This window comes from Kribbella pittospori (assembly GCF_004331465.1).
GTDB classification, from domain to species: Bacteria; Actinomycetota; Actinomycetes; order Propionibacteriales; family Kribbellaceae; genus Kribbella; species Kribbella pittospori.
Window position 1 is genome coordinate 1 of sequence record NZ_SJKB01000017.1, and the last position, 56,743, is coordinate 56,743.

Genomic DNA, 56,743 nt, shown 5'->3' on the forward strand with positions numbered 1-56,743 from the left:
GCGCTGGGTGGCCCAGCCACTCCCCACCACCCCGGCGAAGCCGGGTGCTCTTCCCCCGGCGAAGCCGGGTGCTCTCAGGCTCGGCGCTGGGTGGCCCAGCCACTCCCCACCACCCCGGCGAAGCCGGGTGCTCTTCCCCCGGCGAAGCCGGGTGCTCTTCCCCCGGCGAAGCCGGGTGCTCTCAGGCTCGGCGCTGGGTGGCCCAGCCACTCCCCACCACCCCGGCGAAGCCGGGTGCTCTTCCCCCGGCGAAGCCGGGTGCTCTTCCCCCGGCGAAGCCGGGTGCTCTCAGGCTCGGCGCTGGGTGGCCCAGCCACTCCCCACCACCCCGGCGAAGCCGGGTGCTCTTCCCCCGGCGAAGCCGGGTGCTCTTCCCCCGGCGAAGCCGGGTGCTCTCAGGCTCGGCGCTGGGTGGCCCAGCCACTCCCCACCACCCCGGCGAAGCCGGGTGCTCTTCCCCCGGCGAAGCCGGGTGCTCTTCCCCCGGCGAAGCCGGGTGCTCTCAGGCTCGGCGCTGGGTGGCCCAGCCACTCCCCACCACCCCGGCGAAGCCGGGTGCTCTTCCCCCGGCGAAGCCGGGTGCTCTCAGGCTCGGCGCTGGGTGGCCCAGCCACTCCCCACCACCCCGGCGAAGCCGGGTGCTCTTCCCCCGGCGAAGCCGGGTGCTCTCAGGCTCGGCGCTGGGTGGCCCAGTCGCGGATTAGTTCTATGCGTTCCTTGAGTTGGATTGAGGAGGCGTGGGCCGCGGCTGGGCCGCCGAGTTTGCGGCGCAGGTCGTTGTGGATGACGCCGTGCGGCTGACCGGTCCGGTGGTGCCACGCGGCGACCAGGCCGTTCAGCTCGCGGCGCAGCAGCGCGACCTGCTCGTGCGTCGCGAGCTCGGTCGGCGTCGGGTCCTCACGCTCGGACGACCCCGGCCGCTGCGACCGCTTCTGCGCAGCGATCGACTTCGCCTGCCGCTTCCGCAGCAACTCCCGCACCTGATCCGGCTCCAGCAATCCAGGCAGCCCGAGAAAGTCCAACTCCTCGTCTGACGCCTGATCCCCACCGGTCCCGTAGTCACCACCGTCGAACACAACCCGATCGAAACTCGCATCCGACCCGAGCGCCTCGAACTTCGCCTCCAGGTCGTCGCTGGCACCCTCAGCCTGGTTCGCCTTCGCCAGCAGATCGTCCTCGAGCGCGAAGATGTCGCCATCCTCGTTCGTGTTCTTCCGCCCGAGCACGTGGTCCCGCTCGACCTCCATCTCAGCCGCGAAGCTGAGCAGCCGCGTCACCGACGGCACGAACACCGACGCCGTCTCACCCCGCTTGCGGGCCCGGACGAACCGCCCGACCGCCTGCGCGAAGAACAGCGGCGTCGACGTCGGCGTCGCGTACACACCGACCGCCAGCCGCGGTACGTCGACACCCTCCGACACCATCCGGACCGCGACCATCCACCGCGACTCGTCGGCGGAGAACTTCGCGATCTTCTTGCTCGCCGCCTTCTCGTCCGACAGCACGACGGTCGGCGCCTGGCCGGTGATCTCGCGCAGCGTCTTCGCGTACGCACGGGCCGTGTTCTGATCGCCGGAGATGACCAGCCCGCCCGCGTCCGGCATGTGCCGACGGACCTCGGTCAGCCGCTTGTCCGCAGCCGCCAGCACGGCCGGCATCCACTCGCCGGCCGGGTCGAGCGCCGTACGCAGAGCCTGCGCGGTCAGGTCCTTCGTGAGCGGCTCACCCAGCCGCGCCGCGACCTCGTCACCGGCCTTGGTGCGCCACCGCATCTCACCGGAGTACGACATGAAGATCACCGGGCGTACGACGTGATCCTGCAGCGCGTGCCCGTAGCCGTAGGTGTAGTCCGCCTTGCTCCGGGCGACCCCGTCGTGGGCGGTCTCGTAGGTCACGAAGGGGATCGGGTTGTCGTCGCTGCGGAACGGCGTACCGGTCAGGCAGAGCCGACGGGCCGCGGGCTCGAATGCCTCCCGCACGCCTTCACCCCAGCTCAGCGCGTCACCGCCGTGGTGCACCTCGTCCAGGATCACGAGCGTCTTGAACCGCTCGGTCCGGACCCGGAAGGCGAGCGGGTTCGCCGCGACCCCGGCGTACGTCACCGCGACACCCTGGAAGTCCTTGTTGGTCTTGCCGCGCCGGCCGGCGAACGCCGGGTCGATCGCGATCCCGGCCTTGTCGGCGGCCTCCGCCCACTGGACCTTGAGGTGCTCGGTCGGCGTCACCACCGTCACCCGCTCGATCAGCCGCCGATGCAACAGCTCGGCGGCCACGGTGAGGGCGAAGGTGGTCTTACCTGCTCCGGGCGTCGCCACGGCGAGGAAGTCCCGCGGCTGGCTGTCGAAATAGAGTTTGAGTGCCTCTGCCTGCCAGGCCCGCAGCTTGCTGGCGGTACCCCACGCGGCGCGATCCGGATACGCCGGCGGAAGCACGGCTGGTCCAGCTGGCACGCTCGAATCCACGGACGGCATACTCCCCCGTTAGTCGACTGTCGGCCGTGCAGGAACGTTACCTGACTTCGCCGACAAACCCCGACCGGCGTGTCGCAGTACGACCGGTCTGTGGAGAAAGTTCCCGGGTCACCTGGTGTGTCGGCCTACACTCGGGGGCATGAGTACGCAGCTGACCCCTGGGGCCGAGACGGTCGTCGACGAGCGGACGCAGCCGGCGCCGGCAGAGCCCGGCGATCACGAGCGGTTCTCGCACTACGTGCCGAAGGACAAGCTGACCGAGGCGATGGTGATGGGGACGCCGGTCGTCGCCCTGTGCGGCAAGGTGTGGGTGCCGAGCCGGGATCCGCAGCGCTTCCCGGTCTGCCCGGAGTGCAAGGAGATCTGGGACTCGCTGAACCCAGGCGACGACGAGGGCGGCGAGTAGGGCCCGCCCAGGCGAGAGGCCGCGCCGAGCCGCGCGGCCTCGACCCGAGATGCGGGCGCCTCAGTTCTGCGTGGGATCGTCCGGGTACGTCGCCAGGTACGCCATCTGATCGTTCTGGCGGCGCAGGACCCGGCGCCACAGCGTGTCCGGGTGCAGGCTGAACACGTCGTCGGGTTCGGACTCGACGACGTACCAGGCGCCCTCGGTGATCTCGCCCTCGAGTTGACCGCTGGACCAGCCGGCGTACCCGGCGAAGATGCGCATCCGCTGGATCGCCCCCTCCAGCAGCGCCGGCGGTACGTCGAGGTCGATCAACCCGATCCGGCCGAAGCACTCACGCCAGCCGGGCGGGTCGGCCGTCTCGATCACCTCGGCGACGGCCAGCGCGCTGTCGGTGCCGACCGGGCCGCCCATGAACAGCACCCCGGGTTCGTTCACCGTGGTGGACCAGTCCGGCAGCACCCGGTCCACGGCCAGGTCGGCGGCACGGTTCACCACCACCCCGAGTGCGCCGTCGTCGTCGTGATCCAGCAGCAGGATCACCGACCGGCGGAAGGGCGGCTCGTCGAGCAACGGGGTCGCCACCAGCAGCGAACCGGTCAGAGTCGAGGCCGTCATACCCCCATCATGTCGTGCGCGACGCCCGTGGACCACGGAACACCCGGAACCCGAGCCAGGCGCCGAGCGCGACGCCGATCAGATCCGCGAGTACGTCGAACGGGTCGCCGTCGCGCTGGGGCAGCAGGAAATACTGCGCCAGCTCGCTGACGACCGCGTTCGCGACCAGTGCCCCCAGCAACCAGCGCGCCGAGATCCGCAGCTTCAGCCCGAGGAACGCGACCGACCCGAACAAGAACATGTGCGCGAACTTGTCCGCCATCGGGATCCCGACGTGCGGACCCGCCTCCCGCGGCGCATAGACGCCGTACAGCTGCAGCAGGCAGGCCGCCACGAACGCGACCCGCCACGCCCACACCGCCGCCCGCGAGCCGGTGTCCCGAGTCACCGTTGCAGTCACTACAGAACCGGGGAGTCGTCCGGGAAGTTCTCGTGCGCTGGTGCCTTGCCGCCGGCCGCGTCGCGGACGGCGTGCGCCACCATGTTGTGCACCTCGGGGTGGAAGACGCTCGGCACGATGTACGTCGCGTTCAGCTCCTCGTCGGTGACGACACCGGCCAGCGCCTTCGCGGCGGCCAGCTCCATCTCGATCGACACCTTCGACGACTGCGCGTCGAGCAGACCGCGGAAGACGCCGGGGAACACCAGCACGTTGTTGATCTGGTTCGGGAAGTCGCTCCGCCCGGTGGCGACCACCGCAGCGTGCTCACCCGCCTCCGCGGGGTCGACCTCCGGCACCGGGTTGGCCAACGCGAACACGATCGCGTCGTCGTTCATCGTGGCGATGTCCGCACCGGTCAGGATGTTCGGCGCCGATACCCCGATGAATACGTCCGCCCCGGCCAGCGCGCCCTTCAGGTCGCCGCTGTACTTGGCCGCGTTGGTGTTCTCCGCGATCCACCGCAGCTCCGGCGACAGGCCGTCGCGCTCCGGGTGGATCACGCCACCGATGTCCGCTACGCAGGTGTCCTTGACCCCGGCCGCGAGCAGCAGCTTCAGGATCGCCGTACCGGCGGCGCCCGCACCGGACATCACCACCCGCACGTTGCTGATGTCCTTGCCGACGACCCGCAGCGCGTTGTACAGCGCCCCCAGTACGACGACCGCCGTACCGTGCTGGTCGTCGTGGAAGACCGGGATGTCGAGCTCCTCACGCAGCCGGGCCTCGATCTCGAAGCAGCGCGGCGCGGAGATGTCCTCCAGGTTGATCCCGGCGAACCCCGGCGCGATCGCCTTCACGATCGACACGATCTCGTCCGGGTCCTGGGTGTCCAGGCACAGCGGCCAGGCGTCGATCCCGGCGAACCGCTTGAACAGGGCCGCCTTGCCCTCCATCACCGGCAGCGCGGCCTTCGGGCCGATGTTGCCCAGGCCGAGGACGGCCGATCCGTCGGTGACGACCGCGACGCTGTTGCGCTTGATGGTCAGCCGGCGCGCGTCCTCGGGGTTGTTCGCGATCGCCAGGCAGACCCGCGCGACACCCGGCGTGTAGATCATCGACAGGTCGTCACGGTTGCGGATCGGGTGCTTGGCCTCCATCGAGATCTTGCCGCCGAGGTGCATCAGGAACGTCCGGTCCGACACCCGGGCGATCTCGACGCCGGGTACGGCGCGCATCGCCTCGACCAGGCGGCCGGCATGCTCGGTGTCGGCGGCGGCGCAGGTGACGTCGATCCGCAGGCGCTCGTGGCCGGAGGCCGTCACGTCGAGCGCGGTGACCAGACCGCCGGCCTGCTCGACCGCGGTCGTCAGCTTGCTCACCGTCGAGCCACCCGCGGGCACCTCGAGGCGAACGGTGATGGAATACGAAACACTCGGCAAGGCAGTCACGCCGGTGATCCTCTCACGTCACTGGTAAGGCTCCGAGGTTCCGTACGTTAAGTGCATGAGAGAACGCTGGGTAATCCTTTACTCGGGCGGCTAGTCTCTCCCTCAGCGAAGGGAGGATCGGTGCCGACGATCAGTGATGTGGCGGCTCGGGCCGGGGTGTCCACGGCCACCGTGTCCCGGGCGCTGAACGGCAAGGCCACGGTCGACCCGGACCTGGCCGCGCGGGTCCGGACGGCCGCCACCGAGCTCGGGTACCAGCCGAACGGCCCGGCCCGAGCGCTGCGCCGCCAGGAGGCGGCCGTGGTCGCGCTGATCATCTCCGACGTGGAGAACCCGTTCTTCACCGCGCTCGCCCGCGGCGTCGAGGACGTCGCGCACGAGGTCGGCTACTCGGTCGTGCTGTGCAACTCCGACGAGAACGCCGACAAGGAGAACCGCTATATCGACATCGCGATCCAGGAGCGGGTCGCCGGCGTCATCCTGTCCCCCAGCGGTACGGCGACCAGCGTCGCCAAGCTCGCAAACCGGGGTACGGCGTACGTCGCTGTGGACCGCCCGCTGCCCGAGCAGGACAGCGACGCGGTACTCGTCGACACCCGGCAGGCCGCGAAGCAGGCGACCGCACATTTGATTGCCCAAGGCTACGAACGGATCGGCTGCATCACCGGACCGGCCGGGGTACGGACGGCCGACGACCGGCTGGCCGGCTACCGCGACGGTCTGAAGGCGGCGAAGCGCCGAAGCACCACCCGACTCGTACGTCGCAGCGAGTACAAGGCAGCCGGGGCACATCGTGCGGCCCTCGAGCTGCTGTCCCAGGCCGAACCGCCGGACGCGCTGCTGATCGCGAACAGCGCCATGGCGGTCGGCGTACTGCAGGCCCTTCAGGAGCGAGGCATTCGGGCCGGCCGCGAGGTCGGACTGGTCGCATTCGACGACGCACCGTGGGCGGAGCTGGTGGATCCGCCGTTGTCGGTCGTCGCACAACCGGCGTACGAGATCGGCACGGTGGCGGCGCGGCTGCTGCTGGCCCGGATCGCCGACAACAGCCGCCCACCGACTACCACCACCCTGGGCGCCCGCCTGATCGAGCGCGCGAGCAGCGTGCAGCTCGACAGGAGGTAGGCCGGCTGCGCCGCCCGTCCCCCGCGTGACCGGCGACGACACAGCCGCCTGAAGCGGGACACCTCCTGTCGAGCTGCACGGGTGTCAGCCGGTCGGGTTCTCTTCGGCGTAGATCTTCGCGGCGTTGGAGGCGTCGATCAGCCGGGTGGGCAGGGTCTGCGACTTCTCGATCGTGCCGCAGTCGACCAGGATCTTCTTCGCCGCGGCGATCGCTTCCTTGCCGTTGGTCGGGTAGGTGAAGGTGGCGCTCAGCCGGCCCTGCTCGACCGCCTTGATCCCGCCGGACGGGATCGGCAGCGCGTCGATGCCGGTGAACTTCATCTCCTTCTCCCGGCCGACCGCCTTCGCGGCCAGGTACGCGCCCTCGGCCATCGGGTCGTTGTGGGAGTAGACCACGTCGATCTTCGGGTTCGCCTTCAGCAGCGCGTCCATCTGCGCCTGGCCCTTCTCCCGCAGCCAGTCACCGCTCGCGGCGGCGATCACCTTGACCTTCGGGTTGCCCTTGATGCCGGCCAGGAAGCCCTCGTGCCGCTCGGCCTGCGGGGTGGCACCGGCCAGCCCCTTCAGCTCGACCACGTTGCCGCCGTCCGGCAGCAGCTTCTCGGCGATGTACTTGCCGGCCTCGGTGCCGATCTGCACGTTGTCGCCACCGATGAAGCCGGTGTACGCGTCACCCTCGACCTTGCGGTCCAGCACGATCACCGGGATGCCCTTGTCGTAGGCCTTCTTCACCACCGCGGTCAGCGGCTTGGCCTCGTTCGGGCTGATGATCAGCAGGTCGATCTGCTGGGTGATGTAGTTCTCCACATCGGCGACCTGCTTGGCGTTGTCCTGCGCCGCGTCGGCGAACTTCACCTCGAACTGCGGCACCGTCGCCGCGGCCGCCTTGATGTCGTCGTCCATCCGCTGCCGGTACGGCTCGGCCACGTTCGCCTGGCTCATCCCGATCGTGTACTTGCCGTCGGCCCCCTTGCAGGACTTCGACGCACCCGCCTGCGGGCTGTCCGACGTCCGTTCGTTGGTCGTGCCACAGCCGGCCAGTACCAGGGCGGCGATCGCCGCGGCAGCCAGCGGAATCTTCACAGAGCGCATGGGAACCTTCCTCACGAGGTGGGGCGGAGTCGTTGCAGCGCGGCCGCGGCCACGATGACGAGTCCCTTGATCAGGAGCTGGATGTTGGAGTCGATGTTGTTCAGGGCAAGGATGTTGTTCAGTACGCCGAGCAGCAGCGCACCGGCGACCGTCCCGGCGACCGATCCACGGCCACCGGCCAAGCTGGTCCCGCCGATCACCACAGCAGCGATCGCGTCCAACTCGTAGCCGATCCCGTCGTTCGGGCTGCCCTGATTCAGTTGGACCGCGTGCACGATGCCGGCCAGCGAGGCGAGCAGTCCGCAGATCGCGAAGACCGCGATCTTCACCCGCACCACAGGTACGCCGGACAGCCGCGCGGCCTTCTCGTTGCCGCCGACGGCGTACAGATGGCGGGAGAACGCGCTGACCCGCAGGAACACGACGGCGGCGATCGCGACCACCGCGAAGATCAACACCGGGATGGGCACCAGGCCGCCGAACGTCCGCTCGCCGAGGATCGCGAACGAGTCCGGTGCCTCGTGCGGCCCATCGCCGTACGCGATCGCGACGCCTTGTCCACCGGACCAGATCCGGGCGAGACCTCGGGCTATCTGTAGACCGGCGAGTGTGACGATGAACGACTGGATCCCGATCATCGCGGTCGCGACGCCCTGCAACGCACCGAAGACGAGGCCGATCGCGAGCACGAGTACGACGGACGGCAGGAAACCCCAGTCGTTCTCGACCATCAGGACCGCGGACCCGACCGCGGCCAGCCCGAGCACCGCACCGACGGACAGATCGATGCCGCCGATCAGGATCACGAACGTCATCCCGACCGCGATGATGCCGATCTCCGACACCGCGCGGACCACGTTCGCGAGGTTGTCCGCGCTGATGAACAGGATCTCGCCGTCCTTGCGGGGCGAGAAGATGATCGCCGCGATGAACACGGCCAGCAGCCCGAAGACACTCTGGAACCGGAACAGCGTGGCGACCACTCCGCCGGAGCTCTGCTCCACCGGCGTCGCCGTGGCTGTCTCGTCCTGTACGGTCACTGGGCTCCTCCCACTTCTTCGAACACTTCGCCCTGTCCCATCGCGGCGGCGAGTAGATCCCCTTCGCCGGAGTCCGCCGTACTGAACGAGGCCACGTCGCGCCCGTCCCGCAGTACGACGACCCGATCGCAGACGCCGACCAACTCCGGCAGTTCGGACGAGGCCAGCAGTACGCCGATGCCTTGCCCGGCCAACTCACCGAGCAGGCGGTAGATCTCGGACTTCGCGCCGACGTCGACGCCACGGGTGGGCTCGTCGAGCAGCAGCAACTTCGGCTCGGTCAGCAGCATCCGCCCGAACACGACCTTCTGCTGATTGCCGCCGGACAGCGTGCCGACCTCGTCCTGCAGACGGCCGAACTTCAGCCGCAATCGGTCCGCCATCCGCACCGACGCGGCCCGCTCCATCCGCCGCACGATCACCCCCAGCCGCCCGTACGACGGGAGGCTCGAGACGACCGTGTTGGCGAGGATCGAGTGGAACAGGACAAGCCCGGATGCGCGCCGGTCCTCGGGGACGAAACCGATGCCGTGGGCAAGTGCCTGGCGTGGTCGGCGCGGGTGGATCTCCTGGCCCCGCAGGAGGATTCGGCCGGTCCGCGTGCCCGCCGGGGCGACGCCGTACAGGGTCTCGAGCAGTTCGGTGCGGCCGGCGCCGAGCAGGCCGGCCAAACCGACGATCTCGCCGGACCGAACGGTCAGCGAGATGCCGTCGGGGTCGCGGCGGCCGGGTCGCGGTCTGCGGGCCTTCAGAGCGAGGTTGTCGACGCGGAGGAGTTCGTCGCCGGTGTCGGTGTCGGGAGTGGTGAACATGGTCTGCACCGGGCGGCCGACCATCGCCTCGACGACCTCGGCGGTGCTCAACTTGCGCGGGTCGAAGCTGCTGACGATCTCACCGTTGCGGAGGACGGTCGCGCGGTCGGCGACCTGGGCGATCTCCTCCATCCGGTGCGAGATGTAGACGATGCCGACGCCGGACCTGCGGAGTTCGCGGATGACCTCGAAGAGGCGCTCGACCTCGGCGGTGGTCAGCGCCGAGGTTGGCTCGTCCATGATCAGGACGCGGGCGTCGAGGGAGATCGCCTTCGCGATCGTGACGAGTTGCTGTTCGCCGACGCGCAGTTCGCCGACCGGGCGGCGCGGGTCGAGCTTGACGCCACTGCGTTCCAGCAGAGCGCGGGCCTCGCGCTCCATCCGGCGGCGGTCGACCGTCTTCAGCGCGGTGCGGAGTTCGCGGCCGAGGAAGATGTTGTCGGCGACGGACAGGCCGGGGACCAGGTCGAGCTCCTGGTGGATCATCGCGATTCCGGCCGACTGCGCGTCGGTGGGTCCGCCGAAGCCGACCTGTTGGCCGTTGATCTCGATCGTGCCGTCGTAGTCAGTGACGTCGCCGGACAGGATCTTCATCAGCGTGCTCTTGCCGGCACCGTTCTCGCCGAGCAGTGCGTGCACCTCGCCCGCGCCCAGGGTGAAGTCGACCTCGCGGCAGGCCTGCACACCGCCGTACCGCTTCCCGATCCGGACCATCCGGACCAGAGCAGCGCCGTCGGCCATGACACCTCCGCGACCCGGTGAGTAATCGATTTCCCGGACGCTAGACCGCGCCCTCCCAGCCCGTCAACCCCTGACCGACTGTCCGCACCAATCCGTAACCCAGCTTCGGCTCCCACGGCACCCTTTCGAGCAGGGTCGAAGGGTGGCGGACCGCTGGCACTGCACAACGTCCACCGCTCAGGCGAACCGCTGCCCGCGCGAGCGTGAACTCGCGCGGGCGGCGATCCTTGTTGAGTGCCTGGCGTCCGGGCTAGCTCCCCGAGACACTCACCTTGGCGAACAGGGGTCGGCCGCTCGGGGGCATGACGAAGTTCTGGACCCGGGAGCGGTGGGCCGAGTTGGAGGCGAGGTCGGCGGGGAAGATGCCGACCGCGTCGGTCCAGAGCATCTGGCCGGCCTGCTCGTAGAGCTTCGGGCGTTGCGCCTGGTCGACGGACGAGCGGGCGTCGAGCAGCAGCTTGTCGACCGCGGGGTTGCAGTAGCCATTGCGCTTCGCCGAGCAGACGTAGAGCCGGGCCAGGGTGTAGTCCGCGTCGCCGGTGCCGGTGACGTTGGTCTGCAGGTTCATGTCCCAGTTCAGCTTGCCGAAGTCCTCCAGCCACTGGGCGCGTTCCTTCTCCAGCGGCTTCACCGTGACGCCGATCTTGGCCCAGTCCGAGATCATCGCCTGCGCCAGCGCCCGGATGTTCGGACCACCTTCGAGCGGCCACTGCATCGACGTACTGAACCCGTTCGGGTAGCCCGCCTCGGTCAGCAACTGCTTCGCCTTCGCCGGGTCGTACTGGTACGGCGCCAGCTTCGGCGCACCGATGACACCTTGGGCCAGCGGCGCCTGCGCCACCGACGCCAGGTCACCGAACAGGTCCTTGACCGTGCCCTCGAGGTTCAGCCCGTACCACATCGCCTGCCGGACCCGCTTGTCGTTGAACGGCTTCCGGTTGGAGTTGAACCAGTCGAAGTAGTACGTCCAGCTCGGCGTGGTCTCGTAGCTGATCCCGCTGCTCCCCTTCACCTCGCCGACCTGGTCCGGCGGGATCTGCGTGAGGACGTCGACCTCGCCGTTCTCCAGCGCGGTGATCCGGCCGGCGACCTCCGGGATGTTGACGAACTCCAGCTTGTTCAGCTTCGGTGCGCCATCCCAGTACGTCGGGTTGGCCGCCAGCTCGAGCTTCTCGTCAGGCTGGAACGCAGTGACCGAGAACGGGCCGGTCCCGACGGGCTTGTTGAAGAACCCGTCGGTGTTGATCTTGTCCGCCGGCCCGATGAACAGCAGCGTGAGCGAACTCAGCAACGTCCCGAGCGGCTTGCTCGTCTTCACCGTCACCGTCTGGTCGTCGGTCGCCGCGAACGACGTCACCGTCGCGTAGAGCGGAACGAGCGGGCCGTCGAGCTTCTTGTGCCGCTCGTACGACGCCACCACGTCCTTGGCCGTGAACGGCGTACCGTCGGAGAACTTCACGCCGGACCGGAGCTTGAACACCCAGGTGTCCGGATCCGGGTTCTCCCAGGAGGTCGCCAGGACCGGGACGATCTTGCCGTCCTCGACCCGGACCAGCGGCTCCATGATCTGCTGGATCGCGGTCTGCACGGCCTCCTCACCGGCGAACTTGTGGGTGTCCAGCGACACCGGGAACATGGCCGGCGCGTAGCGCAGGATCTGCTCGCCGCCGCCGTCGGCGCTCGGCTCGCTGGCCGGCGAACACGCACTCAGCGCGGCCAGGGCGGCGACGGCGACCGCCGCCACGATTCGCTTCCTCAACACGGGATTCTCCTTTGCAGGGCAGGGGTCACGAGGCGGTGTCGCTGGGAGGCCGCGTGAAGGTGTAGGTGGCGACGACCGGGTAGTGGTCAGAGGGCGCGCGGCCGTCGTGGAAGAAGTCGACGACCTCGCTGGTGCGGGCGGCGAGCGGGCCGCGGGCGAAGATCCAATCGATCGCCTTGGGTGGTGAAGCGAGCGGTGACAGCCGGGTCCCGATCGGACCGGTGGCCACCGTCGGCACGACCGGGTGGGTGACCGGTGAGTGCCGGCCGAGTGCGGTGAAGCTGTCCAGGAACCCGGCGTTCCCGAGCTCCCATTGCGGTGGGCCGATGTCGTTGATGTCGACGGTGAACAGGCATGCGCCGTCGCCGGCAAGCCGCTCGAGTGCTTCCGCGATGGATCGGGCCTGGGTGACGCGGCGGTTGCGGTGGTCGGTCCGTTCGTCCGGGTGCCCGGGCCAGGTCAGATGCGCCGTACTGAAGATCAGCTCGGGGCCGTCGGTCGGGCGGAGTCGAACCCAGAACAGGCGTGCGTCCGGCGACAGGATGCCGACGTCCTCGGCGCCGTACTCGATGGCCGTGAAGAGGTCGCGGCGCCACCAGAGGTTGCTCTGGGTCTCCCAGCCGGCTCCTCGGTCGACGCGTTCATGTCCGGGCAGGACGTCGTCGATCAGTTTGCGGGTGGACGGGCGGAGCTCTTGTACTGCGAGCAGGTCCGGCGGGCGGGTCGTGAACAGCGCGGTCAACGCATCCTGCCGCTGCTCGAGGTGGAAGTCCGCCCACAGGTTGTAGGTCATGGTCACGAAACTGAAGTTGCTCAAGGCAATCGTCATGCCGGCTGCTCCTCGGTGGAGGCGGTCCCCGAGGTCGGGACGTTGTACGCCGTCAGCGTTGTTACTGCGAGTAAGTCGTCGACCTGGATGGTCGTGAGCGAGCAGTTCACCGGCGGATCCAGCAACACCTCGCCACCCGGTGGCAACCGCAACGTCGACGCCGTCGCAACCCTGATCGGCCCACCATGCGTCACCACCAGAACCCGCCGCGCCCCCGAGCTAGCGATCTCCCGGATCGCCTCCCAAACCCGCTCCCTCAGCTGAGCGAACGTCTCCCCACCCCCGCGCGCCACGTCCTCCCCCCGCCCAAACGCCTCAACCACCCCAGGCTCCGCCGCATAAACGTCCGCAAACGTCCGCCCACCCCAAGCCCCCACGTCAATCTCCCGCCACCGCCGATCGACTCGAACCCCCGGCCGACCGCCGCACTCCGCGTCCCCCGGCTGCCGCGCATACGCCAACCCCGCCGCAGCGCCCACCACGTACTCCGCACCCGCCGCACCCCCGCCACCCGCCGCAGCGCCCACCACATACTCCGCAGCCACCGCACCCACGCCATCCGCCGCAGCGCCCACCACGTACTCCGCACCCGCCGCACCCGCACCATCCGGCGCATCCGCGCTACGCGAGCGGCCAGTGGTGCCCGCCGGACCCGCGCCGCCTGTGGCGTCCGCGGTGGCGGCGCCGGCCGCGTTCGCCGTACCCGGGCGATCCGGTGCGGCCGCGGCGTCCGCCGTACCCGTCGCGTTCGCCGTACCCGCCGCGTTCGCGGTGCGCGCCCCGTCCGCCCCGTGCGCCGTACCCGCCGTGCCCGCCGTACCCGCCGTACCCGCCGTCGGGAGGCTGTCGAGGTAGGGCTGGAGGGTTTCGGTTACGCGCTGGAGGTCGCTGGCGACGATTTGATCAAAGACATGTGATCGCAGGTACTCGGCGGCGAGCTTCGCCTGCTGGTGGCCGAGTGCGCTGAGGCCGGTGCCCATCTGGCCCTGGTAGCGGTCCTCGGCGTTCCAGAGGGACTCGCCGTGGCGAAGCAGGACAAGTTCAGTACGGCTCATCGGCTCACTCCCGTGAGTTCGGTGCGGCTGAGTCGGCGCATCGCCGTGAACGCGCGCGGTGCGGACGGGTCCGTCGGGCGGCTCATCGGGTGGCTCCGGCTAGGTCGGTGGCGAAGTGGCAGGCGGTGGGGTGGCGGTCGAGTCTCGTCTCGAGCGCCGGTTCTTGCTCGGCGCAGATGTCTTCGGCTTTCCAGCAGCGGGTGCGGAAGCGGCAGCCGGACGGTGGATCGGCGGGCGAGGGTACGTCGCCGCCGATGATGATCGGTTCACGTTCCGGCTTGGTCCACGGCTTCGGGTCCGGGACCGCGGACAGCAACGCCTGGGTGTACGGATGCAGCGGCCGCTGGAACAACTCGTCCTGGGTCGCGGTCTCCACCACCCGCCCGAGGTACATCACCGCGACTTGATCACTGATATGACGTACGACGGACAGGTCGTGGGCGATGAACAAGTACGCGAGTCCGAGGTCCCGGCGGAGGTCCGCGAGCAGGTTGAGCACTTGGGCTTGCACGGAAACGTCGAGCGCGGAGACTGCCTCATCGCAGATGACGAGCTTCGGCCGGAGCGCGAGCGCGCGGGCGATGCCGATCCGCTGCCGCTGGCCGCCGGAGAACTGGTGCGGGTAGCGCTTGGCGTGATCCGGGTTGAGACCGACGCGTTCGAGAAGGTCGCGGACTTCGGCGCGGTGTCGGTTGCGGGGTACGACGTCGGGGTGGATCTCCCAGGCCTCGCTGATGATCTGTTCGACGGTGGCGCGTGGATTGAGGGAGGCGTACGGGTCCTGGAAGATCATTTGCAGTTGCCGGCGCACCCGGCGCATGGATGCTTTGGGCAACGAGGTGAGTTCCTCGCCCTCGAACACGATGCTGCCGGAGCGCGCCTTCTCCAGCCCGATGATCGTCCGCGCCACCGTCGACTTCCCCGACCCGGACTCCCCCACCAGCCCAAGCGTCCCGCCGGCCGGAATATCAAACGACACCCCCGCCACCGCCTGGATCTCCCCCACCACCCGCCGCAACAAAGCCGACCGCAACGGAAAAGACGTATGCAAATCCCGCACCGACAGGAGAGGCGCGGCGCCCGCCGGCTGCGCCGGCGGGATGTATGAGGAGGTGGACGAGGCCTGGGTGCTCGAAGGACGCGGGGTGGTCGAAGCCGGAGAGGCAGCGGCGGACGCCTGAGCTGCAAACGCCGAGGCGGCGGAGGAACCCGAGGCAGTGGTGGATGCCGGGGCAGTGGTGGATGCCGGGGCGGTGGTGGATGCCGGGGCGGTGGTGGACGCCGGGGCGGTGGTGGACGCCGGGGCGGTGGTGGACGCCGGGGCGGTGGTGGACGCCGGGGCGGTGGTGGATGCCGGGGCGGTGGTGGATGCCGGGGTGGGAGTCGGGTTAGGGGGCATCTGTTAGGACTCCTTCCGGGTGGTGGCAGGCGGTTTGGTGTTGGGGTGGGCGGGTGGGCAGGGGGCGGAGGTTGGGTTGGTCGGTGGTGCAGAGGTCGTCGGCGTACTGGCAGCGGGGGTGGAAGGAGCAGCCGGTGGGGAGGGACAGGAGGTCTGGTGGGGAGCCTTGGATGGGGGTGAGGCGGTCTCGGGGGCCGTCGAGGACGGGGACCGAGCCCATCAGGCCGGCGGTGTACGGGTGTCCGCTGTGTTCGTAGACCTCACGGATCGGACCCGTCTCCACGACACGACCGGCGTACATCAGGACGACGCGGTCGGCGACGTCGGCAACGACTCCGAGGTCGTGGGTGATGAGGACGAGGGACATGCCCTCCTCGGCCTGGAGCCGGGCGAGCAGGTCCATGATCTGCGCCTGGACGGTGACGTCGAGCGCGGTGGTCGGTTCGTCGGCGATCAGCAGCCGCGGCGACAACGCGAGCGCCATCGCGATCATCACCCGCTGCCGCATCCCGCCGGAGAACTGATGCGGATAGTCATCCAGCCGCTTCGACGCCGCCGGGATCCCGACCCGCTTCATCAACTCCAACGCGGCCGCCCGCGCGTCACGACGCGACGCCCCGCGATGCCGCCGGAACATCTCCCCGATCTGCGCACCCACCCGGAAGACCGGGTTCAGCGAACTCAACGGATCCTGGAACACCATCGCGATCTCGCGTCCGCGCAAACCCTTCGCAGCACCAGGCGTCAGCAGATCGCGCCCGTCGTACGTGATCGACCCACCGGCGATCCGCCCGGCCGGCTTGGGCACGATCCCCATCACCGCCTGCGCAGTCACGCTCTTCCCGCTGCCCGACTCGCCCAGCAGCGCGACAGTCTCGCCAGCAGCAACCTCGAACGACGCACCATCGACAGCCGTCACCACCCCACCGGACGTGTCGAACTCGACCCGCAGATCGCGCACACTCAACAAGACCGTCATCACAGACTCCTCAGCCGCGGGTCGTACCGGTCCCGCAGCGCATCACCGAGTACGCCGAGCGAGACCACCAGGAACGCCAGCGCGATCCCCGGAATCGTCGAGATCCACCACGCATCGGCCAGATAGTTGCGCCCGTTCGCGATCGTCACGCCCCAACTCGGCGTACTCGCCGGCGTCCCGAGACCAAGGAAGCTGAGCGACGCCTCGGCCAGAATCACGTGCCCGATCTCAACCGTCGCCACCACCAGCACAGGCGCGACGCAAGCCGGCAACACCGACCGCGAGATCAACCGCCACGTCCCAGCACCCAACGTCCGCGACGCATCGACGAACTCCCGCCGCCGTGTCGCCAACGCCTGCCCTCGCGCGACCCGAGCGAACGTCACCCAGTTGGACACAGCCAGGACGATCACGACGTTCACCACCGAAGGTCCGAGCAGCGCCGCAATGAAGATCGCCAGCAAGATCGAGGGAAACGCCAGCTGAATATCGGCCAGCCGCATCAGTACGCCGTCCAGCCAGCCACCGAAATACCCGGCCGACAACCCAACGGTCACTCCGATCGACCCGGCGAGAATCAGCGTCGCCAGCCCGACCGCGATCGAGATCCTTGCCCCCTGCAACATCTGCGCGAACAGATCCTGACCGACCTGATCGGTGCCGAAGATCGCGTACGACCCATCGGACAACCGGCTGAACGGCGGCCGCAGCCGGTCCGAGGTCCGAGTGTCGACCGGGTTGTACCGCACCAGCCACGGACCGAAGAGCGCAGCCAGCACATAGATCGTGATCACCACGAAGCCGAAGCGAATCCGGGCCGAGCCGGACCGCCCGCGCCGTTTGCTCTTCACCAGCGGCGCGGTCGCGGTGGTGAGGTCGAGTTCGGTCGAGGTCACGTCAGTCACCAGCCAGACGGACCCGCGGGTCCAGGAAGCCGTAGAGGAGGTCGACAAGCAGATTGATCACCACAAAGATCGTTGCCACCAGCAAGATCGAGGCCTGGACGACGCCGTAGTCGCGGCGCCCGATCGAGTCGATCAGCAGCCGGCCGACGCCCGGCCAGGCGAACACGGTCTCGACGATCACGGTCCCGCCGAGCAATGCGCCGAACTGCAGTCCGACCACGGTGACGATCGGGATCAGCGCGTTCCGCAACGCGTGGACGAGGATCACGATCCCCTCGCCGAGCCCTTTCGCCCGAGCGGTCTGCACATATCCGTCGTGCACCACCTCGAGCAGACCGCTGCGCGTCAATCGCACCAGGATCGCCAGGAACGGCAGCGCAAGCGTGATCGTCGGCAGCACCAGATGCGACCACGTCCCCGACCCCGCGCTCGGCAGCACCTTCAGACCACGCGCGAACACCAGGATCAGCACGATCCCCAACCAGAACGACGGTGTCGACTGCCCCATCAGCGAGAACACCGAGATCGTCCGATCCACCCAACTGTGCGCCCGCAACGCCGCGATCACCCCGAGCGGCAACCCGATCAGCAACGACAGCAACAGCGCCGTGGTGGCCAGCTGGATCGTGGCCGGAACCCGTTGCAGCACCAGGCTCATCGAGTCCGCGTTCAGCCGGAACGACTGCCCGAAGTCCAGGTGTACGACGTTCGCCAGGTACGTCGCGTACTGCTGGATCAGCGAATGATCAAGCCCGAGCTGAGCCCGCAACGCGTCCACCTGCGCCTGATCCGCATCCGGCCCGAGCATGATGTACGCCGGGTCGCCGGGAACCAGCCGCAGTACGACGAAGATGATCGTCACCGCACCCCACAACACGAACAGCGAGAACACCAACCGCCGGACGACGTACGCCCCCATCAGACGCCGCTCCGCAGTACCGACACCACGCGCCGTACCTCCTCGATCGAACCCGCCTGGATCAGTTCGGCGCCCAGCGCCCCCGCGCACTGCCCGTCGTTGTCCCGCACCGGTACGGCGACCATCCGCGGTAGCGAGGCGACCGGCCGGGAGTTGTGCGCGAACCCGGACACCCGGATGCGCTGCAGCGTGACGAGCAGATCCGGCGTACCCGTCACCTGGTCGGCAGGTAGAGCGGACAGATACGCGCGGCCGAGCGCACTGCGATGCAGCGACACCGCATGTCCCGGCTCGACCGGAGCGGCACTCGCGCTGCCCGCCACCGCGGAGACCTGCAACACCCGACCGGCCAGCTTCGGCAGCGGCTTCGCCAGCACGACCAGCCGGCCGAGCCGATCACCGAGATCAGCCAGCGCTCGCTCCGGCCCGCTCCGCCCGTCGGTCGTACGACGCAGCGCCGCGAGCCCATCGAGAGCGGTGTAGCGGTGGTCGTCGACCCGGCTCGCCAGGCCGTGCTCGCAGAACGTGACCAGGATCCGGTGCACGGTGCTCTTGTGCAGGCCGACCGTGCCGGCCAGTTCGGTCACGCCGTACGGCCGGTCCTCGCGGTTCAGCTCCGCCAGCACGGTCAGGGCGCGGCTCAGCGACTGCATGGTGTCTCGATTCCGTGAACGTTAACGGTAGCGTTAATGCACCGTAGAAGCGTGTTATTTAGGTGTCAATAGACCACCGTTGCTCAGGACGGAACGGCCCGTTGACGGTCGATTCCCGTGAACGTTAACTTCACTGACCATCCACCTGATCCATCCTTTGGGAGGCACTGCGTGACGACATCCGATGTCCGGAGCGCGCTGCTGGCCGCCGATCCCCGCCTGTCCAAGTTCTCGCCGTTGCCGCGCATCCTGGCCTTCGACGAGTTCGACAGCGGGACGCACGGCTGGTGCGAGCTGCTCGGCAACTACAACGGCCGCGGCGACCTGAGCACGGTCGACGACCACATGCGGGACTTCCGGCCGCCGCAGTTGTCGGCCTGCAACTTCTTCGACATCGGCACCCACGGCGCCCTCAGCGGGACCTACGCGCTCAAGCTCGCCACCCGGCCGCACAAGGGCCACACCGCGGTCGCGATCCGCCGGCTCACCATGAGCGGCCGCGGACTCGTGCAACTCGAGACGTACTTCGCCTTCAAGTCCGAGGCGACCCTCGGCGGAGGCTCGGAGCTGGACACTTTCGGCGACGTGCAGTGGGACGGAAACACCCACCCGTCCGAGGCACAGTTCGGTGCGTTCACCGTCGCGACGGATCTGTGCGGCGACGGCGGGCTGCGCTACCACACGGTCGCGCGGTACCAGAACACCGATATGGACAACCACTTCACCCGGCGCTGGATGGCTCCGACCGTCCCGGAGCCGACGCCGCGCGAGCACTTCGAGGGCAAGGTGAAGCTGGAGTACGCCGCCGACTTCACCGCGCCCAACCCGGAGGACTGGCAGCAGTTCGGCGAACCGCAGGAGCTCTGCTACAACGAGGTTCCGACCAAGGTGAACTGGCACTACCTGCGCTGGCTGATCGACACCGACAAGCGCCGGAACGTCGAGCTCCAGGTCAACGACCGGGTGATGGACATGAGCGACGTACCGGTCCCGCCGTACGAGGAACGCTACGAGACGCTGGAGAATCTGCTGAACTTCTACTTCTCGGTCCGCACCCACAGCAGCGTCAGGAACTTCCTGTTCCTCGACTCCGTCCTCATCTCGGTTGATTGGTAGGCCCATGCGACAGTCCATGACGGCGGTGCTGGAACGCGACACCACGTTCGACACCCGCTTCGCCACCGAGCCGTACGAGGTCGCCTGGGCCGGTGAGGCGCGCTGGTTCGTCCACCACGTCGGCGGCGACGGCACGGCGACGTACCTCACGCAGGTCTCGCCCGACGGCATCACCTGGTGCGATCTCGACGCCACCGAGCACCGGGTCGGGCCGGGGCAGCTGATCAGCTGGCCGGTCAGCGGGTTCGGCCACTGGCTACGGCTGCGCGCCAAGGTCGACGGCTCGGTCCAGGTGCGGATCCACCTGGCTGTGAAGGCTTAAGCTGCCCGAGGGGGTGAAGATGACGGAGGCACGGCGCCCGACGTTGCGGGACATCGCGGCAGCTCTCGGGCTGTCGGTGAACACCGTCTCGCGTGCGCTCGGCGACAAGGACAGCGTCAGTCCGAAGACACGCGCGGCCGTGCAGGCCGAGGCGGCCCGGATCGGCTACGTGCCGAACACGCTGGCGCGGTCGCTCGTGCTCGGCTCGGCGATGACGCTGGGCCTCGTCATCACCAACCCGTCCAACCCCTTCTACGCCCAGTTGATCAGCAGCATCGAGCTCCGGGTTCGCGCCCAGGGGTACTCGTTGCTGCTGCTGGTCACCGACGAGAGCGCGGAGAATGAGCAGCGTGCCACCGAGGCGTTGCTGCGGTCCGCTGTCGACGGCGCCGTGGTCGTGCCGGTCCAGGCTGAGTGGGACCACTGGCGCCGCGTCCGCGACGCCGGCATCCCGTTGGTGTTCGTCAACCGTGATGTGCCCGAGCTCGATTGCGACATGGTCGGGGTCGACAACGAACGCGGCACCTACGAAGCAACCAGCCACCTGATCGCCGGCGGCGCGCGCCGCTTGCTGGTGCTGGAGGAGGACCTGCCGATCACGACGACCGCCGATCGTGTCGCCGGCTTCCGCCGAGCGATGTCGGACGCCGGTCTGAAGGTCAAGGACGACACGATCCGCGCCGTGCCGACCAAGCGGTACGACTCTCTGGCCTTGCCGTGGCAGCCGGAGGAGGCGTACCGGTTCGCGCAGACACTGCTGAGCGACCGTCATCCGGATGCGATCGTGACCGGGAACGACTACTTCGCCCTGGGGTTGCTGCGCGTGCTCGCCGAGCGCGGCCTGGCCGTCCCCGACGACGTCGCGATCACGGGGTACGGCGACCACCCCTACGCGGCGTACCTGCAGACGCCCCTCACCACGGTCCGCCTCCCCGCCGCGGAAGTCGGTACGACGGCTGTCGACCTGCTGCTCCAGCGTCTGCGAAACCCTGGCACCGAACGCCCGAGGAAGACACTGATCCGTCCCGAGCTCGTCGTTCGCGCTTCTACTGCGAGTCCAGCCAGGCTCTGACCGACTCGTTGTGCTCGCCCAGCTGTGGCGGCGGCAGGTTGCTCTCGCGCGCCCCGGCGTACGGCTGATCGTCGAAACGCAGCGGCGGCCCGGGGAGCTGGATCCGGCCGAGCGTCGGGTGGTCGACGTCGACCAACAGTCCCTGTGACAGCGTCTGCTCCCACTCGTACACCTGCTGGAAGTCACGCACCTTACCAGCCGGAATCCCCTTCTCCGCAAGGCGTTCCAGCCAAACATCCGCCGACTCGTGCGCGAACGCCGCCTCGATCGCCGCGGTCAGTTCGTTGCGATGGGCAACCCGTTCCGCGTTGACCGCGAACCGCTCGTCGTCCGGATCCAGCCCGACGATCGGAGCGAAGGTCCGCCACTGCCCCTGGCTGCCGACCGCGACCTGGACGATGTCGTCCGCCGTCGAGTACATCCCGTACGGCGCGATCTGCGCGTGATGGTTGCCGACTCGCTCGGGCAACTCACCCGCGACCGTCCACTTCGTCCCGTGGAACGCGTGCACGCCGATCACCGACGCCAGCAGGCTCGTCCGCACCACACGTCCCTTGCCCGTGATCGATCGCTCATGCAGAGCCGCGAGCGCACCATAGGCGCCGTACATCCCGGCCAGCAGGTCCGCGATCGGTACGCCGACCTTCGTCGGCTCGACCGCACCGGTGACGCTCATCAGACCGCCCTCGCCCTGCGCGATCTGGTCGTACCCGGCCCGCCCGCCGTCCGGCCCGTCATGCCCGAACCCAGTGATCGACAGGATCACCAGCCCCGGGTTGAGCTCGTGCAGCCGCTCGACGGAGAACCCGAGCCGGTCCAGCACCCCCGGCCGGAAGTTCTCGATCAGTACGTCGGCCCGCCCGACCAACTTGGTCAGGAAGTCACGACCGTCGTCGGACTTGAGGTCCGCCGTCACCGACTCCTTGTTCCGGTTCGCGGACAGGAAGTACGTCGATTCGCCCTCGACGAACGGCGGTCCCCAGCCCCGGCTGTCGTCCCCGTCGCTCGGCGTCTCCACCTTGATCACGCGGGCGCCGAGATCTCCCAGCATCATCGCCGCATGCGGCCCGGCCAGCGCCCTGGTGAGATCGACGACAACGACATCGGAGAGAAGGTTCTGCACGACGACGAGACTAGTGCCCTGCGTCGGGGACTAGGCGGTGACCTTGCGGGCGAGCGAAGCCAGGCGGTGGGTGACGTCGCGGGGGCGTTCCTGCATGAGCATGTGACCGGCGCCCGGATACATCCACAGCCGGGCGGTGGGAAGCTCGGCGGCCATCCGGTTGGCGTGCCGGGGCGGCAGCAGGCGGTCACGGGTGCCGTGCATGATCTCGACCGGCAGTTGCTCGAGCACCTTCAGAGCGTGATCGCGCTCGTGCTTGAGGATCGCCTCGAAGAATCCGCCGTACGACGGAGCCGGCAGGCTCGCGAGATCCGCGAGGAACAGGTCCACCTCGGCCGGGTCGGTCTTCTTCCCGAACACCAGTTGCCGCAGGGCGGGCCGGCGTACTCGGACCGACACGTCCAGCGGCCGCGGTCCCCGGAGCGCACGTCGTTCGAGCCGAGTGCTGAGCAGGTTCATCGCGCGCGGCGCGAAGACGGCCGCTGTCGAGTCGAACCGCTTGGGGAGGCCGAAAGCGCCCTCCGCGATGTGACCGGACGACGTACTGACCAGCGCCGCCGCCGCGATCCGCGAGCCGAACAGCTCGGGCCGCTGATCCGCGAGCGCCATCAGCGTCATCCCGCCCATCGAGTGACCGGCGTACACGACCGGACCGTCGCCAACGACCGTGTCCAGCACGGTCTCGAGGTCGTCGGCCAACTGCTCGATCCGCATCGACCCGGCCGGAGCGGCGTCGGACCGGCCGTGACCACGGTGGTCGTAGGTGACCACACGGACGCCGTTCTGCCCCAGGATCCGCGGCAGGTCCTCAACCTGGTTGTGCCACGACCGCGTCGAGCAGGTCCAGCCGTGCACCAGCAGGACAGTCACCGGCGCATCCGGTGATCCGGTCGTCTCGACGTTCAGCCGTATGCCGTCGGTCGTGGTCACACCGGACCGTTCCGCCTGGATCGTCACGCACTCTCCCGTTCCCATTCGCCGGCGGCCAGGTGGGCGGCGCGCAGGCGCCCACCGCGGGCGCCGCGCCCGACCAGCCAGGCGATGCCGGCGATCTCGAGCAGACCGACCACGCCGAGCAGGGCGTAGCCGCCGTTCCACATCCATCGTGGCACGTCGGTCCGCTCCTCCCGCCGCAGCACCTGCTGCTCGTTGACGAACTCGACCGTCTGCCCGTTGGACACCTGCACGGCCGGCTTGTCGATCGCCAGGTCCTCCGGCGCGTACACCCACATCGCCACCAGGTCGCGCTGCCCCCGGTGCAACCGGATCATCGACTTCCACCTGCCGAACATCGGCAGCGCGTCCGCCGACCGATAGGTGCCATCGGCCACCTTCACCATCGGGTGCGTCACCAGCCCGCCGCCCTGCCAGGCCATCGCCTCGAACCACCGCGCACCGTCGGCCGCATCACCCGGCTCCAGCTTGACCGTGACGTACGCCGTCGGCTCGGCCCCCGTGGCCACCCGCTCCAACGACACCGTCCCGGTCACGCCCGGCTCGGCGGACCGCGGTACGCAGAAGAACACAGTCGCTGTGACTGCGACCAATCCGACCGCGCCCAGTTGATGGGTACGGCGTACCGCCTCCGACCGCGCGTTCCGGATGCCGATCGCACGCTGCTCTCCCGCGACCTCGGCGTACCGGGTCGCCAGCCAGGCGCCGACGAGCCCGGCTCCGATTCCGGTCACAACGCCGTACCCGAGGGCCGACGGGAGCATCGACGACGGCCATGCGATCGGCATCCAGATGTGGCTCCAGGTGTACTCCGCGACCACGCCGACGGTCCCGATCAGTGCACCGGCGACGGCACCGAGGCGGAAGCGATTCTTGTTGCCGAGGGCAAACGCCACCAGCTCGACCAGGACCGCCTCGACGATGAGCAGCGGGAAGTGACCGAGGATCTCGCCGAGCGGTTGGTCGACCGCCCAGGCGATGCCGCCGCGGATCACGAGGTACACGGCCAGCGCGGCGAACGCCGTACCCGGACCACGTCGCGCCCGCAGCACCGTCAACGCCAGCGCGGCACCGAAGACGATCAGGATCGGCTGCAGGATCAAGGGAAACTGCGGAACGCCGTAGTTGAACTCGGTGCTGAACAGGTCCCACGCGATCAACAGAGCGCCGACCGACACGATCTCCTGGAACAGGCGGCGCTTGTTGATGCCAAGCAACTGCTCGACCTCGGCGAGCGCCAGCAGCCGCGCGAAGATCGAGAAGACCACGCCGCCGATCATCAGCAGGTGGGTCGGACCCCAGAGCGTGACGTCCTCGCCGAAAAGGCGGTGCCACAGGTCGTCCAGCGGGAAGCCGACCAGCGCGAACGTCCCACACACGGTGACTAGCGCGGCGCTGCACGGGATCCGCCAGCCCTTGGTGAGCTTGATCGTGCGGGCCGGCAGCGGCTTGCGGGCCAGGGCGATCGGCAGGACGCCGGAGATGATCACGCCGAGGATGCCGAAGAAGATCGGGTAGTGCGCCGGCGTACCGAACGGGCCGGTGTCGCGGCCGCGGTCGATGTGCACCGCGATGTCCCACCAGACCCCGAAGGCGCAGGCAAGCAGCGAGACCGCGTGCAGGTACGGCGTCAGCGCGGCCCATCGGGGGACTCCGTCCAGTCTCCCGATGGTGTCCGCAAGCCGTCCTACCAGCGTGACGCGTCCGGTCCGTTCCCGCCACAGGAGGACGGCGAGTGCGACGTACATCAGTCCGACCAGGCCGGTGACGATCGCGATCTGGTCGAACGTCGCGGTTCCGGTGGCCAGCGGGATCGCCATTCGACGGACTCCTTCATCACTCATGCGCCATGGCTGATGTAACATCCTCTATGTAACGTCGGATCTGGAAGACTGTCAACCGTGGAAGCACACGACGAGGAGCTCACCGTCGATCAACTCGCCGCCAAGGTGGGGATGACGGTCCGCAACGTGCGCGCGTACGCCGGGCGCGGCCTGATCCCGCCGCCACGGCTGGTCGGGCGGACCGGGTACTACGGTCACGACCACGTCGCGCGGTTGAAGCTCGTCCAGGAGCTGCTGAGCAAGGGCTACACGCTGGCCGCGGTCGAGCGGATGATGGGCGAGCTGCCGGACGGCGCGATGGCGCTCGGCGTCTTCGAGACCCTGGTGAACCCGTGGACGCCGTCCGAGCCGGAGGTACTGGACGAGTTCCAGCTGGCCGAGCGGGCCGGCGTACCGCACGATCCGGCGGTGATCACGCAGCTGGTCGAGCTGGGGATCGCGGAACGGCAGGAGGACGGCCGGCTCCGGATCCCGAACCCGGACCTGCTCCGGACCGGGCTCGAGGTGATCAAGCTCGGCGTCCCGATGCAGGCGATCTTCGAGATGCTGCCCAAGCTGTTCGCGCAGGCCGACGCGGTGGCGAAGACGTACGTCGAGCTGTTCCGCAGCACGGTGTGGCGCGAGTTCAGCGACGCCGGGTTGCCCGCGGAGGGGTGGCCGGAGATCCAGCGCACCCTCGAGAACATCATTCCGCTGGCCGGGCAGGCGCTGGTCGCGGCGTTCCGGGAAGCGATGGCGCGCGAGATCGAGGTCGTCGCCTACGAAGAGCTCGGCGTCGACCCGAAGGCCCTCCCCTCAACCGGCTGACCCAGGCCACCTCGCCAGGAAGCCGTTAGTTCAGGGTGAAGCCGCCGGTCCAGTCGACCTTCTCGCCGACCGCGAGGGTGAGCTGGACGAAGCCGATCGCCTCGAGCTCGCGGGCCCGGGACAGCGCGCCGGCGTCGACCGCGCGCAGACCGCCACCGGTGATCACGCCGGCCAGTTCGGCCTTCGCGTCGGCGTCGTCACCGGCGATCAGGACCGTGGTCGCGCCGTCGCCGACCTTGCCGGACGACAGGGTGGCGGCGAAGTTCGTGTTGAAGGCCTTCAGCACCTTCGAGTCGGGCAGCGCGGCCGCGATCCCGGCCGCCGCGGAGGAGTCCGCCGGTACGACGAGGGAGTCGAACGTCTCGAAGTTCAGCGGGTTGGTGATGTCGACGACCGTCTTGCCGGCCAGCTGGTCGCCACGCTCGGCGAGCACCTGCTGGACCTCCGGGTACGGAACCGCGAGGACGACGATGTCGCCCGCGACCTTGTCCTGGTCGTTGCGGCCGAGCAGCTGGACCGCGTGCCCGCCCTTGCCCGCCAGTCCGGCGATCGCCTGACCCATGGTGCCGGTGCCGATGATGCTGACGTGTGCCATGACCTTCTCCTCGGTGAGTGTTCAATAGTTGTTGCTACAACTATAGACCTTGACAGTTGTTTCTACAACCATTGGCTGGGAGAATGTTTCCGTGACGACGAAATGGCTCGATCAGCCGGAGCTCGCGGCCTGGATCCGGCTGGCCTCGGTGCTCGAGCTGCTGCCGGGCGCCCTCGACTCCCAGCTCCGGCGCGACAACGGACTCACCCACTTCGAGTACTTCGTGCTCGCGATGCTGTCCGAGGCACCGGACCGGACGCTGCGGATGACCGCGCTTGCCCAGCACACCAGTGCCACCCTCCCCCGCCTGTCCCACGTCGTACGACGGCTCGAGGACCGCGGACTGATCGAGCGCTTCCCCTGCCCGACCGACGCCCGCGCTACGAACGCCCGCCTGACCGACGCCGGCTGGGACAAGATCCGTGAGGCCGCTCCGGGCCACGTTGCCACCGTCCGCGAGCACGTGATCGACGCGCTCACCCCCGAGCAGGTCAATCAGCTGACCGCGATCACCGACGCGATCCTTACCCGGCTGGACCCTGAGGGCCGGATGTCGGACGTCTACCGCCGCCACGACACGCCCTAGGACCCCGGCATCCTCCCTTAGACGCTCTGAGGGTCTGCCTAAGGGCTGTCTGGGTGGCGATCTCGGTAGTTCTCCGCATGTGCGCGAACGTCTGGGTTGGGACTGTGTATCTACCAGACGTCCTCAGTCCTCAGGAGTGCATGATGCGCCAGATCCAGATCCGCCGGAAGCCGAGCCGGCGGACGACCACCACCCGCCGTACCACCACGACGTTGCTGGACCTCCGTACGCCGTCCGGCCGCCCGCTACCGTTCTGATTCACCCGTCCCGCCCGGAAATGTCCACGATCATGAAGCTCAGACTGCATGTCCACCACGCCTTCACCGGCGGTTGGGTCGCCGACATCGACGACGACCTCGACCGTCAGCCCGACGACCCGTTCTGGTGCGTCGACCAGTGGCCGACCCTGCAAGAGGCGCTGGCCGCCGGCTGCGCCCGCCTCACCGAGCTCGCCGCCCACCCCAACCCGACCCGCGTCAGCGCCACCCTCGCCCTCGCCGCCTGATCATCAGGAAGGTGGGAAGGCCAGTCCCAGGAAGAGCCTTCCCTTACGGAGCGTGGCGGGCCGCGTGACAGTGGTGGCGAACGAGGGAGAGAGGACACCTTCAGTGGTCACCACACTTGACACCTACCGGCTGCTCGGGCGCTCCGGGCTGCGGGTTTCGCCGCTGGCGCTGGGCACGATGACGTTCGGGCCGGATTGGGGCTGGGGCGCGGACAAGGACGAGGCGCAGCGGATCCTGGGCACGTACGTCGACCGCGGCGCCAACTTCGTCGACACCGCGAACATGTACACGAACGGGACGTCCGAACAGCTGCTCGGCCAGCTCACGCAGGACCGGCGGGACCAACTGGTCGTCGCCACCAAATACACCATGTCCACCCGGCCCGGCGATCCGAACTCGGGCGGCAACCAGCGCAAGAGCATGATGCGTTCGGTCGAGCGCAGTCTGCGTAACCTGCAGACCGACTACATCGATCTGCTGTACCTGCACTCCTGGGACTTCACCACCCCGGTCGAGGAGATCCTCCGCGCGATGGACGACCTGGTCAGCCAGGGCAAGGTCCTGTACGCCGGCATCTCGGACGCGCCGGCGTGGCAGGTGTCGCGGATGCAGGCGATCGCCGATCTGCGCGGTTGGGCTCCGCTGGTCGCGTTGCAGATCGAGTACAGCCTGGTCGAGCGGACCGTCGAACGGGATCTGATCCCGATGGCGAGGGAGATGGGGCTCGGCGTACTGCCGTGGTCTCCGCTGGCGAGCGGCGTACTCACCGGCAAGTACACGACCGCCGATCTGGATCATGGCGGCGGTCTTGCGGGCGTTGCCGGGACGCGGAAGAACGTTGCTGCAGCCAACAATTCGCTCACCGAGCAGGGGTTGCGGATCGCGGACGTGGTCAAGGCGGTTGCCGAGCGCAACGGGTATCTGCCGGCACAGGTCGCGATCGCTTGGGCGCTGCGGAACCCTGGGGTCACGTCGCCGATCATCGGCGCGCGTACGGCGGCGCAGCTGGAGCAGAATCTGGGCGCGCTGGAGGTCGAGTTCAGTGATCAGGATGTGGCGGAACTGGAGGCTGCGAGCGCGATCGAGCTGGGCTTCCCGCACGCCTTCCTGAATCTGCCGATGACGCGCTCGGTCACCCTGGGCGGCCTTCAGCTCGAGCCGGCTCCGATCCCTCGCTGACCTCTGCTGGTCCCGCCGACTCTGTGGGCTTGGCCGGAAGGTCGCCGAGATCCGGGTCCCAGTCGTCGTACTCGTCGTCCGGGGTCTCGGCCTCGTGGCGGCGGGCGATCCGGATGAAGGCGGCGATCAGCAGCACCGGACCGAGCACCATCGCGGTCTCTGGGATCCCGCCCATGTGGAGTGCGATCATGACCCCGTCACCAATGCGATCCCGCCCGCGGTGAAGGCGACCATTGCCGCCAGCATCGGGTACTGGGCGCGCCTCAGCTGCCGTCGGCGGAAGAGCTCGGCAGCGCGATCGTGCGCGGACACCACCCCGAGTACGTGTCCGAGCACGATCGCACCGGTCTGGACCCCCGCGATGAACCCGGTGCTGAGGAACGCGTAGTCGATCCGCATCCCGCTGGTCCCGAGCAGGTCCCATCCCCGCCCGAACGGATCCGTCGCGAGCAGCAGCCCCTCTTGGCCCTGGAACATCGCGAACGAGAAGTAGTGCGCAACGGCGTACCCGATCGCGATCGGCACCAGCGAATGCACGAACGCTCCCGGCAGTCCGGCTCGCCCGACCACACCCGGCCGGATCCGGGCCGCACCGGTCGTCCGCGACGCCAGCAGGAACAACCCGGTGACGATCGCCACCGCGGCCATCAGGCCAAGCATGTGTACGACGATGTGCTGGGTACGACTGAGGTCGCCGGTCAACCGCGTCCACGCCGACCAGCGGGAGATCCCGTCGAAGGCGGTTGACCCGAGCAACAGACACAACAGGCCGACGATCCCCGGGTGCTGAGGCACCGTGGCCAGACCGGCCAGCGGGTTCCGCAGTTCCAGGCGACGGTCGGTGCCACGGCCGATCGGACTCAGTCGCGCCAGGACTTCGGCGTACACCTCGAAGCTGTCACCGATGCCGAACCAGGCCGGTCCATAGACGATGCCTGCGGCAACATTCACTCCCGCGTACATGGTTGCGAAGATCGCGACGACGATCGACTCGGAGCCGTCCGGATACGCAAGCTCGAGCCAGAGGAACCCAGCGAGCCCCGCGACCGCCGGCCAGTAGGCGATCCCTTCGGGCAACTTCCGGTACGACGTCCTGGGCGCGAAGCCCGCGATCGTGCGGAGCGGATTGGCCAGGCGCCAGATCGGGCCGAACACCAGTGAGAGCGGGATGATGCCGACCCAGATCCACACGTACAGCCAGGTCGGCGCCGGGTTCAGATCCGGTTCGCTGCTGCCGAACCAGGCGGAGCCGAGCAGCAGCGCGAGCGCCGCCAACCCGGCGAGCTTGAGCAGCCAGCGCGTCGGCCTCGCATCGACCAGCCGGGTGAGGCGGTCGAGTGACTTACCGGCAGTAACTTCGAAGCGCGGCCGCGACCAGAACGCGGCAAGGGCGAAGAACGAGACCGCAACCGCGGCTCCGGCGGAGTAGATCGCCAGCCACAGCGGCACCGGCAGGTCCCCTCGCCCGCCGATCCCGTGCAGCGGCAGCAAGAGCACCAGCACGGGATCGCCCTCCGATCAGCCCAGTTATCTGACTGATCGAATGTAACACGGTTGATGTCACATAGCGAGAGTCTGATACTCGGCGGGGTCGAAGCGGCGGGTCAACTGGCGGAACCGGAAGGTGAACGACGGCCAGAGCGTGGTGTTGCGCCCCTCGGAGTCGAGGTACCAACTGGTGCAGCCGCCTCGGGTCCAGACCGTGTTGCGCATCGAGGACCGGACGCCGTCGACGAACGCGCGCTGCACCTCCGGCCGCACCTCGACCCGCTGCAGCCCCTCGCTGTCCATCGTCTTCAGCGCGTCCAGGATGTAGGCGATCTGCGACTCGATCATGAACACCATCGAGCTGTGGCCGAGGCCCGTGTTCGGTCCGATCAGCAGGAAGAAGTTCGGGAAGCCGGAGACCGCCGTACCGAGATGTGCCTCCATGCCGCCCGACCACGCGTCACGCAGCGACAGGCCGTTGCGGCCGTGCACCATGTCCATCACCGGCAGGTCGGTCACCCGGAAGCCGGTGCCGTAGATGATCGTGTCGACCTCGTGCTTCACACCGTCCGCTGTGAGGATCCCGGTCGGGGTGACCTCGGTGACCCCGTCGGTGACGACCTCGACATTCGGCTTCGTGATCGCCGGGTAGTAGTCGTCGGAGATCAGCACCCGCTTGCAGCCGAGGGTGAAGTCGGGCGTCAGCTTCGCCCGCAGCAGCGGGTCGCGGACCTGGTGTTCGAGGTGCTTCTCGGCCACCTTCTGCGCCTGTTTCATGATCGACGGCAGCTTGGCGAACCCGAGCACCATCGACTCGCGACCCCAGTAGATCCCGGCCCGGATCGCCTTCTGCACGAGCGGGAACCGGCGGAACACCGCCTTCTCGACCTCGGTGATCCTGCGGTCCGGCCGCGGCAGCACCCACGGCGGCGTCCGCTGGAACAGGTGCAGCTCCTCGACCTCCGGCTGGATCGCCGGCACGAACTGGATCGCCGACGCGCCCGTCCCGATCACCGCGACCTTGCGGCCGCTGAGGTCGAGGTCGTGGTCCCACTGCGCCGAATGGAAGACCTCTCCCTCGAACGACTCGATGCCCGGCAGCTTCGGCACCGACGGCTCGGCCAGCGGCCCCATCCCGGACAACAGCAACTGGGCGGTGAACTCACCCTGACTGGTCCGGATCCGCCACTGCCCGTCCTCCCAGGATGCCGCCTCGACTGCGTGGCCGAAGCGGATGTGCCGGCGAACACCGAACCGGTCGGTGACCTTGCGCAGGTAGTCCTCGATCTCGGGTTGCGGGGAGAACGTCGACGACCAGTCCGGGTTCGGCGCGAACGAGAACGAGTACAGATGCGAGGGCACGTCACAGCGACAGCCCGGATAAGTGTTGTCCCGCCAGGTGCCTCCGACGTCGTCCGCACGCTCCAGGACGACGAAGTCGTCGTAGCCGGCCTGCTTGAGCCGGACGGCCATCCCGATGCCGGCGAATCCGGTCCCGATCACCACGATCCGGTGATGCCTGGTCTCCCGCGCGACCTCGTCCGCCATCGAGCCCTCCAGCCTCAGGACAACAACTTACTCCCAGTAAGTTACTCGGAGTCAGTTAGAGTGTGCAAGTGACGTCCACCACGCCCAAACCACCCCCAACCGCACCCAGGACCGGCACGGAGAGCGGGGTGGTGGATGGTGTCGAGCCGCCGAAGCGGCGGCGGAATCGGGCTGCCCGGGAACGCGAGATGCTGGAGGCAGCCGAGCGGATCTTCGGCGAGCGCGGCTACCAGGGCACGTCGATGGACGACGTCGCGGCCGAGGTCGGGGTCTCGAAGCCGCTGATCTACCAGTACTACGGCTCCAAGGACGGCCTGTTCCTCGCCTGCCTCGCCCGCCTCCGCGCCCAACTCCTGGAGACCGTGTCCGACGCGGTGATGGCCGCCACCGACGCCGAGGACGCGCTGTACGCCGGCTTCGTCGCCTGGTTCCAGTTCCTCGACGACCACCCGCAGGCCTGGTCCGTCCTGATCGACGAAGGCATGCTCAGCACCAACCCCGCCGCCGGACCCGCAGCGGCCGCCACCGACGAGGTCCGCGCCGCCTTCATCGAACTGATCTCCGCGATGGTCCGGATGAACCTCCCACCCGGTCGCACCGCCGACAACGACGAGATCGAGATCATTGCCCAGAGCATCTCCGGCGCCACCGAACGCCTGGCCATCTGGCGCAGCCGGGTTCCCGCCCCACCCACTCCGGAGAAGGTGGCCCGGACCCTCCAAGACCTCCTCTGGCAAGGCCTCCAAACCCTCAGCACCACCTGACCAGCGGTACCGTGCCGCGGTGGATCTGTTCATGGAGGCATGGACAGCGTTGCGTACGGCGGTCGCGGAGACGCCGGACGAGGACTTCGGGATGCCGTCCGGCTGTGCAGGGTGGTTGGTCCGGGATCTCGTGTGTCACCTGGTCATCGACGCGCAGGATGTGCTGATCACCCTGGTCACGCCCGCCGAGTCCGAGCCGACGCGCAACGCGGCGACGTACTGGGAGGTCTCGCACACACCGCCGACCGGTGACGATCCGCTGGACGCGCTGATCCCTCGACTGGCTGCCGCGTACGGAGATCCGGGGTTGCTCAAGTTCCACCTGGACGACCTGGGATCTGCCGCGGGACGGGCCGCCGTCCTCGCTGATCGGGGTGCGCGCGTGAGCACCAAGGAGCAGGTGCTGATCGTTGAGGACTACCTTTCGGCGTACGTGCTCGAGGGGACGTTGCACCACCTCGACCTGATTGCGCACCGGCCGTCGGCAGCCGCGCCACCGGCCGAGACGCTCGCGGCAGCGCGTGCCCTGCTCGAGGAGATCGCTGAGGCACCGTTCCCCAGGGAGTTGTCCGACACGGATGCGCTGCTGATCGGGACAGGGCGGCGTACGCCGACCGCTGCGGAGGAAACCACCTTGGGCGGCCTGGCCGCGCGCCTTCCGCTCATCCTCAGCTGACGTGCACGGCCGGCCTTCGCTATTCCTCAGCCGGCCTTCGCTTCTCCTCAGCTCGACAAACTAGTCGGCTTTGAAGTCGGCGAGGAGTTCCGCGACGAAGTCGTGGACGCCGCTCACGGCCTCAGGATTGCGGGTCCGGTAGTACGGGGTCGCGATGATCGTCAACGACAGGACCCAGGCGCGGGCCCGTGCCCAGGTGTCGTGGTCGACCTCCATCGCCTCGCGAAAGGCGCGCCGCGAGTCGCCCTTGAAGGTGTACCACGCGGCGAGCAGATCGGCCGCCGGATCGGCGGCCCAGGCGGTGCCGAAGTCGATCACCGCCGACAGCTTGCCATCGGCAACCAGTATGTTGCCGGGCATCAGATCACCGTGGATCCACCGCGGTGAACCGTCGAAGGTGTCCGACGCCAGCGACTCCTCCCAGGCGGCGAGCAGGAGTCCGGTGTCGAACTCGTCCCGCAACTGCTCGACCGCTTCGCGGAACAGCGTGTCCCGCGGGGCCAGCGGCGTACCGCGGCTGAACGGATCGTCCGGCGGAACGGGGGCACCGGTCGTGTCGACCTCCTGCAAGGCGTGAACGAATCCGGCCAGGTCCCGTGCGGCGGCCACCGGGTCGGCGAGCCGGTCCAGTTCGAAGGTCTCACCCTCCAGCCACCGGTACACGCCCCAGGTGAACGGGTAATCCGCCGCCGGCTCTCCGAGCGCCAGCGGCGCCGGTACGGCGAGCGGCAGATGCGGAGCCAGCCGCGGCATCCACGTCAGATCCTTCTCGACCTGCCCCTGCGTCGACGCGGTCCGCGGCAGACGGACCGCCAGGTCATCACCGACCCGGAACGTCACATTGTCCGTGCCCGACGATTTGACCACCTGGATCGGAAGGCCGGCCCAGCTCGGGAACTGCTCCGCCAGCAGACGCGCCACCAGCGACGCGTCGATATCGACCTCGTCGTCGTGCAACTTGCGAACCTTGGACACGGCACCGGAGCCTCACAGTCCTCCTTCCACAGGTCAACCCAATTCCAGCGGAGTCGAAATGTTCAACCATGAGCCGCCGAACTACGACTGCCCGTTCTGCCGCCTGGCCGCCGGTGGCGGAGACCACCTCACCACTCAGAACGACGTCGTACTGCGAACAGACCGCGCCCTCGCCTTCGTAGCCTCCCGCTGGTGGCCCAACAACCGCGGTCACGTGCTCGTCGTCCCGACCGCGCACCACGAGAACCTGTACGACCTCCCGGCATCCGACGGCCACGCCGTACACGACGTCGTCCGCGCGATGGCCATCGCGATTCGTCAGACCTACGACTGCGAAGGCATTTCCACCAGGCAACACAACGAGCCGGCCGGCTACCAGGACGCCTGGCACTACCACGTCCACGTGTTCCCGCGGTATCCCGGCGACAACCTCTACAACACCCGCCACCTCGCCGACCCCGCCAGCGTCGAGGATCGGCTGCCCTACGTACGTCGTCTGAGCGCCTATCTGGCCGGGGTGCGGGAGGACCCTGAGGAACGACCCTGAAACCCGGCTGACGGATGTCATGGGTGGGTCGTGACGAGCGATCCAGGGGCGGAACGGCGTACTCGCGGAAGCTTTCAGGTATGACGACAACGAGTGCGGTCAGCCTGACGGGCGTGACCAAGAAATACGGGGCGGTGCAGGCAGTCGCCGGGGTGGATCTGACCATCCGGGCCGGCGAAGTGGTCGCGCTGCTGGGGCCGAACGGGGCCGGAAAGTCCACGACGATCGAGATGCTGCTGGGGTTGGTACGGCCGGATCAGGGCAACGTACAGGTGTACGGCGGTACGCCGACCGACGCGATCACGAAGGGCCAGGTCGGGGTGATGCTGCAGAGCGGCGGCATCATCGAGGACGCCAAGGTCGGCGAACTCCTGAACCTGGTCGCGGGCCTGCACACGAACCCGATGCCGGTGCAGGAGGCACTTGAGAGTGCCGGCATCGCGGATCTGACCGACCGGAAGATGAAGGGCCTGTCGGGCGGGCAGAAGCAGCGTGTGCGGTTCGCGATGGCGATCCTGCCGCAGCCGGACCTGATCGTGCTGGACGAGCCGACGACCGGGATGGACGTCGAGTCGCGGCGCGACTTCTGGGCGTCGATGCACGCCGAGACCGCACGCGGCCGGACCGTGCTGTTCGCCACGCACTACCTGGAAGAGGCCGACTCGTACGCCGACCGCGTCGTCCTGATGCGCAACGGCAAGGTCGTTGCCGACGGCACCTCGGCGCAGATCAAGGCGAGCGTCTCCGGCCGGACCATCCGCGCGACCGTCCCGGGCGCCGATCTTGCGGCGCTCGCGTCGCTGCCAGGTGTCCGCAACGTCGAGACCCGCGGCGACGTCGTCCTGCTGCAGTGCGCGGACTCCGACGACACCCTGCGGTACCTGCTGAACAACACCCCCGCCCACGACATCGAAGTGACTTCCGCAGATCTCGAGGACGCCGTCCTGGCGATCTCCGCAGGCAGCGCCATTAAGGAACGGGAGACCCTCGCATGAACCGCGACTACCTGATGTTCGACATCCGCCGCACGCTGCGGAACCGGCGGGTGCTGATCTTCTCGATCCTGATGCCGTTGGTGCTGTTCATGATCTTCGGCCTGACGCTGCCCGACGACGCGAACGAGGGCGGGATCTCCGCGATCGCCTACGTGATGGTGAGTATGGCGATGTTCGGCTCGATGTCGGCCGCGATGAGCAGCGGCGGCGTGATCGCGGCCGAGCGCGACGGCGGCTGGAACCGCACCCTGCGGCTCACCCCGCTGAAGCCGCAGGCGTACGTGACCACGAAGGTGATCCTGTCCCTGCTGCTGGCGATCCCGCCGCTGCTGGTCGTGTTCCTGTTCGGCCTGATCGTCGGGCACGTGCACCTGGACGCCGGGCAGTGGGTGACGGTCGCGCTGGTGTCGTGGCTGGGTGCCCTGCCGTTCGCCGCGATCGGCCTGGTCATCGGGTACGTCGCCAAGCCGGACAGCGTGCAGCCGATCACCGGTCTGGCCACGATGCTGATCGCGGCCTTCGGCGGACTGTGGCTGCCGGTGGACTCGATGCCGTCGCTGATGAAGCACATCGCCCAGCTGACTCCGGCGTACTGGACGAGTCTGAGCTCCCGGAGCGCGTTGACGGACAACGGCCTGGACATGCAGGCACTGCTGGTGGTGCTCGGCTGGACCGTCGTACTCGGGTTCATCGGCCTGCGCCGGTACCGCGCCGACACCGCGCGGGCCTGAGCGACGCTAGTCTGAGCCAAGGCATACCGTGACCACCATGAGTCGGACGCCAACCCTGCTGGATGCGCTGGCCGAGCGCGAAGACCGCTCCGGCCCGGGCCGGTGGGGTTGGCTGGCGGCCGGGGTCTGGCTGTTCTACCTAGCTCAGCCGTTCCAGGAGATCGCGTCCACCCAGCATGGCGCGATGCGGGTGTTCGGCCTGGCCACGGTGATCCTGTTCGCGATCGCGTACCTCGGGTTCTTCGGCTGGCTGCGCCGAGTCGGCCTCGGGACCGGCGCCATCCCGATGTGGCAGCGGCTGGCATACCTGGCCGGGATGCTGGCGCTGACGTTCCTGATGCTCCCGACGGCCGGCCAGAAGGCACTTACCTGCCTCGTCTACATCGCGGCAATCGCGGTGATGGCGCTCGACGTCAAGGTCGCGGTGCCGCTCGTGGCCGTGTTGCTCGGCGGCGCGGAGCTGTCGATGCGACTGGTGCCGGGCTGGACCGACGACGGCAGCTACGGCTTCGCGATCTTTCTCGGCGCGCTGGCCGTGTTCGGGATGCGGCGGGCGATCCAGCGCAGTATCGAGCTGACCAGGACCCGCCAGGACATGGCCAAGCTGGCCGTCCAGGAGGAGCGGAACCGGTTCGCCCGGGACCTGCACGACATCCTCGGCCACTCGCTGACCGTGATCACGGTCAAGGCCGAGCTGGCCGGCCGGTTGATCGAGGCGAACCCGGACCGGGCCGCGGCCGAGGTGGCCGATGTGGAGAGCCTGGCCCGGGCGGCGCTGGCCGACGTACGCGCGGCCGTCGCGGGGTACCGCGAGCTCAGCCTCGCCGGTGAGCTGGTGTCGGCGCGGGCCGCGTTGCAGGCGGCCGAGATCAAGGCCGACCTGCCGACCACCGTCGACGAGGTGCCCGAGGACAACCGTGAGCTGTTCGCCTGGGTGGTCCGGGAGGGCGTGACGAACGTCGTACGCCACTCCGGCGCGAAGCGATGCACGATCCGGATCACCGCCAACCAGATCGAAGTACTGGACGACGGGAAGGGGCCGACGCCCGGCGGCGGCGCGTCCGGGCACGGCCTGGTCGGGCTGCGGGAACGGGCGGACGAGGCCGGTGCGAGTGTGCAGGTCGGCCAGGCGCCTGGAAGCGGATTCCGGCTGGCTGTCAGAGTTGGCCCGTGAGTATCCGACTGCTGATCGCGGACGACCAGGCGCTGGTCCGTGGAGCCCTGGCCGCGCTGCTGGACCTCGAACCCGACCTGGATGTGGTGTCCGAGGTCGGTCGCGGCGACGAGGTGATCGCGGCCGCGAAGGCAACCACGCCGGACGTTGCCCTGCTCGACGTCGAAATGCCCGGGCTGGACGGTATCGACGCCGCCGCCGCGCTGCGGACTGCCGTACCGGGCGTGCGGGTGCTCATGGTGACGACCTTCGGCCGGCCGGGATACCTGCGCCGCGCGATGGAGGCGGGTGCGGCCGGTTTCGTCGTCAAGGACACGCCTGCCGCGCAACTCGCGGACGCCGTACGACGGGTGCACCAGGGGCTGCGTGTCGTCGATCCGTCACTCGCCGCCGAGACGCTCGTCGCGGGGACGAGCCCGCTCACCGGCCGGGAGTCCGACGTACTGCGGGCCGCCCGCGAGGGAGGCACCGTCGCGGACATCGCCAAGGACCTTCACCTGTCCGAGGGCACCGTCCGGAACCACCTCTCGGCCGCGATCGGCAAGACCGGTGCCCGGACCCGGGCCGAAGCCGCCCGCATCGCCCTGGACAACGGCTGGTTGTAACAGGTCGAGACCTCTAGGGTTGCCCTAGGGTGTGTCTGATGGTCCCGCGCCGTAGCGAGTGCCGCGCAGTAGGCGTGGGATCATCAGACACACCCTTGGGGAGGGATCTGCATGTCAGTCGAGCAATTCAGTGTGCGGGGGCGGTTGGCGGACACCGGTGAGGGGATCACCGGTGACGAGTTGCAGCTCGCGGCACGTAATCACGGGATGCCGATGGAGGCGTTGCGGTACGACGTGACGCCGGCCGGGCTGCACTACGTGCTGGTGCATTACGACATCCCGATGACGAACGCGTCCCACTGGCGGCTCACCGTCGACGGCTGTGTCGAGCAGCCGTTGTCGTTCGGCCTGACCGAGTTGCGCGCGATGGGTCGCCGTACCGTCCGGGTGACGTTGGAGTGCGCAGGCAACGGACGCGCCGCGTTGCAGCCGCGGCCGATCAGCCAGCCGTGGCTGACCGAAGCGGTCGGTACGGCGGAGTGGACCGGGGTGCTGCTGTCCGATCTGTTGCGGGCGGCCGGGATCCGTTCCGATGCCGTGGATGTGGTGTTCACCGGTGCGGACCACGGGGTCGAGCGCGGGATCGAGCAGGACTACCAGCGTGGGCTGACCCTCACCGAGGCGATCGACTCCGGCGCGATCATCGCCTGGGAGATGAACGGGCAGCCGTTGCCGCCGCAACACGGGTATCCGCTGCGCCTCGTCGTACCCGGCTGGTACGGGATGGCGAGCGTCAAGTGGCTGCGGTCGATCGAACTGATCGACCACGCGTTCGAGGGTTTCCAGAACGCGGTCGCGTACCGGCTGCGCACCGGACAGGACGATGCGGGCGCGCCGGTGACCCGGATCGAGCCGCGCGCGCTGTTGATCCCGCCCGGGTTCCCGGACTTCATGAGCCGGCACCGATTCGTTGCCGCAGGCACCATCACGCTGGAGGGCCGGGCCTGGTCCGGCTGGGGGCCGATCGAGCGGGTCGAGATCAGCACCGACGCCGGTGTCACCTGGCAGACGGTCAAACTGGATGCCCCCGGCAACGACGAGTACGCCTGGCGGGCCTTCACCCATGACTGGGAGGCCACACCCGGCGAGCACGTACTCACTGTCCGCGCGTACGACGCCAGCGGCCGCGAGCAACCGATCGAGGCCCCGTGGAACCGCGGTGGTTTCGCCAACAACTCGGCCCAACGGACCAGCGTCCTCGTGACCTGATCACTCCGCGTGTCGCTGGCCGATTCCGCGGTTCGCCCGTTCCATGCTGGAGACGTACACGGTCTCACTCCAGGGAGTGGTGCGGTGAACGAGCTGGGAACGGAGATCCACTTGCACGCGCGGGTGTTTCGGACCGCGGGCGAGTGGTATGCCGACATCGAGGACGAACTGGATCCACAGCCGGACAACCCGCTCTGGTACGGCTCCTACGAATCCCAGCGCGCCGCGATCGACGCGGCGTGCGCGCGGATCGCGGCGATGCACCTCGCCTGGTCGCGCGAGACCGAGGTATCCGCTGTGTCGGCCTGAGTGGACTTGACCTTCACGTAAGGGTGAAGGTTCAGGCTCGGGGCATGACCACACCAGTCGCCGGGCAGGAGATCCGGCTCAAACGTCGACCCACCAGCACCAGTCTTCCCGGCATCGAGGACTTCCAGCTCGCCGACCAGGCCGTCGGCAGTCCGCGCCGGGGTGAGGTGCTGGTGCAGAATCTCTTCCTCTCCCTCGATCCGATGATGCTGGCGCTGATCCAGGGCCGGCCGGGCCTGCCGATGCCGGCGTACGAGGTGGGACAGGTGATGTACGGCGCCGCGGTCGGGAGGGTGCTGGAATCCGGGGATCCGTCGCTGTGGCCCGGCGATCTCGTCGTCCATCAGTTCGGCTGGAGACAGTACGCCATAGCGCCGGCCGGCCGCGTCCGCAAGGTCGACGACCTGAACGCGTCTCCGTCGGCGCACCTCGCCTCCGGAGTCGTCGCGTACGCGGGATTCCGCCTCGCCGGACTGCGCGAAGGCGACACGGTGTACGTCTCCAGCGCGGCGGGCGCAGTGGGCAGTCTCGCTGGGCAGCTCGCCAAGCTCCTGGGTGCCGGTCTGGTCGTCGGCAGTACGGGCTCGGCCGGCAAGGTCGCCAGGGTGCGTGAACTCGGGTACGACGCTGCCTTCGTCCACCACGACGGCCCGATCGCGGACCAGCTCCGCGTGGCCGCTCCCGACGGGATCGACTGCTACCTCGACCTTGCCGGCGGCAACCATCTGGCCGCCGCGGTCGAGGTCATGAACCCGCGCGGACGGATCGCTCTGTGTGGTGCGCTCGAGCAACAGCTCACCGGCGTACCCGGCCCTGGCCTCGATGCGTTCCAGCTGATCGCGAAACAGCTCACCGTGCGGGGGCTTCACGATCGGCGCACACGCCGACCTCGCAGCGGAGTTCGCGCCGCGGTACCGAGACTGGTTACGCGACGGTTCTCTCCACCTCACCGAGAGTGTGGTCGACGGCCTGGCGAACGCACCGGCCGCGCTGCTCGAACTGCTGGCAGGCCGGAGAATCGGGAAGACAGTCGTGCGGGTCTGACGTTGGATCCCGGTGTGATGATCGGAGAGCTCGCGCGACGGACCGGAACGACCACGCGCACGCTGAGGTTCTACGAGGAGCAAGGCCTGCTGGAGTCCGACCGGTCCGGGAACGGCTACCGGAGGTATGCACCGGACGCCGAGGTGCAGGTACGCCGGATCCGGGACCTGCTCGCCCTCGGCTTCACCGTCGGCGACGTCCATGATCTGATCGGCTACCTCGACCGCGACCTGCCCGAGGTGTTCGAGCCGGCGCCGTGCTGCGCCGAGGGGTTCGTCATCGGCGCAGCACGGGTGGCGGATCTGACCGAGCGTATCGACGCGCTGACCGTCCTGCGCGAGAAACTGCTCGGCAAGATGCCCTGGTTGCGAACCTGAATCACTCGGGCTCGTTGGCTGACTTCCCGCCGATCCGGTACGGCGTGGTGACGCCCTCGTACATGAGGTGGGTCATCAGGCCCTGGGAGGCGTGCGGGAGGTTGTGACAATGGTCCATCCAGACACCGGGATTGTCGGCGACGAACGCGACCTCGTAGGTCTCGTCGTTGCCGACCTCGAGGGTGTCGATCCACCACGGTGAGCCGGTGGCCTTGACACCGTTGCGGGACAGCACGACGGCGTGGTGACCGTGCAGGTGCATCGGGTGCGCCTGACCGCTGCTGTTGGAGATCTTCATCCGTACAACGTCGCCCTCGGCAACCATGTACATCGGTACGTCGGGGTACTTGTGCCCGTTGATCGTCCACCACAGCCCCGGCACCCCGTCGAGGAATCCCGGCCGCCGCCCGATCCGGTACTCGAAGTTCCGGTCAGCCTTCGCCGGGTCGAACCCGAGCGCGTCCGGCGTACCGTACTTCAGCAGATCGACCGTCTCCCCCGGCAACTCGGCCGACGGCGGCTCAGTGCCTGCCGGACCGATCCCGACCGACACGTTGGCCGCGCCAGCCACCAGCCGCATCCCACCCGCGGGCACCTCGGCCTCGAGGTCGACGCGAGCGCCGGCCGCCAGCGCGTACGCCGCGGTCACGGCCGTAGGACCGTGTACGTCGCGACCGTCCACGGCGACCACCTTGTACGGCGTGCCGATCAGACCGACGCGCAGGATCGAGTTGTCCGTGTTCACCACCCGTACGCGGGCCGTCGTACCGGCCGGCAGGTCGACGTGCTGCGAGCCCGTCCGCCCGTTGATCGTCCGCTTCCCGTCGTACGTGTGGATCGCGGCCACGACCTCACCGGGCTCCTTGGGCGCGATCACGATCGTGCCGAACAGGCCGCCCTTGACCTCGTCGGCGGAGACCTGGTGGGAGTGGTACCAGTACGTCCCGGCCTGCTCGGCGCGGAAGCGGTACACGTACTTCGCACCGACCGGTACGGCGTCCTGCGTCACGCCTGCGACACCGTCTTCGGCGTTGGGTACGTCGATCCCGTGCCAGTGCAGGGTCGCGCCGTCCTTGACGGATTCGTTGACCAGCGTGACCTGGACCAGATCGCCGACCTTCGCCCGGATCAGCGGACCTGGCGAGGTTCCGTTGAGCGTGTAGCCGTCGACTGTCTCGCCACTCGCGAGCTGGAACTTCTGCTTCCGCGCCGTCAGCGTCACCGCTACATCCGGCATACCGGTCTGCGGGCCGGTGAGGTCGGCGACGTTCATTCCGTGGTGGTGCTCGTGCCCGCCGGAGTCCGGTCCGCCGCCGAAGTCGGCGTACCCCATCTCGGTCGGGGAATAGTCGCCGGGGACCAGGCTGGTCGCCCAGAGATACCCCAGCGGTACGAGTACCGCCAGGGCGATCCCCAGAGCGATCAGCCGGCCCCGCAAGCGGCGCGGTTTCGCCTCAGCCACTGGTCACAGTCTGGCTGGGTACGGCGGCCCGTCGTGCAGCAGCACCCGCCACACCGGCGATCGCCAGACCGTTGATGCCGTGCAGGACGCCGAGCGCCGGCAGCCCGAAGGACACCACCGCGAGAACGAACTGCAGTGCGACCAGGCCGACCACGATTCCGGCCAGGGTCCGGCCGCGCGGGACGTCGGTCAGGAACGACACGATCAGGAAGATCAGCGCGAGCAGACCGATCGCCGTACCGGCGATGCTGTGGTAAGCCTGCCCGAAGTTGCTGTAGTCCGCCCCGATCGTGGTTCCGTCGTCGGCGTCCTTGGCGATGGTGAAGCCGGCCAGCGCGATCGCCGCCACCTGCAGCACCACCGCGATCGCGATCAGCAGACCGAAGGTCCGGTACGTCGCCCTCATGCGCGACGCTCCTGCCGGCGCTTACGGATCACGATGACCGCGGCCACGATCAGCGCGAACAGCAGGATCGGCGGATGCCCGCCGCCCACCGTGCACCCGATCCCCGCGACCAGCCCGATGATCCCGAGCACGATCAGCACCGGCAACGGGATCTTGCCCAACGGTCCCCGAGCAGCCCACTCCGGCCGCCCCTTGCCCCAGCCGCCCTTGCCGCGTCCGCCCGGCCCGGTCGCGCCGGCGGCGTTCTCCGGCGACGTCCACGGCGGCCGCTGCCAGCCCCACGGACCGGTCCAGCCCTCCTGGCTCGCGCTCGCACCGCCCTGGTGCTCACCCGGAAGGTCCGCGAACAGCCCGGCCAGATCGGCGTCGGTCTTCGCTTCCAGTGCCTGACCGACGCGCTCGGTGTGCTCCTCCGCGCTGAGCCGGCCGGCTTCGTAGTGCTCGCCCAGACGCCTGATCGCGTCCTCGCGTTCGCTGTCGCCGATACGGATCGGTCCGCCCGGCCTCTCGTCGTTCATGACACTCCTCGGTGCTCGACTTCTGCGATTGCACCAAGCGTGTCTTTCAATCCCCTGTCACCGCGTCGCCTCAGCGGCGACACCTGACCTACCCCCGCAGGAGCACCCTGCGCCCACCGACGCAGTACGACGTACTCCCCCGGGCGTACACCCCGCCCGGGGGAACCCTCACCGGCGACCCCCGCTCCACACCCGCCGGGCGGCCCGGGCGGGTGCGGAGCGGCGTGGGTCAGGCCGTGGCGGCGAGGATCTGGTTGACGTCGTCGTTGGCTTTGGCGAGCGAGCTCGGTTCGGCCTCGAAGGACATCACTGCGTCCATCGCCGGGGTCATCACCGCGGTCACGTCCGCGGCGTTCGGGTTGGCCGGGTACGGGAACACGTCACCCGCCTCGACCGGTTCCAGGAACGGTGTCACGTCCCAGCCGCTCTTCGCGAACGCGGCCTTCGCCGCCGGCATGCTCGCCGCCACCGCCGGGAACACCACACCCGCCTTGGCGACGATGTCCTGCGCGGTCTGCGAGCCGAGGAACTTCACCCAGGCCCACGAAGCCTCCCGACGGGTGGTGCCTGCCCAGATGGTGTCCGCCAGCCCGTTCATCATCGACATCCGCTTCCCTATCGGGCCGATCGGCAGCCGGGCCAGTTTGGTCTTCACCTGCTTCAGCCCGGCGTACGTCCCCAGCATCCACGACCCGTTCGGGGTCATCCCGTACTTCCCCGCACCGAAGGAGGTGGTCACGTCCACCCCGGACTTCGCCTGCGCGTACGTCGGCATGTACCCCTTGGTGATGAGCCCGCGCCACCAGCCGATCGTCTCGGTGAACTTCGGGTCGCCGTAGAAGAACTTCGTCCCCCACGGCTCGCCCTCGGAGTACTTCCAGCCGTTGATCGCGGTGTACCAGCTCCAGCTGGTCTGGCCGTCGCCACCACCGGCGTCGGCGTACCCGAGGCCGTAGACCTTGACGTCGTCCTTGTCGAACCCCGGCTGGTCGCCGCGGCGGCCCTTGGAGTCCACGGTCAGTCGCCGCACGATCTGCTCGAGGGTGCCGCCGTCCTGCGGGTTCCAGGTCATCGAGTTCAGCTGCTCGGTGCTGATCCCGGCCGCCTCGGTGAACGCACTGTTGTAGAAGTAGACCTCGGTGTCCCAGTCCTTCGGCAGTCCGTACCGCTTGCCGTCGGCCCCGATCCAGCGATCGGCCAGGCCCTTCTGGTAGATGCTCAGGTCAACGTTGTCCTTGGACACGAAATCGTCGATGGCCAGGACCTGGCCCTTGTCCGCGAACAGCGGATACTTCGAGGAGTGCCCGGTGAACACGTCCGGCGCGGTGTCGGAGATGAACCCGGTGACCAGCTTCGGCCAGTAGTCGTTCCAGCCGTACTGCTCGATCTTCACGCTGTACTGCGGGTTCTGCTCGTGGAACACCTTCGCGCACTCGGTGTACATCGGCAGCTGGGCGGAGTCCCAGAGCCAGTAGATGACCTCGCCCTCACTGCGGGCGGCGGCACCGTTGTTGCATCCGGCCACCGCAGAGGCGGCGAGGCCGGCCAGTCCTGCCTTCAGCAGGGTCCTTCTGGACAGAAGTGTCATCATTTGATCCCGGAGAAGCCGATGGAGTTGGTGATCCGCTTGGCGAACGCCAGGAACAGCACGATCATCGGCAGCGCCGCGACCAGCGTCGCTGCCATCAGCCCGGCCCAGTCCGGTCCACCCTGCGGAGTCTGCGACCGGAACACGCCGAGCGCGACCGTGAGCACGCGGACGTTCTCCTGCTGACCGACCAGCAACGGCCAGAAGTAGTCGTTCCAGGAGTTGATGTAGGTCAGGATCGCCAGCGTCGCGATCGGCGCCGCGCTCATCGGGATGATCATCCCGAAGAAGATCTTGCGGTGCCCGGCGCCGTCGATCATCGCCGCCTCCTCCAGTTCGCGGCTGATGCCGAGGAAGAACTGGCGCAGGAAGAAGATCGCGAACGGCGTCATGAACGCTCCCGGCAGGATGATGCCGGCGAAGCTGTTCAGCAGCCCCAGGTTCTTGATCAGCACGAAGTTCGGCAGCGTGGTGAAGATCGGCGGCACCATCAGCGCGGCCAGGAACAACGCGAACACCTTGTCCCGCCCGGGCCAGCGCAGCCGCGCGAACGCGTACGCCGCCATCGCGCTGAAGAACACCTGGCAGACGGTCGTGACCGTTGCCACGACCAACGAGTTGCGCAGGTACAGCCAGAAGTTGACCGAGGCACCAGAACCGCCCTGTGCCTGCGCCTCCTGGATGGTCGACAGCCCGAGCACCCGCTTGAACGCACCCAGTGTGGTCTCCACCGGAAGCAGCGAGTTCGGGTGACCGGCGAGCTGGGTGTTGTTGGACAACGCCGTACGCAACATCCAGTAGAACGGGAAGATCGTCAGGATCAGCAGCACGGCCAAGCAGACCCATGCGACGATCCGGCCCGGATTCAGTGGCTTTCTCATGCGAGGTCACTCTCCCTTGCCCGGAGCAACCGAAGCTGCAGCAACGAGACCACCGCGAGAATGGCGAACAGCACCAGCGCCATCGCCGACGCGTACCCGAAGTCGAACCGGGTGAACGCTCGCTCGTAGATGTAGTAGTAGATGACCCTGGTCGCGTTGATCGGACCGCCCTGCGTGGTCACCGCGACGGTGTCGAAGATCTGGAACGACCCGATCATGGTGACCACCAGGACCATCACCAGAACGGGTCGCAGCAGCGGCAGCGTGATCCGCCAGAACGACTTCCACTCGCTCGCCCCGTCCACCTCGGCCGCCTCGTAGACGTACGACGGGATCGTCTGCAGACCGGCGAAGACCAGCAATGCGGTGTAGCCCATGTGCCGCCAGACGTTGATGCCGGCGACGGTCGGGATCGCCCAGTGCGAGTCGCCGAAGAACGCGACCGGGTCGATCCCGATCCAGGCCAGGCCCTGGTTCACGATGCCGACCTGGAAGTCGAGCATCCAGTACCAGACCAGCGCGACGACCACGTTCGCGACCAGGTACGGCAGCAGGATCGCCGCGCGGACCGTGATCGACTTGGTCAGCCGGTACATCAGCATCGCGATGCCGACCGCCAGGACGGTCTGGACGCCGATGTTGATCACGACGTACTCGACGGTGACCACCAGCGCGTTCCAGAAGAAGCTGTCGTGGATCATCCGCCGGTAGTTGTCCAGCCCGTTGAACTGCGGCGCGGTCAGCAGGCTGTACTCGGTGAAGCTCAGGTACGCACCGCGCAGGGTCGGCCAGATGTAGAACACGACGAAGCCAAGGGTGGCCGGGGCCAGGAAGATCATCGCGACCTTCAGGTCCCCCAGGCTCCGCCGCCGGGCAGGCGGCGCCTGGGTATCCCCGCGACTGTGCTGTCTGTCAGGTGGAGCATTGGTTGTCACGGTCACGGGGATCTCCTTTTCAGTCGGCGATCGACTGGTTGGTCAGTCGATCGCAGTCACATCCAGCAAGATCGCGTTCTCGGGCCACTGCGCGGGAACGTGTACGCCGACCGCCGCCAGCGCTGCGCCGTTCAGCTCCACCTGTCCACCGTCGGCCGACCACGCCGCCGCGCGCGACTCGGGCCCGGGTGTCACGGTCTTGTGCACCCGGTAGGTCCGCTGCGGGTCGAGGCCAGGCAGCCGGACCCGGCCGACGGCCGAGGTGACCGATTGCGTCAGCTGTACGGCGGCGTACACGGCGCGCGAACCGTCCTGCGCGACGACGCCGTGCAGCAGGAAGTCCTCCGGACCGCGGTCGGCTCGGACCACCTTGCCGGTGTGCAGCAGCGGCCGCAGCTCCTTGTGCAAGGCGACCCAACCGGCCAGTTCCTGGCGCTCTTCCGGCGAGGCGGACGCGATGTCCCACTCGATGCCGAAGTGGCCGAACAGTGCGGTGATCGCCCGGAACGACAGCGTCTGCGTGCGGCCGGTGGTGTGCGCCCGCGGCGGGCCGACGTGGCAGCCGATCAGCTCCGGCGGCAGCAGCAGCTCCGTGTACCGCTGGATCGTCTGGCGCTCCAGCGCGTCGTTGCTGTCGCTGCCCCAGACGCGGTCGGTGCGCTCCAGGATGCCGAGGTCGACCCGGGCACCACCGGACGAGCAGGACTCGATCTCGAGTCCCGGGTGCCGGCGCTTGAGCTCGTCGATCAGCCGGTACAGCGCGAGCGTCTGCTCGTGGATGCCGGCCGTCCCGGTCAGTTGGTTGCCGCCGTCAACGAAGTCGCGGTTGTGGTCCCACTTCAGGTACGCGATGTCGTACTCGGTCAGCAGCGAGTGGAGCCGCTCGAGGATGTAGTCGTACGCCGCCGGTACGCCGAGGTTCAGGCCCTGCTGATGGCGTGCGGTCGGCGGCATTCGGTGGCCGGTGGCAAGGATCCAGTCCGGGTGCTCGCGGGCCAGGTCCGAGTCCGGGTTCACCATCTCCGGCTCGACCCAGAGGCCGAACTGCAGGCCGAGACCCTTCACGTGGTCGACCAGCGGGTGCAGGCCCTTCGGCCAGATCCCCTCGTCGACGTACCAGTCGCCGAGCCCGGCGTGGTCGTCGCGGCGGCCGCGGAACCACCCGTCGTCCAGCACGAAGCGCTCCGCCCCGACCTCGGCGGCCGCGTCGGCGAGGGCCTTCAGCTTGTCCAGGTCGAGGTCGAAGTACACGGCCTCCCAGGTGTTCAGTACGACGGGACGCTCTGTCCGCGGGTGGACGGACCGGGACCGCAGGTGCTCGTGGAAGCGTGTCGACACCTCGTCGAGGCCGACGCCGTACGAACCGTAGAGGCACGGCGTGCTGTAGGTGCCCTGCGGTTGGACGCGTCCCTCGCCGGGGAGGAGTAGTTCGCCTCCGCCGATCACGGCGTACCCGCTCATGCCGCGCTCGGCGTACGAACGGTGGTTGCCGCTCCAGGCTGTGTGCACGGCCCAGACCTCGCCTTCGCGGAAGCCGAAGCCTTTGGTGCCGGTCATCAGCAGAAGGGTTGCGTCGGCGCCGGTGCGGCCGCGGCGGTTGTCGCGAACGTGGGCGCCCTGCGTGAACGCGTGCCGCTGCGGGTGCCGCTCGCCGATGTGCCGGCCGGTCAGGTCAAGCAGCTCGGTCGCCTCGGTCGGGACCGGTAGTGCGAGCACCAGCCCGTCGACCGTGTACGGCGTCCCGCCGGTGTTGGTGAGGTCCGCCTTGGCCCGCACGAGGCCGGAGTCGCTCAGCTCGATGGTGAGGCGGAGCTTCAGGGCCGCATCGGCGTCCTCGGCGTCGACCTGCACCGTATTGTCGGTCTGCGCGACGCTGGCCAGCCGGAAGCTCGCGGAGAAGTTCTGCCCGTCGCGGTGACCGCTCAGACCCGGCAGACCGAACCAGCCCGCCGAGTACTCCGGCACGATCGCGACCGGAAGGTTGTCGTCGAGACCGTTGCCGTCCTGTACGGCGCCGGCCCCACGCCTCAGTTCCAGCAGAGCCCGCTCGTTCAGCTCACCCAGGTCCGCGCCCCAGTGCAGCACGGACGGAAGAGTGGGACCCGAGCAGTCCAGCACCAAGCTGACCCCGGCAGCGCGGAGCTGCAGCACCTCGATGTTCGACACTGTTGATTCACTCTGCTTTCTGATTGATTTCAGGACGGAACTATTTACCCCGTCAGCCCAGATGTCAATGCTTCACGAAGTTAAGTAAATACCCTAGGGCTCCATCCCGGCTCTTTACAACGAAGGAAGACCCGCAGGGTCAGACGCTGAGCCGAACCCGCACCAGCAGGTCATGCAGCGCCGCGTCTGCCGTCGGCCGATCGGGAAGCTCGCTCACTGCTTCCGCATCGTCGAGCACGGACTGCAGTTTGATCACATCTTCGGTGAGGCGCTCGATGCTCGGCCCGGCCAGCGGCGCATGCTCCGCCTCGGCCTTGGCCGCCATCAGCTCAGGCAGGTACGACGGCGCCTCGGGAAGATCGAGCAGCTCACGGAGATCCGCCCGGTCGGCTCCGGTCCGCATCAGGAGTCGCGGGACGGGAAGCCGTACAGGTGAGCGCCGGACACTGTTGCGAACAGCAAGTGGTACGGCTGTTCACCCATGATGGACCGCAGCTCGGCGTAGTCGAGCTGCCGCAGGTCACGTGTTACCGAGACTCCTCCTGCGGACCGAACGGAGCCAGGAGTCGATGCGAGCCACATCGGGGGTGGCCGGTAGAACCGTTTGTTGCAAGGCCTTGTCGAGGTCTTCGTGCAGGGTGAGGCGCCACTGCTCGACCTCAGGCCAAGGCAGTTCGCCACGCCGTACCGCCAGCAGCCGCTCGCGATACGGACCGGCATCGACGACTAGCTTTGCCTCCAGCAACAGAGTGCGGGCCGCGAGCAACAACCGGATCAGGTGCATCACGTGCTTCCACTTCGGGGCACCGTCGCGGCGGATGTCCGTCTCCAGCTTCTTGAACTGGCTCAGCACATAACCGGAGTACGTCTGATATACGAGCTGCGAAAGAAAGGCACCGCGGAGCTCAAGCAGTTCCTCCCCCAACGGCGTCTGCCGGACCACGAGCGGCGAGTGGATCACCTCGAGGACATTCGGGTTGGCCTTCAACGCCAGCTCACAGAACCGTTCGACCTCCCAGGAGAACCACTCCTCCTCGGGGCCGTCGACGTGCGTCGGCGGTTTGGCCAGCGACCAGAACGACTCGGTCGGCGCGACATACACCCCGCGGGTGTCCGTGTCCGACGTCTCGGTCTGCAGCCCGTACGCCCTCGAACCGATGACCGCCGCGTAGATCGTGTGCTCCAGCACCAGCCGGTCACCATCCGGCTGATCCAACTCGATCGCCTCGTCCTGGTACGCCGTACGCAGACTCAACTCGTCGCGGCGGGCAACCGTCTCCCGGCCGTCGGCGAGCCGCACCGTGTAGCGACCGTCCGGGGTGATGCCGGCGACCCGGCCGGTCGCCCCACGGTGCGCCGTACCGCCGTGGTCGTCCGGCGCCGCGACCCGGATCACCACCTGCGTCCCCACCGGCAACTGCGGCCCGACCAACCCCATGCCGCTCATCGTTTCATCAGTGCAGTTCACTCTATTGACAAATTTTTCTGTCAAGGAGAGATTGGGCGCATGCTGGGATACATCGAGGAGCCGGAGAAGCTGCGTGTTGCGCTGTCGCCGATCCGGCGGCGGCTGCTCGAACTGCTCCGCGAGCCGTCGTCGGCGACCCAGCTCGCGGCCGCTCTGGAGCTGCCCCGGCAGCGGGTGAACTACCACCTGCGCGAGCTGGAGAAGGCCGGATTGATCGAGCTCGTCGAGGAGCGGCAGCGGCGCGGATTCATCGAGCGGATCCTGCGCGCGAAGGCCGCGACCCTGGTGGTCGATCCGGCCGTGATGGGTCACGCGTTCACCGAGATCCAGGACCAGTACGCCGCCGAGCACCTGGTGGACGTGGCCGCCGGCACGGTCCGCGACGTGGCCCGGATGCAGAGCGCGGCCGACGCCGACGGCAAACGGCTGCTCACGTTCACGCTGGAGGCCGAGGTGCGGTTCGCCGAACCGGGCGACGTACACCGCTTCACCGATGCCTTGACCGAGGCGGTGCGGCGGACCATCGAAGAGTTCGACACTGAGAGCGGGCGGCCCTATCGCCTGATCGCCGGCGGCCACCCGGCATCACGACGTACCGAAGGAGAAGAAGGATGAGCGAGGAGACACCGCGGATCGTGGTGACCGTGGCCGCGCCGGCCGAGGCGGTCTGGGACGCGCTGCGGAACAAGGACAAGATCCGGCACTGGCACGGCTGGGAGTACGAAGGCACCCAGGGCGGGCTGGAGGAGGAGATCGACCTGATCTACTTCACCAAGGTCGACGACAGCCAGGCCGGGACGCTGATCCTCGGGGACGGCGACCGGTTCGTGGTCGAGCCGGTCGAGGGCGGATCGCGGATCACGCTGACTCGGTCGCCGCGCGGCTCCAATCCCGACTGGGAGGCGTACTACGACGACATCACCGAGGGCTGGACGACGTTCGTCAACCAGTTGAAGTTCGCGCTCGAGCAGCACCCGGACGACGAGCGGCGGACGCTGTTCTACGTCGGCACCGGGGCCGCCTCGCTGACGACTTCACTGGGTATCGATGACCGGCCGGTGGGTGCGCCGTACGAGCTGGACCTGGTCGGCGAAGCGGTGAAGGGCGAGGTCCTGTACACATCGGAGCACCAGGTCGGCCTGACAGTCGATGCCTGGGGCAACGGTCTGCTCGTGCTCAGCTACATCCCGCCGGGCGAGCTCAAGCCGGAAGGCTCGGCGATGGCGATCCTCAGCCTGTACGGCGACGTCGACCGGGACGCGCTCGACTCGCGCTGGAAGACCTGGTGGGAGACGCACTACGAGCCGGCCAGCCTGCCCGGTACATGACGACAGGAGGTGTCCCGCCCGTTGCGAGGTCGTCAGGCGTGGCCGACGGCGGGAGCCTGCCAGACCTGGCGACACCTCCTGTCCACCTGCACCTGACGCGGCGGTGACAGGGCGCAAACGTGCCAGTACTCTCGGTCTGTCTCTAGCGGTTACTTCTGAGTACCTTTCTTGCCACGGCGGTCGCCGCCCCGCGGCCGCCCTCCGGCGAGAGAGGTCTTCCGGTGAACATTCCGTCCCGCTCACTCGTGCGTCGAGTGTCCACGTTCCTCGTGCTCTCCATGACCGGGCTCTTCCTGGTCGCCACCCCCGCCCGGGCCGACGGTCCCGGCTCCGGGACGCCGTACGTCGTCACCCTCGGCGACTCCTACATCTCGGGCGAGGCGGGCCGCTGGGCCGGCAGCTCGAACAATTCCGAGGCACGGGCCGACGCGCTCGGTGCGCACGCCTACCACGACAACGCGAGTCGCACCGCCGAGCAGATCCCACGGTGCCATCGCAGCAGCTCCGCCGAGGCGTTCATCGGCGGTGGTGTCGGCGGGCTGAACCTGGCCTGCTCCGGCGCCAGCACCGCCACCAGCACAGGTGACGACTTCAAACCTGGCATCGACTTCTACGACGACGGCGCCGGGCATCTCGGGCAGGCGAAGATGCTGCAGCAGTTCGCGGCCGGCCACAACGTGCGGCAGGTGGTCGTCTCGATCGGCGGCAACGACTTCAAGTTCGCGTCGATCGTCACCCAGTGTGTGACCGACTTCCTGCTGTCGCCGTCCTGGTTCCCGGACTACTGCAAGGACGACTCCTCGGTCGTCGCCAACTTCACGTCGGCCAACGTCACCGCCGTACGCGGGAGGATCGCGACCGCCTTCCAGAACGTACGCACGGCGATGCGGAACGCCGGGTACGGCGACAACGCGTGGACGCTGCTGGTCCAGACGTACCCGTCACCGATCCCGGGCGGGAGCGGGTTACGGTACGGGCAGAGCGGCTACACGCGGCAGAGTGTGGGCGGCTGCGGGTTCTGGAACGCGGACGCCGACTGGGCGAACAACACCGCGCTCGTCACCATCAACAACACGGTCCGCGCGGCGATCGGGCAGTCCGGGCTCGGGAACGTCCGCCTGCTCGAGCTCCAGTCGGCCTTCAACGGCCGGCGGTTGTGCGAGAGCTCGGTCGGTCTCTACGAGGAGGTCGGGCTGAGCTCGTGGACCCAGCCCACGGCGGTCGACAAGACCGAGTGGATCAACCAGATCCGCACGGTCACCACGGTCGGGTCGAACTACTTCATCCAGGAGAGCCTGCACCCGAACTACTGGGCCCAGCTCGCGCTCCGCTCCTGCGTCCGCCAGACCTACACCCAGAACCGCGGCGGCACCTGCACCATCTCCGGCACCGGCCTGCTCAACGGCGAGCCCCGGATGACGCTTGGTTAGTGCAGTAGCTCACCCGGTACGGCGGCCCCGTCGGGTCGCCGTACCGGCGGTTGATTAGGCTCGGTGCGTTGTGGGTGCTCTGGACCAGGTGAGGGTGGTACAGGCAGAATCGCGCAGACGAGTCGGCTGCTTCGTGGGGTGTTAGGGCGTAGTGGAAATGGAACATGCGCTGTCGCTGGACGGCCAGCGCTGGGATCTGTCCGACGGTAGCGACTCGATCACCATCGGGCGCGCCTCCAACGCCGACATCCGGTTGACGGCCGACGACCAGATCTCCCGCATCCACGCCCGCCTGACCCGCTCCGGCAGCACCTGGACCCTGATCGACGAGTCCCGCAACGGCACCGCCCTCAACGGCCGCCGCCTGGCCGCCCCCACCCCCCTCACCAACAACGACCAAATCCACATCGGCCGCTCAGTCCTGACCTTCCACGAAACCCCTTCCCCGGCTGGTGCCCCACCAGCGGACGGTGCACCCGCCTCCTTCACCCCCGCGGAAGCCCCGCCCGCCTCGTACTCCCCCGCGGAAGCCTCGCCCGCCTCCCTCGCCCCACCCGCGGAGGCGCCGCCCGCCTCGTTCTCCCTGCCTGAGCCGCCCCCGGCCGCCGAGTACCCCCCGCCTGCAGACGCGCCGTATCCCGCCGACGCCTACCCGGCGCCCGCGAACGAGCAGTACGGCGCGCCTTCGGACCAGCAGGACGCCGCGTCCTCGAACCAGCAGTACGCCGCGTCCTCGGACGATCAGGACGCGCCCTCGTATGAGCAGCACGGCGCTCCCTCAGATGATCGGTACGCCGCGCACGCGGACGACCAGTACGCCGCGCCTGCGGAGCAGTACTCCGCGCCCGCCGACCAGTACTCCGCGCCGGCCGACCAGTACTCCGAGCCCGCCGCCGACCTGCATCGCGCTCCTGCGGAGGACGCGTTCTCAGGACAAGCAGATGGTGCGTACGCCGCGCCCGACCAGCCGTCGTACCGCGAGAAGAACGCCCCGCAGTATCACCCCGACTCAGCCGAACCTCCTGCGGCGGCACCTTCGGGACCCGCCGAGCGGCCGCAGGTGGCCGACCGGTTCTCCCTCGCAGAGCCCCTCGCGCTCGGCGACCCAGCCGCGTACGCCCCGGTCACTCCCCCCTCCAGCCGCGCGGACCGAGGCCAAAACCCCTTCGCCCCACCCGAGGCTGAACCAACCCCAAGCCCGTACGCACCCACCCCCCAAAACCAGCAGCCGACCCCACCCACACCCCCCGACCCCGACCAGGACGCAAACGCGTTCACCCCACCCAACCCCGCCGACCGACGCCCCACCCTCGCCGACCGTGGCCCAAGACCAGTCACCCCGCCCAACCCCAACCAGCAGCCAAGCCCCATCACACCGCCCGACCCCGGGCCGGACCCAAGCGCGTACACCCCACCCGAGGCCGACCGGGGCAACAACCCCTTCGCACCACCCGAGGGTGTGCCGGGCAGTTTCCCACCAGCTGAGGCCGAGCAGGGCGCGAGCTCATCTGCCCCAGCCCAAGGCGAGCTCGGCGGCTTCGCGCCGTCCGGGGGCAAGCAGGGCGCTAGCCCGTTCGCCCCAGCCCAAGGTGAGCCCGACGGCTTCGCGGCGGAGCGTGTGCCGGGCGGCTGCGGATCGGGCGAGGGTGGGCAGGGCGCGAGCTCGTTCGCTCCAGCCCAGGGTGATCCCGGCGGCTTCGCGCCGTCCGGGGCCGAGCAGGGCAGGAGCCCGTTCGCCCCGGCCAAGGGTGAGCCCGACGGCTTCGCGTCGGCTGCGGGTGTGCCGGGCGGCTCCCGACCGGGTGAGGGCGAGCACGGCGCGAGCTCGTTCGCTCCAGCCCAAGGTGAGCCCGGCGACTTCGCGCCGCCCGAGGGCGGGCAGGGCGGGAGCCCGTTCGTTCAGGTTGAGGGTGAGCCGGGTGACTTTGGGTCGGGCGAGGGTGGGCAGGGTGTGAGCCCGTTCGCCCGGGCTGAGGGTGAGTCGGGCGGCTTCGCTTCGGGCGAGGGTGAGCGTGGGGGGAACCCGTTCGCGCGTGATGGGGCTGGGCAGGGTGTGAGCCAGTTCGCTCCGGCTGACGGTGGGTATGAGCCGTCGGCGGGTGATGAGGGTTTTGGTGGGGTTACGGGTGAGGGGGTTGCGGTTGGGGGTGGGGATTGGGGGGCTTATCCGTCGGCGGACAATCCGGAGCCGGCTCGGTCGCCGTGGGCTGGTGGGATGACTGTGCCGATTCAGTTCGATCGGTCGCAGGCCAATCGGAACGAGTCGGCCGGCTGGCCGGACACCGGTCGGGCCGAGGATCAAGCAGGCGTCGCCCCAGCCGGCGGAGCGCAGACATCACGCGGAGCGGCGGGCGCCCGACAGACATCGCGTACGCCGCAGCCTCGGCAGGCGTCACCGAAGGCGGAGGCACGCGCCGCGAAAGCGAAGGCTCGCCGACCGGCCGACGCGGATGAGGTCGGCCAGGTAAGGCTCGGCCGTGTACTCGCGGTAGCAGGCGCCCTCCTCGCGCTCGGCCTCCTGATCAACCTCGTCGTCACCTTCTTCTCATCCGGCCCCGGCGGTCCCCTCCGCTGGCTGGTGCCGCCAGTCATCGCGCTCATCACCGCGATGGTCGTCGCCCTGATGGACGCGCTCAGCCCGCAGGAACGCTCCCCCGGTCGTCTCAACGTCTCTGTGATCGTCGCGATCGTCGTCGTACTGCTCGGCGTCGGTGTCGGCGGGTTCGCGCTCACCGCGGCAGCGCAGTACGCCGCCGGCTACCTCACCGGTAAGGAGTCCGGCGAGGACCGCCTGGTGAAGCCGGTCGGGAAGGGATTCGAAGGCCTGACCGTCACCGTCCAGAATGTGACGTACACGAGCCACTTCACCCGCGTGCAACTCGCGATCAAGAACGCCGGTGATCAGTCGATCGCCCTGCCGCGCGACAGCAACGTCGCCCTCACCGGCCCGGAGGGCAACGCGATCCGCGCCGACGACTCCCGTAGCCAGTGGCCGGGCAAGTTCCCGGCCGGCGGCACCAAACACGGCACGATCACGTTCAAGGGCCACCTGCCGGACAATCTGGAGACCGCGACCCTCACCCTCAAGTCCGGTGAGCCCCCGGTCGCCCTCGGTATTGCCCTCAGCAACTGACACCCACGGAAACTGTTGCCCCGGGCAACCCGAAGAAATTCGCGTGCGCACTTACATCGATTATTGATACGGTTCCCAGCATGGCGGCAGAGGTGGATGTCGAGCGACTGACCACAGCCATCGAGGACTTCAACCCGATCTTCATCCGGTTGCCCTCGGTGCGCAGGTTCAACTTCTCGACCCTGTCGGTCCTGCACACGTTGTCGCGCAGCGGCCCGCTCCGGCTGACCGACCTGCTGGCGACTG

Annotated in this window: 58 protein-coding genes (1 of these 58 cut by a window edge); 25 read left to right on the forward strand and 33 right to left on the reverse strand. The window is 68.6% G+C overall.

All coding sequences use genetic code 11. The annotated features are described in order from the left end of the window. Positions 1-668 precede the first annotated feature (668 nt). Positions 669-2,471: a DEAD/DEAH box helicase gene (locus E0H73_RS37040; RefSeq protein WP_131364474.1), complete on the reverse strand. Its 1,803-nt coding sequence runs from the start codon at positions 2,469-2,471 to the stop codon at positions 669-671. A 139-nt stretch (positions 2,472-2,610) separates the two neighbouring features. On the opposite strand from E0H73_RS37040, the gene E0H73_RS37045 reads away from it, so the two are divergent. Further along, positions 2,611-2,877, forward strand: coding sequence for a DUF3039 domain-containing protein (locus tag E0H73_RS37045; RefSeq protein WP_131364476.1), 267 nt, complete (start codon positions 2,611-2,613; stop codon positions 2,875-2,877). A 60-nt stretch (positions 2,878-2,937) separates the two neighbouring features. On the opposite strand, the gene E0H73_RS37050 is transcribed toward E0H73_RS37045, so the two are convergent. Genes E0H73_RS37050 through E0H73_RS37060 form a run of 3 tightly spaced genes read right to left on the reverse strand, consistent with a single transcriptional unit; the run spans position 2,938 to position 5,325 of the window. Beyond that, positions 2,938-3,495, reverse strand: coding sequence for a YqgE/AlgH family protein (locus tag E0H73_RS37050; RefSeq protein WP_131364478.1), 558 nt, complete (start codon positions 3,493-3,495; stop codon positions 2,938-2,940). A 7-nt stretch (positions 3,496-3,502) separates the two neighbouring features. Beyond that, positions 3,503-3,883, reverse strand: coding sequence for a VanZ family protein (locus E0H73_RS37055; RefSeq protein WP_165555967.1), 381 nt, complete (start codon positions 3,881-3,883; stop codon positions 3,503-3,505). Between the two features lie 11 nt (positions 3,884-3,894). After that, complete coding sequence (locus tag E0H73_RS37060) at positions 3,895-5,325, reverse strand: NAD-dependent malic enzyme (RefSeq protein ID WP_131364480.1); 1,431 nt, start codon at positions 5,323-5,325, stop codon at positions 3,895-3,897. Between the two features lie 120 nt (positions 5,326-5,445). On the opposite strand from E0H73_RS37060, the gene E0H73_RS37065 reads away from it, so the two are divergent. Next, entirely contained in the window at positions 5,446-6,450 is a 1,005-nt protein-coding gene (locus E0H73_RS37065) for a LacI family DNA-binding transcriptional regulator (RefSeq protein WP_131364481.1), read from the forward strand. An 84-nt stretch (positions 6,451-6,534) separates the two neighbouring features. Here the strand turns inward: E0H73_RS37065 and E0H73_RS37070 are convergent, their stop codons facing one another. From E0H73_RS37070 to E0H73_RS37100, 7 genes are all read right to left on the reverse strand, one after another. Further along, complete coding sequence (locus tag E0H73_RS37070; protein WP_131364483.1) at positions 6,535-7,542, reverse strand: substrate-binding domain-containing protein; 1,008 nt, start codon at positions 7,540-7,542, stop codon at positions 6,535-6,537. Positions 7,543-7,553: 11 nt separating this feature from the next. Beyond that, positions 7,554-8,582 (reverse strand): ABC transporter permease, encoded by a 1,029-nt coding sequence (locus tag E0H73_RS37075; RefSeq protein ID WP_131364485.1) that lies wholly within the window; start codon positions 8,580-8,582, stop codon positions 7,554-7,556. Beyond that, positions 8,579-10,135, reverse strand: coding sequence for a sugar ABC transporter ATP-binding protein (locus tag E0H73_RS37080; RefSeq protein WP_131364487.1), 1,557 nt, complete (start codon positions 10,133-10,135; stop codon positions 8,579-8,581). Before E0H73_RS37080 ends, E0H73_RS37075 begins: the two co-directional genes overlap by 4 nt. 250 nt (positions 10,136-10,385) lie before the next feature. Further along, on the reverse strand, positions 10,386-11,897 hold the full coding sequence (locus E0H73_RS37085; RefSeq protein ID WP_131364489.1) for an ABC transporter substrate-binding protein: 1,512 nt from the start codon (positions 11,895-11,897) through the stop codon (positions 10,386-10,388). 25 nt (positions 11,898-11,922) lie between these two features. Next, entirely contained in the window at positions 11,923-12,726 is an 804-nt protein-coding gene (locus tag E0H73_RS37090; protein WP_131364491.1) for an endonuclease/exonuclease/phosphatase family protein, read from the reverse strand. Further along, positions 12,723-13,781 carry a histidine phosphatase family protein gene (locus E0H73_RS37095; protein WP_131364493.1) on the reverse strand — a complete coding sequence of 353 codons (1,059 nt, stop codon included), beginning with the start codon at positions 13,779-13,781 and terminating at the stop codon, positions 12,723-12,725. The genes E0H73_RS37090 and E0H73_RS37095 overlap by 4 nt, the downstream gene beginning before the upstream one ends. A gap of 82 nt (positions 13,782-13,863) precedes the next feature. Continuing rightward, positions 13,864-14,883 (reverse strand): ABC transporter ATP-binding protein, encoded by a 1,020-nt coding sequence (locus E0H73_RS37100; protein WP_131364744.1) that lies wholly within the window; start codon positions 14,881-14,883, stop codon positions 13,864-13,866. A gap of 115 nt (positions 14,884-14,998) precedes the next feature. On the opposite strand from E0H73_RS37100, the gene E0H73_RS46190 reads away from it, so the two are divergent. Then, positions 14,999-15,187, forward strand: a complete 189-nt coding sequence (locus E0H73_RS46190) for a hypothetical protein (RefSeq protein ID WP_165555965.1) — start codon at positions 14,999-15,001, stop codon at positions 15,185-15,187. Here the strand turns inward: E0H73_RS46190 and E0H73_RS37110 are convergent. From E0H73_RS37110 to E0H73_RS37125, 4 genes are read right to left on the reverse strand one after another with little or no spacing between them, the layout of a single operon-like run. Continuing rightward, the gene (locus E0H73_RS37110) at positions 15,170-16,159 is read right to left on the reverse strand and encodes an ABC transporter ATP-binding protein (protein ID WP_131364495.1); all 990 of its coding nucleotides are present in this window, start codon (positions 16,157-16,159) and stop codon (positions 15,170-15,172) included. The genes E0H73_RS46190 and E0H73_RS37110 overlap by 18 nt on opposite strands. Next, the gene (locus E0H73_RS37115) at positions 16,159-17,064 is read right to left on the reverse strand and encodes an ABC transporter permease (RefSeq protein WP_202867741.1); all 906 of its coding nucleotides are present in this window, start codon (positions 17,062-17,064) and stop codon (positions 16,159-16,161) included. Before E0H73_RS37115 ends, E0H73_RS37110 begins: the two co-directional genes overlap by 1 nt. Next, on the reverse strand, positions 17,057-17,983 hold the full coding sequence (gene nikB, locus E0H73_RS37120; protein ID WP_131364497.1) for a nickel ABC transporter permease: 927 nt from the start codon (positions 17,981-17,983) through the stop codon (positions 17,057-17,059). Before nikB ends, E0H73_RS37115 begins: the two co-directional genes overlap by 8 nt. Next, positions 17,983-18,636 carry a helix-turn-helix domain-containing protein gene (locus E0H73_RS37125; protein WP_131364499.1) on the reverse strand — a complete coding sequence of 218 codons (654 nt, stop codon included), beginning with the start codon at positions 18,634-18,636 and terminating at the stop codon, positions 17,983-17,985. The genes nikB and E0H73_RS37125 overlap by 1 nt, the downstream gene beginning before the upstream one ends. Positions 18,637-18,807: 171 nt before the next feature. Here E0H73_RS37125 and E0H73_RS37130 point away from each other — a divergent pair, with 171 nt between their 5' ends. The 3 genes from E0H73_RS37130 to E0H73_RS37140 are packed head-to-tail and all read left to right on the forward strand — an operon-like array spanning position 18,808 to position 21,146. Next, the gene (locus E0H73_RS37130) at positions 18,808-19,752 is read left to right on the forward strand and encodes a DUF6772 family protein (protein WP_131364501.1); all 945 of its coding nucleotides are present in this window, start codon (positions 18,808-18,810) and stop codon (positions 19,750-19,752) included. A 4-nt stretch (positions 19,753-19,756) separates the two neighbouring features. Beyond that, the gene (locus tag E0H73_RS37135; protein ID WP_131364503.1) at positions 19,757-20,074 is read left to right on the forward strand and encodes a hypothetical protein; all 318 of its coding nucleotides are present in this window, start codon (positions 19,757-19,759) and stop codon (positions 20,072-20,074) included. 19 nt (positions 20,075-20,093) lie between these two features. Next, a complete protein-coding gene (locus E0H73_RS37140) occupies positions 20,094-21,146 on the forward strand; it encodes a LacI family DNA-binding transcriptional regulator (RefSeq protein ID WP_131364505.1) in 1,053 nt (350 codons plus the stop codon). Here the strand turns inward: E0H73_RS37140 and E0H73_RS37145 are convergent. From E0H73_RS37145 to E0H73_RS37155, 3 genes are read right to left on the reverse strand one after another with little or no spacing between them, the layout of a single operon-like run. After that, positions 21,121-22,269 carry a CaiB/BaiF CoA transferase family protein gene (locus E0H73_RS37145; protein ID WP_131364507.1) on the reverse strand — a complete coding sequence of 383 codons (1,149 nt, stop codon included), beginning with the start codon at positions 22,267-22,269 and terminating at the stop codon, positions 21,121-21,123. The genes E0H73_RS37140 and E0H73_RS37145 overlap by 26 nt on opposite strands. A gap of 30 nt (positions 22,270-22,299) precedes the next feature. After that, positions 22,300-23,226 (reverse strand): alpha/beta fold hydrolase, encoded by a 927-nt coding sequence (locus tag E0H73_RS37150; protein WP_238164516.1) that lies wholly within the window; start codon positions 23,224-23,226, stop codon positions 22,300-22,302. Then, entirely contained in the window at positions 23,223-25,043 is a 1,821-nt protein-coding gene (locus E0H73_RS37155) for a hypothetical protein (RefSeq protein WP_131364510.1), read from the reverse strand. Before E0H73_RS37155 ends, E0H73_RS37150 begins: the two co-directional genes overlap by 4 nt. 81 nt (positions 25,044-25,124) lie before the next feature. Between E0H73_RS37155 and E0H73_RS37160 the strand changes: the two genes are divergently transcribed. Next, positions 25,125-25,874: a MerR family transcriptional regulator gene (locus E0H73_RS37160; RefSeq protein ID WP_238164517.1), complete on the forward strand. Its 750-nt coding sequence runs from the start codon at positions 25,125-25,127 to the stop codon at positions 25,872-25,874. A gap of 25 nt (positions 25,875-25,899) precedes the next feature. On the opposite strand, the gene E0H73_RS37165 is transcribed toward E0H73_RS37160, so the two are convergent. Then, positions 25,900-26,469, reverse strand: coding sequence for an NADPH-dependent F420 reductase (locus tag E0H73_RS37165; protein WP_131364512.1), 570 nt, complete (start codon positions 26,467-26,469; stop codon positions 25,900-25,902). 91 nt (positions 26,470-26,560) lie between these two features. Here E0H73_RS37165 and E0H73_RS37170 point away from each other — a divergent pair, with 91 nt between their 5' ends. The 3 genes from E0H73_RS37170 (at position 26,561) to E0H73_RS37180 (ending at position 28,740) form a co-directional block, all read left to right on the forward strand. Next, positions 26,561-27,055 (forward strand): MarR family winged helix-turn-helix transcriptional regulator, encoded by a 495-nt coding sequence (locus tag E0H73_RS37170; RefSeq protein ID WP_131364515.1) that lies wholly within the window; start codon positions 26,561-26,563, stop codon positions 27,053-27,055. A 289-nt stretch (positions 27,056-27,344) separates the two neighbouring features. Continuing rightward, positions 27,345-27,560, forward strand: a complete 216-nt coding sequence (locus E0H73_RS37175; RefSeq protein ID WP_131364517.1) for a hypothetical protein — start codon at positions 27,345-27,347, stop codon at positions 27,558-27,560. Between the two features lie 103 nt (positions 27,561-27,663). Further along, positions 27,664-28,740, forward strand: coding sequence for an aldo/keto reductase (locus tag E0H73_RS37180; RefSeq protein WP_131364519.1), 1,077 nt, complete (start codon positions 27,664-27,666; stop codon positions 28,738-28,740). On the opposite strand, the gene E0H73_RS37185 is transcribed toward E0H73_RS37180, so the two are convergent. The 3 genes from E0H73_RS37185 to E0H73_RS37195 are packed head-to-tail and all read right to left on the reverse strand — an operon-like array spanning position 28,694 to position 31,776. Then, on the reverse strand, positions 28,694-28,930 hold the full coding sequence (locus E0H73_RS37185; protein WP_131364521.1) for a hypothetical protein: 237 nt from the start codon (positions 28,928-28,930) through the stop codon (positions 28,694-28,696). The genes E0H73_RS37180 and E0H73_RS37185 overlap by 47 nt on opposite strands. Beyond that, positions 28,927-30,243: a hypothetical protein gene (locus E0H73_RS37190; protein ID WP_238164518.1), complete on the reverse strand. Its 1,317-nt coding sequence runs from the start codon at positions 30,241-30,243 to the stop codon at positions 28,927-28,929. Before E0H73_RS37190 ends, E0H73_RS37185 begins: the two co-directional genes overlap by 4 nt. A 57-nt stretch (positions 30,244-30,300) precedes the next feature. Beyond that, the gene (locus tag E0H73_RS37195; protein ID WP_131364523.1) at positions 30,301-31,776 is read right to left on the reverse strand and encodes a flavin-containing monooxygenase; all 1,476 of its coding nucleotides are present in this window, start codon (positions 31,774-31,776) and stop codon (positions 30,301-30,303) included. 68 nt (positions 31,777-31,844) lie between these two features. Here E0H73_RS37195 and E0H73_RS37200 point away from each other — a divergent pair, with 68 nt between their 5' ends. Then, on the forward strand, positions 31,845-32,540 hold the full coding sequence (locus E0H73_RS37200; protein WP_238164519.1) for a TetR/AcrR family transcriptional regulator: 696 nt from the start codon (positions 31,845-31,847) through the stop codon (positions 32,538-32,540). Positions 32,541-32,559: 19 nt separating this feature from the next. Continuing rightward, entirely contained in the window at positions 32,560-33,216 is a 657-nt protein-coding gene (locus E0H73_RS37205) for a maleylpyruvate isomerase N-terminal domain-containing protein (RefSeq protein ID WP_131364525.1), read from the forward strand. Between the two features lie 60 nt (positions 33,217-33,276). Here E0H73_RS37205 and E0H73_RS37210 read toward each other — a convergent pair whose 3' ends face one another. Then, positions 33,277-34,191, reverse strand: a complete 915-nt coding sequence (locus E0H73_RS37210; protein WP_131364527.1) for an aminoglycoside phosphotransferase family protein — start codon at positions 34,189-34,191, stop codon at positions 33,277-33,279. A 58-nt stretch (positions 34,192-34,249) separates the two neighbouring features. On the opposite strand from E0H73_RS37210, the gene E0H73_RS37215 reads away from it, so the two are divergent. The 8 genes from E0H73_RS37215 to E0H73_RS37250 all read left to right on the forward strand — a co-directional run bounded on the left by E0H73_RS37215 (position 34,250) and on the right by E0H73_RS37250 (position 41,182). Continuing rightward, entirely contained in the window at positions 34,250-34,738 is a 489-nt protein-coding gene (locus E0H73_RS37215) for an HIT family protein (protein WP_131364529.1), read from the forward strand. Between the two features lie 80 nt (positions 34,739-34,818). Then, on the forward strand, positions 34,819-35,733 hold the full coding sequence (locus E0H73_RS37220) for an ABC transporter ATP-binding protein (protein WP_131364531.1): 915 nt from the start codon (positions 34,819-34,821) through the stop codon (positions 35,731-35,733). Further along, complete coding sequence (locus tag E0H73_RS37225) at positions 35,730-36,464, forward strand: ABC transporter permease (RefSeq protein ID WP_131364533.1); 735 nt, start codon at positions 35,730-35,732, stop codon at positions 36,462-36,464. Before E0H73_RS37220 ends, E0H73_RS37225 begins: the two co-directional genes overlap by 4 nt. Positions 36,465-36,501: 37 nt before the next feature. Beyond that, positions 36,502-37,638 (forward strand): sensor histidine kinase, encoded by a 1,137-nt coding sequence (locus E0H73_RS47590; RefSeq protein ID WP_131364535.1) that lies wholly within the window; start codon positions 36,502-36,504, stop codon positions 37,636-37,638. Then, positions 37,635-38,243 carry a response regulator transcription factor gene (locus tag E0H73_RS37235; RefSeq protein WP_131364537.1) on the forward strand — a complete coding sequence of 203 codons (609 nt, stop codon included), beginning with the start codon at positions 37,635-37,637 and terminating at the stop codon, positions 38,241-38,243. The genes E0H73_RS47590 and E0H73_RS37235 overlap by 4 nt, the downstream gene beginning before the upstream one ends. A gap of 111 nt (positions 38,244-38,354) precedes the next feature. After that, entirely contained in the window at positions 38,355-39,452 is a 1,098-nt protein-coding gene (locus tag E0H73_RS37240; RefSeq protein WP_131364539.1) for a sulfite oxidase, read from the forward strand. Between the two features lie 84 nt (positions 39,453-39,536). Further along, complete coding sequence (locus E0H73_RS37245; protein WP_238164520.1) at positions 39,537-39,761, forward strand: hypothetical protein; 225 nt, start codon at positions 39,537-39,539, stop codon at positions 39,759-39,761. A 44-nt stretch (positions 39,762-39,805) separates the two neighbouring features. Next, positions 39,806-41,182 (forward strand): zinc-binding dehydrogenase, encoded by a 1,377-nt coding sequence (locus E0H73_RS37250; RefSeq protein ID WP_131364541.1) that lies wholly within the window; start codon positions 39,806-39,808, stop codon positions 41,180-41,182. Position 41,183: 1 nt separating this feature from the next. Here the strand turns inward: E0H73_RS37250 and E0H73_RS37255 are convergent, their stop codons facing one another. From E0H73_RS37255 to E0H73_RS37295, 10 genes are all read right to left on the reverse strand, one after another. Continuing rightward, positions 41,184-42,644 (reverse strand): multicopper oxidase family protein, encoded by a 1,461-nt coding sequence (locus E0H73_RS37255; RefSeq protein ID WP_238164521.1) that lies wholly within the window; start codon positions 42,642-42,644, stop codon positions 41,184-41,186. Further along, a complete protein-coding gene (locus E0H73_RS37260; protein WP_131364543.1) occupies positions 42,637-43,050 on the reverse strand; it encodes a hypothetical protein in 414 nt (137 codons plus the stop codon). The genes E0H73_RS37255 and E0H73_RS37260 overlap by 8 nt, the downstream gene beginning before the upstream one ends. Next, the gene (locus E0H73_RS37265) at positions 43,047-43,568 is read right to left on the reverse strand and encodes a DUF1707 SHOCT-like domain-containing protein (protein WP_131364545.1); all 522 of its coding nucleotides are present in this window, start codon (positions 43,566-43,568) and stop codon (positions 43,047-43,049) included. Before E0H73_RS37265 ends, E0H73_RS37260 begins: the two co-directional genes overlap by 4 nt. 229 nt (positions 43,569-43,797) lie before the next feature. Next, positions 43,798-45,156 carry an extracellular solute-binding protein gene (locus E0H73_RS37270; protein WP_238164522.1) on the reverse strand — a complete coding sequence of 453 codons (1,359 nt, stop codon included), beginning with the start codon at positions 45,154-45,156 and terminating at the stop codon, positions 43,798-43,800. After that, on the reverse strand, positions 45,156-46,037 hold the full coding sequence (locus E0H73_RS37275) for a carbohydrate ABC transporter permease (RefSeq protein WP_131364549.1): 882 nt from the start codon (positions 46,035-46,037) through the stop codon (positions 45,156-45,158). Before E0H73_RS37275 ends, E0H73_RS37270 begins: the two co-directional genes overlap by 1 nt. Next, positions 46,034-46,978 (reverse strand): carbohydrate ABC transporter permease, encoded by a 945-nt coding sequence (locus E0H73_RS37280; RefSeq protein WP_238164523.1) that lies wholly within the window; start codon positions 46,976-46,978, stop codon positions 46,034-46,036. The genes E0H73_RS37275 and E0H73_RS37280 overlap by 4 nt, the downstream gene beginning before the upstream one ends. A 36-nt stretch (positions 46,979-47,014) precedes the next feature. Beyond that, positions 47,015-49,138, reverse strand: a complete 2,124-nt coding sequence (locus E0H73_RS37285) for an alpha-galactosidase (RefSeq protein WP_131364551.1) — start codon at positions 49,136-49,138, stop codon at positions 47,015-47,017. Between the two features lie 139 nt (positions 49,139-49,277). Then, positions 49,278-49,541, reverse strand: coding sequence for a hypothetical protein (locus tag E0H73_RS37290; protein WP_202867743.1), 264 nt, complete (start codon positions 49,539-49,541; stop codon positions 49,278-49,280). After that, positions 49,541-49,720, reverse strand: coding sequence for a DNA polymerase beta superfamily protein (locus E0H73_RS48485; RefSeq protein ID WP_202867744.1), 180 nt, complete (start codon positions 49,718-49,720; stop codon positions 49,541-49,543). The genes E0H73_RS37290 and E0H73_RS48485 overlap by 1 nt, the downstream gene beginning before the upstream one ends. Beyond that, on the reverse strand, positions 49,659-50,576 hold the full coding sequence (locus tag E0H73_RS37295; protein WP_238164524.1) for a nucleotidyltransferase domain-containing protein: 918 nt from the start codon (positions 50,574-50,576) through the stop codon (positions 49,659-49,661). The genes E0H73_RS48485 and E0H73_RS37295 overlap by 62 nt, the downstream gene beginning before the upstream one ends. Before the next feature lie 69 nt (positions 50,577-50,645). On the opposite strand from E0H73_RS37295, the gene E0H73_RS37300 reads away from it, so the two are divergent. From E0H73_RS37300 to E0H73_RS37320, 5 genes are all read left to right on the forward strand, one after another. Beyond that, positions 50,646-51,221, forward strand: a complete 576-nt coding sequence (locus tag E0H73_RS37300) for a winged helix-turn-helix domain-containing protein (protein ID WP_238164525.1) — start codon at positions 50,646-50,648, stop codon at positions 51,219-51,221. Further along, positions 51,218-51,934, forward strand: coding sequence for an SRPBCC family protein (locus E0H73_RS37305; protein ID WP_131364555.1), 717 nt, complete (start codon positions 51,218-51,220; stop codon positions 51,932-51,934). The genes E0H73_RS37300 and E0H73_RS37305 overlap by 4 nt, the downstream gene beginning before the upstream one ends. A 221-nt stretch (positions 51,935-52,155) precedes the next feature. Next, on the forward strand, positions 52,156-53,364 hold the full coding sequence (locus E0H73_RS37310) for an SGNH/GDSL hydrolase family protein (RefSeq protein WP_238164526.1): 1,209 nt from the start codon (positions 52,156-52,158) through the stop codon (positions 53,362-53,364). A gap of 157 nt (positions 53,365-53,521) precedes the next feature. Then, positions 53,522-56,497: an FHA domain-containing protein gene (locus E0H73_RS37315; protein ID WP_131364557.1), complete on the forward strand. Its 2,976-nt coding sequence runs from the start codon at positions 53,522-53,524 to the stop codon at positions 56,495-56,497. Between the two features lie 80 nt (positions 56,498-56,577). Next, positions 56,578-56,743, forward strand: partial view of a MarR family winged helix-turn-helix transcriptional regulator gene (locus tag E0H73_RS37320; RefSeq protein WP_131364559.1) — the 5' portion only. Its footprint extends 272 nt past the window's final position; 166 of the gene's 438 nt are visible here — the first part of the coding sequence; it begins with the start codon at positions 56,578-56,580; its stop codon lies beyond the right edge, outside the window.

Coding starts and splice junctions, on each gene's coding strand:
- E0H73_RS37090 (WP_131364491.1), bottom strand. CDS start 12,726: ATGACGATTGCCTTGAGCAACTTCAGTTTCGTGACCATGACCTACAAC.
- E0H73_RS37095 (WP_131364493.1), bottom strand. CDS start 13,781: ATGAGCCGTACTGAACTTGTCCTGCTTCGCCACGGCGAGTCCCTCTGG.
- E0H73_RS37265 (WP_131364545.1), bottom strand. CDS start 43,568: ATGAACGACGAGAGGCCGGGCGGACCGATCCGTATCGGCGACAGCGAA.
- E0H73_RS37195 (WP_131364523.1), bottom strand. CDS start 31,776: ATGGCGGACGAGGTCGCGCGGGAGACCAGGCATCACCGGATCGTGGTG.
- E0H73_RS37250 (WP_131364541.1), top strand. CDS start 39,806: ATGACCACACCAGTCGCCGGGCAGGAGATCCGGCTCAAACGTCGACCC.
- E0H73_RS37295 (WP_238164524.1), bottom strand. CDS start 50,576: ATGGGGTTGGTCGGGCCGCAGTTGCCGGTGGGGACGCAGGTGGTGATC.
- E0H73_RS37185 (WP_131364521.1), bottom strand. CDS start 28,930: ATGATCGCACTCCACATGGGCGGGATCCCAGAGACCGCGATGGTGCTC.
- E0H73_RS37215 (WP_131364529.1), top strand. CDS start 34,250: ATGTTCAACCATGAGCCGCCGAACTACGACTGCCCGTTCTGCCGCCTG.
- E0H73_RS37110 (WP_131364495.1), bottom strand. CDS start 16,159: ATGACGGTCTTGTTGAGTGTGCGCGATCTGCGGGTCGAGTTCGACACG.
- E0H73_RS48485 (WP_202867744.1), bottom strand. CDS start 49,720: ATGTGGCTCGCATCGACTCCTGGCTCCGTTCGGTCCGCAGGAGGAGTC.
- E0H73_RS37240 (WP_131364539.1), top strand. CDS start 38,355: ATGTCAGTCGAGCAATTCAGTGTGCGGGGGCGGTTGGCGGACACCGGT.
- E0H73_RS37305 (WP_131364555.1), top strand. CDS start 51,218: ATGAGCGAGGAGACACCGCGGATCGTGGTGACCGTGGCCGCGCCGGCC.
- E0H73_RS37300 (WP_238164525.1), top strand. CDS start 50,646: ATGCTGGGATACATCGAGGAGCCGGAGAAGCTGCGTGTTGCGCTGTCG.
- E0H73_RS37135 (WP_131364503.1), top strand. CDS start 19,757: ATGCGACAGTCCATGACGGCGGTGCTGGAACGCGACACCACGTTCGAC.
- E0H73_RS37125 (WP_131364499.1), bottom strand. CDS start 18,636: ATGCAGTCGCTGAGCCGCGCCCTGACCGTGCTGGCGGAGCTGAACCGC.
- E0H73_RS37165 (WP_131364512.1), bottom strand. CDS start 26,469: ATGGCACACGTCAGCATCATCGGCACCGGCACCATGGGTCAGGCGATC.
- E0H73_RS37140 (WP_131364505.1), top strand. CDS start 20,094: ATGACGGAGGCACGGCGCCCGACGTTGCGGGACATCGCGGCAGCTCTC.
- E0H73_RS47590 (WP_131364535.1), top strand. CDS start 36,502: ATGAGTCGGACGCCAACCCTGCTGGATGCGCTGGCCGAGCGCGAAGAC.
- E0H73_RS37080 (WP_131364487.1), bottom strand. CDS start 10,135: ATGGCCGACGGCGCTGCTCTGGTCCGGATGGTCCGGATCGGGAAGCGG.
- nikB (WP_131364497.1), bottom strand. CDS start 17,983: ATGGGGGCGTACGTCGTCCGGCGGTTGGTGTTCTCGCTGTTCGTGTTG.
- E0H73_RS37155 (WP_131364510.1), bottom strand. CDS start 25,043: ATGGCGATCCCGCTGGCCACCGGAACCGCGACGTTCGACCAGATCGCG.
- E0H73_RS37070 (WP_131364483.1), bottom strand. CDS start 7,542: ATGCGCTCTGTGAAGATTCCGCTGGCTGCCGCGGCGATCGCCGCCCTG.
- E0H73_RS37220 (WP_131364531.1), top strand. CDS start 34,819: ATGACGACAACGAGTGCGGTCAGCCTGACGGGCGTGACCAAGAAATAC.
- E0H73_RS37260 (WP_131364543.1), bottom strand. CDS start 43,050: ATGAGGGCGACGTACCGGACCTTCGGTCTGCTGATCGCGATCGCGGTG.
- E0H73_RS37175 (WP_131364517.1), top strand. CDS start 27,345: ATGAAGCTCAGACTGCATGTCCACCACGCCTTCACCGGCGGTTGGGTC.
- E0H73_RS37315 (WP_131364557.1), top strand. CDS start 53,522: ATGGAACATGCGCTGTCGCTGGACGGCCAGCGCTGGGATCTGTCCGAC.
- E0H73_RS37225 (WP_131364533.1), top strand. CDS start 35,730: ATGAACCGCGACTACCTGATGTTCGACATCCGCCGCACGCTGCGGAAC.
- E0H73_RS37290 (WP_202867743.1), bottom strand. CDS start 49,541: ATGCGGACCGGAGCCGACCGGGCGGATCTCCGTGAGCTGCTCGATCTT.
- E0H73_RS37275 (WP_131364549.1), bottom strand. CDS start 46,037: ATGAGAAAGCCACTGAATCCGGGCCGGATCGTCGCATGGGTCTGCTTG.
- E0H73_RS37040 (WP_131364474.1), bottom strand. CDS start 2,471: ATGCCGTCCGTGGATTCGAGCGTGCCAGCTGGACCAGCCGTGCTTCCG.
- E0H73_RS37270 (WP_238164522.1), bottom strand. CDS start 45,156: ATGACACTTCTGTCCAGAAGGACCCTGCTGAAGGCAGGACTGGCCGGC.
- E0H73_RS37045 (WP_131364476.1), top strand. CDS start 2,611: ATGAGTACGCAGCTGACCCCTGGGGCCGAGACGGTCGTCGACGAGCGG.
- E0H73_RS37050 (WP_131364478.1), bottom strand. CDS start 3,495: ATGACGGCCTCGACTCTGACCGGTTCGCTGCTGGTGGCGACCCCGTTG.